We start from the raw sequence: 56,847 nt of genomic DNA, 5'->3' as shown, positions 1-56,847 counted from the left end.
AAGGTGGAGCAGCGGTGGACACCACGGGCCGCCGAGGCGACGGCCGACTGACGCCCGACGCCGCTCCCTGCCGCCGCTAGACCCCCTCCACCGCCGTCAGCCACAGCTTCACGTAGCGGTCCACGTCCACGCCCAACGCCACGTCCACGAGGGTGACTTCGCGCTCGCCGCCGTGGATCTCGGACTCGCCGGGCCGCGGGCGGCGGTCGACGACGGTCTGGCCGCGGGTCGGGCCGGGGGCCAACGAGACCTCCACCGGGAGGAGTTCGGTGCTCAGGCCCCCGGGGTCGACGACCGCGCAGACCGCGCCCGCGTCGCCGAGGCCGCCGGTGGGGGTGGGATCGCCGGAGGTGGCCGGGTCGCGGTGGGCGAGGAGTTCGCCCGCCATGCGGAGGGAGGGTTCCGAACTGGCGCGCAGCCGCTGGACGTCCGCCGCCGGGACGATGACCCGCTCGAAGACGTCCAGGCCGTACATGGTGATCGGCACGCCCGCGGTGAGCAGGACGGCGGCCGCCTCGGGGTCGTGCCAGACGTTGAACTCCGCGACGGGCGTGGCGTTCCCGGTGGCCACCGCGCCGCCCATGAACACGATCCGCTCGATGTTGCGCACCACTTCGGGGTGAGTGCGCAGCAGCAGGGCGATGTTCGTCAGCGGCGCGGTCGGGATCAGGGTGACCGGCCTCGGCGAGGCGAGGATCTCCCGCCTGAGCAGCGTCACCGCGTCCACGTCCACCGCCACCCGGGTCGGCGCGGGCAGCCCCAGGTCGCCCATGCCGTCCTGCCCGTGCACGTGCTGCGCGGTGCGCACGGGCTCGATCAGCGGCCGCGCGGCGCCCCGGGCGACCGGGATGTCACCGGCCCCGGCCTGCTCGAGGACGGTCAGCGTGTTGCGGACCACGCCGTCGACGTCGGTGTTCCCGGCGACACAGGTGACCGCGCGCAGATCGATGCCGGGATGCCGTACGGCGAACAGCAGGGCCAGGGCGTCGTCGACACCGGTGTCGCAGTCGATGATCACCGGGATGGGCTGACCGGTCACGGCGTGAGTCCTTTCGTCACTGGCGTACGGGACCGACCTTACGCAGCCGCCCAGAGTTCGGCCCCGCGATCACCGTCCCTGGCGGCGATCCGGTCCAGCAGGTCGTGGACCGGCACCGCTCCGGGCCTACGGCCGTCCCGCAGCCGTACGGCCGCGCAGTCGGCGTCGGCCTCCCGCTCGCCGATCACCGCCTGGTACGGCACCAGGCGCGCGGCGCGGATGCGGGCGGCGAGGGTGCCGTCGCCGGGAGCGGCGAGTTCGGCCCGGATGCCGCGCGCGAGAGCCTGCCGTACGACGTCGTGGGCCTGTTCCTCCTGGGCGTCGGACACCGGCAGGACGACGAGCTGCACCGGGGCGAGCCACGCCGGGAACGCGCCGCCGTGCGCCTCGACGAGATGCGCGACCAGCCGCTCCACGCTGCCGATGACGCTGCGGTGGACCATGACCGGGCGGTGCTTGGCGCCGTCGGGGCCGATGTAGTGGAGGTCGAAGCGTTCGGGCTGGTGGAAGTCGATCTGGACGGTGGACAGGGTCGACTCGCGGCCCGCGGGGTCGGTGATCTGTACGTCGATCTTGGGGCCGTAGAAGGCGGCCTCGCCCTCGGCCGACTCGTACGCGACGCCGACGCCGTCCAGGACCTCCTTCAGGAGGGCGGTGGCACGGTCCCAGAGGTGCGGGTCGGACACGTACTTGCCGCCGTCGCCCGGGAGCGAGAGGCGGTAGCGGCTCGCCCGGATGCCGAGGTCGTCGTAGGCACGGCGGATGAGGCCGAGGGCGGCGCGGGCCTCCTCGACCGCCTGCTCCAGGGTGCAGAAGATGTGGGCGTCGTTGAGCTGGATGGAACGGACGCGGGTGAGACCGCCGAGGACGCCCGACGGCTCGGACCGGTACATGCCGCCCAACTCGGCCATCCGAAGCGGGAGTTCACGATAACTGTGCGACCTGGACCGGTAGATGAGGGCGTGGTGCGGGCAGAGACTGGGCCGCAGGACGACCTCCTCGCCGCCCAGCCGCATCGGCGGGAACATGTCCTCGCTGTAATGGTCCCAGTGCCCGGAGATCTCGTACAGCTCCCGCTTCCCGAGCACCGGCGAATACACGTGCCGATACCCGGCGGCCCGCTCCGCCTCCCTGACGTACTCCTCCAGGACATGCCGTACGACGGCCCCGTCGGGCAGCCAGTACGGCAGCCCCGCGCCCATCAGCGGGTCGGTGTCGAACAGATCGAGCTCACGGCCGAGTCGGCGGTGGTCGTACATGCGGGTCTCCCTCGGGGTGGGGGGCGAGGGACCGGCGGGAACGACGAAGCCCCGGGGCACTCGCCCCGGGGCTTCGGACTGCGTCAGCGGTCAGCGCACCGGGACCTGCTCCGGCGTCGTCGTGATCGACGGGACTGCTTGGGCGCGCTGCATGAGAGGACGGTAGCGGGAGGCGCGGAGGCGGCGCGAAGGGTTTTCGCCCGGACCGCGCGGCCCGGGTCCGGGGCGCACGGTTACCGGCCGGACCACACCCACAGATCCGCGCCGCACACGCACGGCCACCGGCCACACCCGCAGATCCGCGGCGCAGGGTTTCGCCGGGCCGCACGCGGTTCACCGGGGAACGGCGTACCAGTGCACCGCACCGCGTGCACCGCACCGCGTAACCCGTACGGCCCGGACCGCTGGTGACCCCGTCGAACCCGGTGGTCACTTGGAGACATGACCCCGCCCCGTGCCTCCCACGTCGCCGCCTGCGTCCTCGCCCTCGCCGGTCTCCTCGCCGCCACCGGCTGTTCCGCGCTCTCCACGCCGCCGGCCGCGGCCAAGCCGCCGATCACCCCGCCCACCAGCGCGGCCCCGTCCAAGAGCCCGAGCCCGAAAGCCTCACCGGCCGCCTCCACCACCCTCACCGAGGCCATGGCCCAGGCCGCCCTCATCACGGACGCGGATCTCGGGGAGCCCTGGACCCCCACCCAGGGCACGGCCACCTGGCACGACGGGGTGCTGAAGGCGAAGACGGAACTGCCGGACTGCCAGCGGCTGCTCGACTCGCTGTACGCAGACGACCTGTTCGGGGCCGATGCCCAGCCCCGCGCGGTCGTGGGACTGGACGACCAGTGGAACGAGGCGCAGCTGCGCTATCAGGTGCTCGCCCGACCCCCGGCCGAGATCGACAGAACGCTGGCCTGGCTGAAGGACCTTCCGCAGAAGTGCGCCCGGTTCGCGGCCACGACGGTCACCGGGGCCGTGCTGGGCGTCCAGGTGATGGAGGCGCCGTTGCCGGAGGCGGGAGACGCCCGGCAGGGGCTGGGGCTGCTGCTGACCGGCCAGTCCCCGGCCGGTGAACCGGTGACGCTCACCCTGGAGGTCGCCGCCGTCCGGGTGGGGGAGGACGCGATCAGCGTGACCAACGGCGGCTTCGGCGACGTACAGACGGACGCCACGCAGGCCGCCGTGGAGCTGGGGGCCCGGCGGCTGACGGAGGTCAGGAAGCAGGGCCGGGTACAGGTCTGACCGGTCAGGACCGGCGCAGCTGCTCCTCCAGTACGTCCCGGGGGTCCAGGCTGCGCTCGGCCAGGGCGCGGGCGACGGCCGTCAGGGACCGGTGCTCCTTCTCCGCGTGCCGGCGCAGCAGCTTCAGCGCCTCGGGGAACGAGACGCCCGCGTACTCCGCGAGCAGCCCCTTCGCCGGCTCGACACTCGCCTTCGCGGAGACCGCGGCCTGCAGGGAGGTGAGCAGGTCGTGCGGGCGCCGGGCCTCGGCGGGCCATGGGCACCGCCCGGCCACCCGCCGCCCTCCGGGTCAAATGCCTAGTGGCCCTGGCCGGCCAGCGGGAAGGTGCGCGGGGAGAGCGGCCGTACGGAGGGCGGCTGCCCGGAGACACCCTGGACGAGGTCCCCGGCGAGGTCGCGCAGTTTCACGTTGCGCTGCTGGGAGGCCTTGGTCAGGATCTCGAACGCCCGCTCCGCGGTGCAGCCCTCCCGGGCCATGACGATGCCGAGAGCCTGGTCGATGACGGTCCGTGAGGCGATCGCGCTCTGCAGGTCCAGGCTGAACTGGAGCTGGCCCGCGAACTTCAGGGCCACGCCCAGCGCGCCCGAGGCGTGCCCCGCGAAGACGACGGCCTGCTCACGCACCGACAGGTCGAAACCGTGCGGTTCGGCGGAGTACATGTTCAGCACGCCGGCGACCTGTTGCCGGGGCGGTGCCAGCGGCAGCGCGAGCATGCTGCGCAGGCCGTACTCCCGGGCGATGTCGGGGAAGGAGCCGAAGCGGTCCTCCCCGTCGACGTCGTCGACATGGTGCGAGGTGCCGGTCCGCAGGGTCCGCAGACACGGGCCGTCGCCCTCGTCGTACTGCCGCTGATCGAACTGGTCCACCAGTTGGTGGCTGGCGGCCGCGGTGTACGGGTGGGCGCTGTTCTCCGACCTGAGAGTGATCGAGCAGTACACCGGCGTGGGCAGTGACGTCGAGGCGAGCCGTACGAGCTCGCGCAGGAAGTCGTCCAGCCGGTCGGCCTCCAGCTGCAGTTGCTGCAGTCGTGCCAGGGTCTGCTCACCGCGTGCCGGCCCGTCGGGCGGGGCCGCGGAGGGTGTGTCCGTCACAAGGGCGTCCTTCCTCGGTGGTCCGGACCACCAGGTACCCCCATGCGCTCTTCACAGACCGCATACGAGTTCTTTACTGTTGACGGCGACGGTCAGGCAGCGGCCGCACAGCGTCGAACTGTGCTGGAGCCGCCCATGTCCCCGCCCGTCCCCCCTCGATCGCGCCACGGCGTCCCTGTGCCCAGAGCGGCGTAGCTGCTTCGTCCCTGTTCCGCGACGCCGACCGGGGCGTCCGTCGATGCCCCGCGCGGGACGGGGACCTTCCAGGAGAACGCGCCAAGGGAGCGGCGCGTCCTCGCCGGGGCGGTCGTCGGCCACCGGCACGGCGGCCGCCCCGGCACCACCTCAGCGCTTCTCGTAGGGATCCGCCGGCTCCTTCACCTGCCGTACGGCGATCGCGTCCACGACCGGCGGCCAGGCGGCGTCGGTGCCGAGCTTCCCCTCGGGGTGCCAGGTGCCGGTGACGGTGACCCAGGTGTCGACCGGCGGGGCCCCGTCCACGGCGCCCCGTATCTCGGCCTCGGCGGTGGTGGCGTCGGCGGCGCAGCAGGTGACGACCAGCCGGGTGACGTACCAGGTGCCGCCGTCGCCGTGGGTCACGAACCCGGTCATCCGGACCGTACGGCCCTTCAGTGAACGCCCGCTGTCGTAGACCGCCCGCGAGCCGAACTCCCCGACGGTGAGCTCGACGGGGTCCCCGGCGGGCAGCGCCGGGAAGGTCCCGACGCCCTGGGCCGCCCGCTGCGCCGCCTCCCGCCCGGCGCTGTAGGAGCCGAGCGCGGGCGGCGGGAAGAGGAGCAGCGCGAGGGCGGGCAGGGTGAGCAGCCAGGCGATGCGGGGGCCGGCGGCGCTGTGACCGTGTTCGTGCTGTTCGTCGTGTCCCTCCTCGTGCTCGTGCTCGTCCTCGGGGAATTCGCGGCCCGTTCGCCGTACCGCCGCCATAGCGGTCCCCAACAGCACCAGCAGCACCCCGGACATCACGAGGTACGGCCGCAACGCCCCCTGTACGTACCGCAGATACAGGTCGCTGAGGAGCGAGATGCGCAGTACTGCCGCTCCGACGAGGACGAGGAGCAGACAGGGGCCGTACCGCCTCACAGCAGCCACCACCCGACGAGCGAACTGCCGGCCACGGCGGTCACCCAGGTCACGGCCGAGAACCGGACGGCGAAGGCCCGCCCGAAGGTCCCCGCCTGGAGGGCGAACAGCTTCAGGTCGACCATCGGCCCCACCACCATGAACGCCAGCCGCGCGGTCGGCGAGAAGCCGCTCAGGGACGCCGCCACGAACGCGTCGGCCTCGCTGCACACGCACAGCACGACCGCGAGGACAGCCAGCAGCAGGACCGACAGCCAGGCCGAGCCGGTGAAGAGGTCGAGGATCGAGCGCGGCACGACGAGGTTGAAGGTGGCCGCGGCCGCCGCGCCGAGCACCAGGAAGCCGCCCGCGTGCAGGAAGTCGTGCTGGAGCCCGGCGCCGAAGGCGCGCAGGCCGCGGGCGGACGTCCCGGTCGACCGTTTCGGCAGCCGCAGCCACTCCTCCCGGCCGAACCGGGCCCACAGCCAGCCCATCACCACGGCCACGGCGAGGGAGGCGAGCAGCCGTCCCAGCACCATCCTGGGCTGGCCGGGAAAGGCGATGGAGGTCGCGACCAGCACCACGGGATTGATCGCGGGCGCGGAGAGCAGGAAGGCGAGCGCGGCGGGCGGCGCGACCCCGCGCCGCATCAGGCTCCCGGCCACCGGCACGGACGCGCACTCGCAGCCCGGCAGGACGACTCCCGCCGCGCCCGCCAACGGCACCGCGAGGGCCTGGTTGCGCGGCAGGAGCCGGGTGAGGACCCGCTCCGGGACGAACGCGCCGATCGCCGCGGAGACGACCGTACCGAGCAGGAGGAAGGGCACACCCTGCACCGCGATCGCCGTGAAGACGGTCCACCAGGCGGCGACGGGCGGGGTGTAGAGGTCGAGGGCGAGCATCGGCCCGAGGACCGAGGCGACCGTGACGACGGCGAGCAGCGCGGCCCCGCCGAGGACGACATGGACGAGGACCCGCAGACCGAACGCGACGAGCCTCAGCCCGTCGGCCACCGCCGTCCTCTGGTTCTGCACGTGCCCCGCCCCGCCCTCCGGTGTCCCGCGCAGGCTAACCGGACATACCTGTGCGCAGGCCCGGAATCGTCACAGAGGCGGCTGTGCGGGTGCGGGTCCCAGGGTGGTGGTGCCGGGGGCCGTACGGTGCCCGAGGCCCGTCCGGTACGCGTCGAGTGCCGCCTCCACCCGTCCCGTACGGCGGAGCAGATCGCCGAGCAGCCTGCACAGGTCGGCCAGGTCACCGGCGGCGCCGGCCCGCTCCAGGAGGCTCAGGGCGCGGACGTAGTGCTCCTCGGCGGCCTCGGTGTCGCGGGCGTCCTCGGCGATGATCCCGAGGAGGCGGTGGGCGGCGGCGGAGTGCAGGGCGCCGCGTTCGGGGCTGAAGTCGCTGAGCACGTCGTGCAGGAGGGCGGCGGCCTCGTCGGACCTGCCGCGCCGGTGCAGGACGTCGGCCAGTTCGACGGCGACCTGGCTGGAGTAGAGGGCGGCCCGCTTGGCGGAGAGCATGGTGAGGGCCTGCCTCAACTCGGTCTCGGCGCGCTCCAGTTCGCCGTTCTGGGCGTAGACGTAGCCGCGCATCCAGTGGCAGTTGGCCAGTTCGGTGCGGAGCTGCAGCTTTCGGTAGAGCTCGGCGGCCTTGGCGAGGGAGGCGTCGGCCTCGGCGACCCGGCCCTCGGCGAGCAGGGTGCGGGCGACGGACCGGTGCATCCGGGCGACGAGGGCGGGGTCGCCGGAGCGCGGGGCGAGCGCGAGGGCGAGTTCAGCGGCCTGGGCGGCACGGGCGTGGGCGCCCATGTCCATGTAGGGGCCGATGACGCTCGCATAGAGGAGGAGCAGGGCGTCGGGGTCGTGCAGTCCACCGCGGTTGAGTTCGTCGATGGTCGATTCCAACAGGTAGACGGAGTAGCGGAGTTCACCGGTGAGGTAGTGGGTCACGGCGCGCCCGCGCAGGGCGGGGGCCCGGGCGGGCAGCGGTACGTCGTCGCCGAGTGCCTGTTCGGACCGCTCGAAGTACCGCAGCGCGGCGCCGAGTTCGCCCGTCTCCACGGCGCACTCCCCGAGCCCCAGCAGGGCGGCGGCCCGTACGTCGGCGAGGTCGAGCGCGTCGGCCTCGGCGAGGAGGCTGCTGTACTGCGCGGCGGACTCCTCGGCCTCTCCGGTGGCGAGGGTGCGCTGGGCCTCGGTGAGCCGCAGGCGCAGATCGGTGACGAGGCGGGCCGGGCGGCCGGTCGCCAGCTCCTCGAACCCGACGCCGAGCCGGTCGGCAAGATGCCGGAGCGCGTCGTCGGAGGGCCGCACCCGGCCGGCCTCCAGGGTGGAGATGTACGCGGGTGTGTAGGCGGGCTCGGCCAACTGTTTCTGGGTCAGCCCGCGTTCGACTCTGAGCTGCTGCACCCGTCGCCCGATGACACCCGGGTCGTCCCGCTCCGACATCGCCAACTCCCCCAGCGCCTCTTGCCGTTCGGCTCGCGCAACCCCTAGGTTAAACGGCGTATTAACCGTGCTTAATACGCTGCCACCGCCATGGCTGCTCACCGTCACCGCTGCGAGGTCGCCGTGCTCGAACGCACCAGCACCACCGCGCGTTACACCAGGGGTTTCGCTGCCGCGGTCGTGACGGTGGCCACGCTGATCCTCGCGGCGAACGCGGGCCCCGCGAAGGCATCCGCGCCACATCACACCGGGCAGGTGGCCCAGCCGCACCGGACACCCGAGAACACCACGGACTGACCCCGACCCCGCCCCCGGGAACCGACCCACAGGCCCAGGCCCGGTAACCGACCCACGGACCCGACCTCAGGGACCAGCCCCCGGACCCGGCCTTCAAGACCCGCCCCCGGAACGGTCCCGCACAGGCCCGTTCCCTGTGACGGAAACCATCCCCAGCAGGTCTCCTCCACCGCGCGAACCGCCTCTACGGTGGAGGAATGTCCCCCCTGGCCAGCATCAGCAGCTCGTTCGCGCCGCGGTTCGCGGAGTTCGCGTTCGAGCCCGCCTTCGTGGCCGCCGTGGACCAGCATGTGGCCGAGCTGCGGGAGCGGCTCGCAGCCAACCACCCCGGGCTGATCCCCCGGCCGCCGCACCGCGAGGACCTCGCCGACTACGCCCTCGGCTTCCTCGACGCGCTCGGCGAGATCGACTGGCGCGAGCCCGTGGGGCACGACTACGCGGTGTGCCGCCTCACCGCCATCAGCTGGCTGGTGACGCGGCACGACCTGCTCGGCTGACGGGAGCTCCTCAGAGCTGGAACTCCGCGGGCGACAGGCCCAGGGTCGCGCAAGCCTCGCGCAGGACCGACTGCTCCGCCTGGGAGAAGTGGCCGTCGGCGCCGGCGATGACGATGCCCGTCTGGATCACCGCACGCGCCTCGGTGGGCTTCTTGGCTGCCTTGGCGATGTCCTGGAGTGCCTCGGCCTTGCCCTGCGGGAAGTTGCGGGTGAGCTGGTCCACATGCTTGTGGAAGCGTGTGCGCAGCTGCTCCGGCGGGAAGTTCTGCAGCACCTCGTTGCCGAGGATCAGCGACTCCATCTGCTGGATCTCGGACCCGTCCACCTGGCCGTCCGCGGCGGCGACCAGCGCGCACATCGCCATGCTGGCGTCCCGGTACGCGCCGCTCTTCAGCTCGGTCTTGAGGGAACCCAGCTGTGTCTTGAGCACCCCGACGAGCTGGGCGCGCGAACCGCCACGCGAACCGCTGCCCTGCGAAGCGCTGCCGTGCGATCCGGCGGCGGGCGTCGCTCCGTACGGGGAACCGTGAGACGCAGCGCCGCCCTGGCCACCGGTCGTGCCGCGGCCGCCCTGGACCTGCTGCTGCAGGTTCTTGGCCTGGTCCTTGAGCCGGTCGAACAGTGCCATCGACGTCACCTCGGTACTCGTTGAGTGATCTCACCCCGGCAACGGCCGGGCCCGGGTAAAGGTTCCCCCAAGTCCGGCCGGAGTGCCGCGCCCCGGATCACATGCCGTCGGGGTCCCGCATGTCGGTGCCGCCGCCCGGCATCCCGCCCTGCCCCCGCATGTCCGTGCCGCGGCCCGGCAGGTCCGTGCGCTCCTGGACCGGCTGGTTCCGCAGAGCGTCCTCGCGGCCCGCCTGGTAGGAGGCCATGCTGCCCCGGGCCCGCATGGACTCGGTCTCCACCGTGGTCAGGGCCCGCTCCCAGCGCTGCCGCATCGGCTGGATCATGCCGCCGCCGACACCGACGACCAGGATGCCCGCGACCGTGGCGAGCGCCGCGTACAGCAGCGGCCGGGTGACGTCCCGTGCGATGCCCGCCTGGCCGAGGGCTGCGATGACGCCCAGCGCGACAATGCAGGCCCACATCACGGTGGCGACCGTACGGCCGTAGGAGACGGACGACAGGGCGCCCGCGACGATGCCCCGGACCGCGTTGGCGATGGCCATCGCGACCACGACCAGCACCACGGCCACGATGGCCCGCGGCAGCCAGGCGACGATGGAGTTGATCATCGTGGAGACGGGGTTCGAGCCGAAGACGCCGAGCGCGAGCTGCAGGGTGATCAGCATCAGCGCGTAGTAGACGATCCGGCAGACGATGCCCGTCATGTCGTACGCGGAGTCCCGCAGCATCCTGGCGGTGCCCGCGCGTTCGGAGAGGCGTTCGGAGCCGACCTTGCGCAGGACGCGGTCCAGGACGCGGGCGATCAGCTTGGAGACGAACCAGCCGATCGCCAGGATGATCAGGAACGCGACGAGTTTCGGCACGAACTGGGCGACTTTCGACCAGGCGTCGTTGAGGCCCTGCGTGAAGTCGATGGAAAGGGTGCTGGCCATACCGGCCTTCCTTCGGTGGGTGCCTTCCCCCTCCCTCGTGGATAGCAGCGGCACCCGCGCGGGGCCGCGCTGAACTGGGCCGAACGGGTTAACGGCACCCGCGCCGGTACGGCACCTGCGGCAGATACGGCCGCCACTGCGCCCGGGTCGGCCCGGCGAGGTCGGCGACCCGGCCTGCCGCGTTCCGGGTGCACGGGCGCCGGTCGTCCTCGTGCTCGCAGCAGCCCGCGAACTCCGACAGCAGGGCGGCGGCCAGCAGGGCCGACAGAGCAGACAGGGACGCCGTCAGGACGCGGTGTCTGTGGCCGGCCCGGACGGCGGCCCGGCGTTCGGTCTCGCGGGCACGGACGGCGGCGGCGAGGAAGGCCCGCTCGGTCACGGTCAGCGCGGGATCGGTCCGGTGGTCCGGGAACAGCTCCTCGGCGCGGGACAGCCCGGTGCCCCGGTACAGGACATCGGGGCACCGGTCGTGGTCCAGCCAGGTGCGGGCCGCGTCCGCGAGCGTCCGGTGCCGGCGCAGCCGTTCGCGGTCCTCCTCCAGCCAGCCCTGCAGCCGGGGCCAGCAGGTGATGAGCGCCTCGTGGGCGAGCTGGACGCCGTCCTCGCCCGCAGTCACCAGCCGGGCGCGGGTCAGCCGCTCCACGACGGCCGGCACGTCCGGGTCCGCCCACTGGGCCAGTTCGGCCCAGCCGAGCGGGCGGCGGGTGTCGGGGGTGCCCTGGCCGCCGGGGACGACCATCCGCAGCAGCAGATGGCGGGCGGTGCGGGCCTGGGCCGGTGTCAGAGCGCCGTAGATCTCCTCGGCACTGGCCGCGATCGCGCCGCGCACCCCGCCGGCGGACTCGTACGCGGCGAGGGTGAGCATGCGGCCCCTGCGGCGGCGCCAGGTCTCCAGGAGGACGTGCGCGAGCATCGGCAGGCCGCCGGGCTCCCCCTGGATCTCGTCCACCAGGCGGTCGGTCAGCGTCCGTTCGACGAGACACCCAACCGCCTGGGCCGGTCCCACCACCGCCTCCCGCAGTTCCCGGGCCGTCATCGGGCCGAGCGGCAGTCCGGCACCGCGCAGGACGTCCGCGAGGCCGCGGTGCTCGGCGCAGCGGTCGTGGAAGTCGGCCCGTACGGCGACCAGGACGCGCAACCGGCTCGCCGGGTCGCGGGCAGTGAGCAGCAGGTCGACGAAGCGGGCGCGCTCCCGGGGATCGCGGCACAGGGTGAAGACCTCCTCGAACTGGTCCACCACCACCCAGCTCTCCGGCTCCCCCCTGGCCGGGGCGAGGAGGTGGCCGTGGCTGGTGGCGGGGGTCGGACCCGGTGTGAGGACCCGCAGCACCGCGGGGTGGCCGCGCTCGGCGATCTCCTGCCGGAGCCGGGGGATCAGACCGGCCCGCAGCAGGGACGACTTGCCGCTGCCGGAGGGGCCGGACAGCGCGGCGAACCGGTGGTCGCAGACCAGTTCGGCGACCTCGGCGACCATCCGGTCCCGGCCGAAGAAGAGGTGCCGGTGATCCGGTTCGAACCGGGCGAGGCCGCGATAGGGCGCCGGTCCCCGCGTGGCCTGCCCGGACGGGGCACCGGCGAGTTCCGCCTCCGCCTCCTTCCAGCGCGGCGTCCACTGGCTCGGGTCGCCCCCGCAGGCGCGCACGTACCCCTCGACCACGGCGAGCGAGGGCAGCCGTTCGCCGGCGGCGGCCTGGGACAGGGTCGTCGCCGAGAATCCCGCCCCCTGCGCCATCGCCCGGTACGACGGACCGCCCGCCGCCTTCCGCAGGTCGCGCAACTCGTACGCGAGCCGCTGGACGGGACCGGTCCCCGGGTCCAGCGGCCTCTCGGGACGCCCCATGCGCTCACACCTCCGTACACCCGACACACCCGGCGAAAGCGACATCGGGCGCCATGAACCTACGAGAGGCCGGGAAGCAGGGGGGTTTCCTGCAAGTGGAGCGGAAGTGTCCGCACATGGTCGGTTTTCCGCAGCGTCCGCGTTTCCCCAGGTCGGCGGCGGCGGAATTGATTGATCTGACGAAGCGGGGTGCCGTTCAACGCCCCACCGGACCACACTCGGCTCCGCACCGCACCCCACACGCCGGATTCCCCCCGGCACAGCTTGTGACTGGAGAAAACCTCGCATGTTCAAGGCACTCAAGGGCACCCGAAAGTCCCGTCTCGGCCGGGCCGCTCTCGTCGCCGGCAGCGTCGCCGCCCTCACCGTCGGCCTCACCGGCAGCGCGAACGCCGGCGTCCTGAACCCGCTCCCGTGGACCGGCAGCACGTTCCAGAACAAGTACATGCCGTACTTCGACTACGACTCGGACAGCTGCTTCCCGGCGGCGGCCGTCGATGCGAACGGCAACGTCAACGGCGGTCTCAAGAACAGTGGGTCGATCACCGGTGGCTGCCGCTCCGATCACCTCGGCAAGGCCAACACGTACGCGCAGTCGCTGTGCAGGAACGGCTGGTGCGCGTACGCGTACACGCTGTACTTCGAGAAGGACCAGACTCTCAACGGCGCCGACGCCTTCGGCCACCGCCACGACTGGGAGTCCGCCGTGGTCTTCCAGAAGCAGGGCGACGAGAAGCCCAGCTACCTCGCCGCGTCCCGGCACGGCGGCTACAGCACCCACCCGATCAGCGAGGTGCCGATGAACGGCAACCACGTCGAGATCGTCTACCACAAGGACGGTGCGAGCACCCACGCGTTCCGCTTCGCCAAGTGGGGCGAGACCCCGGAGGCCTGGGGCAACGGCTCCTGGGACACCCCCGCGCTGGTCGACTTCAGCGGGCTGAACAGCACCCTGCAGGGCAAGCTGAACAACACCGACTGGGGCCACGCCAACTTCCAGATCGGGAAGAACTTCCTCAGCAACATCAACAAGGCCCGGCCTTCCGCGGTCCCCGCGTTCTGACACGGGACCTCCCGGACGCGGCCGCCGACGCACTCCCCCTTCGCGTCGGCGGCCGCCCTCCGTGCCCGTGACACCGCTCCCGGCATGGTGAAGACACCCGCACGGGTGACACGCTGACGTCCATGACCTCTGCCGCCGCCCGCACCGCCCTGGATCTCACCGCGGACCTCCCGGTCCCCGCCCTGGAGGACTTCTACCGGGACCTGCACCGCCACCCCGAACTGTCGTTCCAGGAACATCGCACCGCCGCCCGGCTCGCGGAGCGCCTGAAGGCGGCCGGCTTCGACACCGCGGAGGGCATCGGCGGCACCGGCGTCGCGGGCCTCCTGCGCAACGGCGACGGACCCACGGTCCTGCTCCGCGCCGACATGGACGCCCTGCCGGTCCAGGAACAGACCGGACTGCCGTACGCGTCCGGGACGCCCGGGGTCATGCACGCCTGCGGGCACGACCTGCACGTGACCTGGCTGGCGGGCGCGGCGAAGGCGCTCGCGGACGGACGGGACACCTGGTCCGGGACGCTGCTCCTGGTCGGCCAGCCCGCCGAGGAGGCCGGCGGCGGGGCCGCCGCGATGGTCGCGGACGGGCTCTACGACCGTTTCCCCCGCCCGGACGTGCTGCTCGGCCAGCATGTGACACCGGGCCCGGCGGGCCTGTACGCGCACGTGCCGGGACTGATCATGTCGGCGACGACGGACGTCGAGATCGTGGTGCACGGCCGGGGCGGCCACGGCTCGCGCCCCGAGACGACGGTCGACCCGGTCGTCACGGCCGCCTACATCGTCACGCGCCTCCAGACGGTCGTCAGCCGGGAGATCAGGCCCAGCGATCCTGCCGTCCTGACCGTGGGCCGCATCGAGGCGGGCACGGCGGCGAACATCATCCCCGCCACCGCGCGCATCTCCCTGAACCTGCGCACCCAGTCGGAGGCGGTCCGAGGCCGGATGCTCGCCGCGATCCGCCGGATCGCCGAGGGGGAGTGCCTTGCGGCGGGCTGCCCGCGCGAGCCTGAGGTGACGACGGGCGGCACGTTCCCGCTCACCGTCAACGACCCGGAGACCGACCACCGGGTCGCCGCCGTGCACCGCGAGGTCTTCGGCACCGGCACCGTCTTCGACTCCGGCCCGGCGATGGCCAGCGAGGACTTCTCCCTGCTCGCGGTCGGCGAAATCCCTTACTCCTACTGGTTCGTGACCTCCACCCCGGCCGACGTCTGGGAGGCCGCGCCGGGCGCGGACCTGATGGAGAAGTTCGACGCCGTCCCCAGCAACCACAGCCCGCAGTTCGCCCCCGACCTGTCGACACTCGCCCCGGGGGTGCGCACCCTCGTCTCGGGCGCGCTGGCGATGCTCGGTTAGAACGGCGTCGCCTGCAACTCCCGCAGCTGCCTGCGCACGTTCTCCAGTGCGCCGGGGCGGCGGCCGGGGACGCGGGCGCGCAACTGCGCGAGCAGGGCGCCGAGTTCCTGGGCCCGGGTCTTGTCACGGACCTGGCCCCACTGGTGGTGGGCCCGGTCGACGGCCTTCTCCACGGTCGGCGAGTCCGGCTCCTGCCCCGCGGTCAGCCGGGTCTCGGCCACCGTCAGCCAGATCCGGCAGCTGCGCGCCGAGTCCCGCGCGAACATCGCGAGATCCGCCCGGACCTCGGACCAGTGCAGGGCCTGCTCGGAGGCGGGGCCCTGGGCGCGTGCGGCGGCTTCCTCGTGCGCGGCGGCGACGGCTTCGGCGTCCTGGTGCCGGCCTGCCTGGACGGCGGCGGTGATGTAGGTGTGGGGGTCCACCTGGGGCGGCTGGGCGGGCTTGGCCGGAACCACGGGCCCCGCCGGCGCCTGGGGGCGGGGCCGTTCGGGCCGGTACGGCGCTCTGGAGGCGAAGCCCCCGGGGGCGGCCACCGGAGCCGGCAGCACCGACAGCACGACGTCCCCGTACGCGTCCGGCCCCAGCCGCCCGAACGCCTGCTGATGCAACTGCTCGACCGGCGGACGCCACCCGCTGCGCAGAATCGTCGCGAGCGTCCTCATGTACATCGGCGCCGCCACCGTACGCCGCGACGGCGGCGGTGCGATCCGCCCGAGCACCGCGTTGTTGCGCCCCGAGTCGAGCGTGTGTGTCCGCAGCCATCCCCAGGCGTCCGCGTCGGCGTGCAGGTCGAGGAAGAGCGTCGTGGTCCCCGGCGCCCGCAGCCGGAACTCCTCGCGGATCCACTGCCAGGGCAGCGCGGTGTAGCGGACGGTGGCCGGCGTGGTGCGGGCCAGCGCGAGGTGGGGCAGGTGCTGGCGGCGGTCCAGGACGAGCTGGCCGGCGACGAAGACGGTGAGCGGCCCCGGGGTCGCCGCGACGGCGCGCAGCCGGGTGAGGACGGCCTGCGGTTCCAGGGGGTCGGCGAGTTCGACGACGTTGGCCGTGTCGGTGCCGGAGAGCACGGCGGGCGGTACGGCCGCGAGCACGGGAAGGACGGACGCCGCGTCCACCAGACAGCTCTTGCCCACCGGTGAGGCGGCGAGCAGCAGCACGGTCCCGGGCATCGGTCCCTCCCCATCCCCCGTCGATCACTTACCGCAGCACGGTAACCGCTCCGGCTGCGAAGGGGAGTTACAGGGACCGCAAACGTCCCTTTCCTGCCCGCTCGTCGGACGTGCTCCGTCATTCGACTTGCCAGCGCCTGCGCCCAGGTGTGCTCTGGTAGTCGGGGGCGGAGAGAGAGGAGTGCTCTCATGGCTCATGCGGCACCTGTCGGCGCGTTGACCGGGCCGGCCCGCACACCCGACGTGTTCAGCCCGAGGATCCACCTGGCGGCCCGCTACGGCGTCCCCGTCGTGCTGGGTCTCGTCTACGGCTACTGGGCCGCGGCGAACCGCCGTGACGGCGGGCCGATCACCGGCTGGAACATCCTGTTCGGCTTCGTGACCGCGCTGGCGTTCGTCGTGCTGTGCCTCGCGGTGGCCACGTTCGCTCCGCTGCTGAAGCGGGAGCTGCACTCGGGGGTCAAGTCGGCGTTCGCCGGTGCGGCCGTCGGGTTCCTGTACAGCCAGAGCGGGGAGAGCGTGCTGCGGTCGACTGCCCTGGGGCTCGCGGTCACGGCGGGAGTGTTCCTCGTGTTCTTCTACCGCTACTACACACACGAGGACGGCGAGGGCAACCGGATCCGCTAGGACCGATCCGCGAGAACCCCGGCGCACACACGTGGACCCCGGCCGACTGCCCGCCGGGGTCCGCGCGTTCCCTCATCCCTCATCCCTCCGCTCACCGGACGCCCGGGATCCAGTCCCAGACGTCCGACGAGGATCCGGCCGCGCTCCAGCTCCAGGAGCCGGAAACGCTCCAGGAGACGGAGCCGGAGGCTGCCCAGGAGTCGGAACCGGAGTTCCAGCTCGGGTCGTTCCAGTCGGCGTTGCTCCAGTTGTCGTTCTTCCACTGCGGGCACGGGTCGGCACAGGCCGGCACGGGACGTCCGCCGGTGTCGACGAAGTCGGCGCTGACCCAGCCCTGGGCGCCGGTGAACCAGTACCAGTACGGGTTGCCGTTGACGCTCTGCCCGCGGACCATGCACTCGACGCGGTCCTGACTGCCCGGTGAGAGCCGGTCGACGACGACGGAGTGGGTGGTGGGCTCGGCCCGCACGTTGAGCGCGGTGCGGGACACGATGGTGCCCCAGATCGGACCGCCGCCACCGTGGCCACCGTGGCCGTCGGCGTAGGTGGGCGGGGCTGCCGCAGCGAACGTGCCCACCGCGGTGACGGCGAGCGTCGCGCCGGTGGACATGGCCACGGCCAGGGTCCGCAGGGCCGTAGTGGTGCGCATGATCGGCCTCCTTCTTCCCCAGATCCATGAGACACCCGTTCGGGTGAACCCTCCACCGGAGAACGGAGGAGCCGGTTCCGGCAAGGGCCCGGCAACGGCCCGGCGGGGTCATCACCCGTTCGGCGGACGGCGTGCGCCCGGATGTACGCGCGCCGCTCGCGCCCCGGCCCCGGGCGGCCTTGCCTGGAGGGGTGTCCACCCGACTGAGGACGGCCCTGTCGGCCGTACTGATCGCCCTGGCCTGTCTCCTGGTGCCCTTCGGTGCGCTGGCGGCCTGGGTGGTGTACGGCCTCGCCGACACGGGCCGGTACGTCACCGCGATGGCGCCCCTCGCCGCCGACCCGGCCGTACGGGACGCCGTGGAGGGCGAGGTCGGCGAGCCGCTGCGGCCCTTCGTGCACGACTTCGAGCGCACCCCGGCCTTCCGCACCGCGTGGGACGCGGGCAACCGGGCCGTCCACGACGCCGTACTGACCGCGCTGCACGACGACAGCCGCCGCGAGGTGCGTGTCGACCTCGCCGAGGTGGAGCAGCAACTGCCTTACGCCGAGGTGCCGTTGGACCTGCCTCACACCACGGTCGCCGTACTTCCGGCCGCCGAACTCGACCGCCTGCGGAAGGGCTACGACGTGCTCGAAGTCGCCGGTTTCTGGCTGCCCGTCACGGCCGCCGTCCTCGCCCTCGCCGGTATCGCGGTCGCCGCCTGCCGCCGCCGCGCCCTCACCGCGACCGCCCTCGGCACGGCGCTCGGCGGCGCGCTGCTCGGCCTCGCCGTCGCCGTGGGCCGCCATCTCACCCTCACCGACCTGCCCGACCCGGTGCACCGCCCGGCGGCGGGCGCGATCTACGACGCCCTGACGGTCACGCTGCGCCAGGCCTCGTGGCTGCTGGTGGCCGTGGGTCTGACCGTCGCCCTCGGGGCGTGGCTCAGCCGGTACGTCCGGGTGCGGGGGCGGGGGCCCGGGGCCGACCCGCAGGTCATCGACCTGAACATGGCCGTGACGTCATCGAATGATCTCCCGGCCGCCACCCGGCCCACGGCGGGCCCGACCAGCCTGGGCTGACCTGTTCGACAACACCACCGACCTCACGCCCGGTCACGCCGACGCGACGTACAAGCTGCCCGACTACGACGGCCGGCTACGACGGCCCGCTGGGCTGACCCGCGCCTCGCGAGGCGACCTCGGCAAGCGTGCGCAGCGCCCGCTCCAGGTCCGCCAGGGGAGCCGACGCCAGCCCGAGCCGTACCGCGTCCGGGGTGCGGCCCGGGCCGACGGCGAAGGACGGGCCCGGCGAGACCGCGATGCCGAGCGCCGCAGCGGCGGCCGTGAAGGTCTCCGCCCGCCAGGGGGCCGGGAGCTCCCACCAGGCGTAGTAGGCGCGCGGATCGGACCGTACGGCGAACCCGTCCAGGCACTTCGCCAGCACCCGCTGTCTGCGCGCCGCGTCGGCCCGCTTCGCCCCGACAAGACGCGCCACACTCCCGTCGGCCATCCACCCCGTCGCCGCCTCCAGCGCGAACCGGCCCGCCCCCCACCCGCCGGAACGGACCGCGTCCGCCACCGCCTGCACGCGTGACGCCGGTACGACGAGGAAGCCGACGGTGAGGCCGGGCGCGACCCGCTTGGAGAGGCCGTCGACGACATGGGTGAGCGCGGGGGCGTGGGCCGCGAGCGGGTCGTCGGTCTCCGCGAGGAACGACCAGATGCGGTCCTCCACGACGGGCAGGTCCAAGTCGCTCACGGTGTGGGCGAGTTGACGCCTGCGCTCGGGGCTCGTCGTCACCGAGGTCGGATTGTGCAGGGTCGGCTGGACATAGAGCGCCGACAGGGGAGCCGCGCGGTGGGCGGCCACGACCGCGTCCGGGCGCAGTCCGTCCTCGTCCGTGGCCAGCGGCACCAGCGTGACGCCGAGCCGGTGCGCGATCTCCCTGACCACGGGATACGTCAGCTCCTCGACCCCGACCCGGCCGCCCGGCCGGACCAGGGAGGCGAGGGCGGCGGCGACGGCCTGGCGGGCGTTGCCGGTGAAGAGGATCGTGTCCACGCCGGGGCGCCAGCCGGGGGTGGTGAGCAGTGCGGCTGTGGCCTCGCGTGCGGCCGGCGTGCCGGTGGCGGCGGCCGGGCGTAGGGCCTCCGTCAGCACGTCGGGGCGCAGCAGGGGCGCGAGCGCGGCGGCGAGAAGCTCGGACTGGCCTTCCACGGACGGGTAGTTGAGCTCCAGGTTGACGGCCGCCCCCGCATCCTCGATGAGCCCCCTGCCGGGCCGTACGGGTGGCGCCGTGCGGACGAAGGTGCCGCGTCCGACCTCGCCGACGACCAGTCCCCGCCGCACGAGTTCGCCGTAGGCCCGCTCCGCCGTCGACACGGCGATCCCGTGCCGGCGGGCGAACTTCCGCTGCGGGGGCAGGCGTTCGCCGGGGCGGAGCCGGCCGGCGGTGATGTCGGCGGCTATGCGGTCGGCGATGCGCCGGTAGTCGTGCACGGGACCCCCTGTGATTGCACCGAGGGCAAAGATCTTATTGCCCCGAGAAGCCGGGCCGACCTAGGGTCGGCGTCATGACGGCGATCCCACTGGTCCTGGTCCACGGCCACCCCTTCGACCACACGATGTGGCACCCGCAGATCGAGGCGTTCGCCGCCTCCCGCCAGGTGATCGCCCCCGACCTGCGCGGCTACGGAAGCACACCGCTCACCTCCCCCGTCACGGAGTTCGGGCAGTTCGCCCGGGACATCGAGGCGCTGCTGGACGAACTCGGCGTCGCGCAGTGCGTACTGGCGGGCCTGTCCATGGGCGGCCAGATCGCCATGGACTGCTACGGGCGCTTCCCCGGCCGGATCCGGGGCCTGGTCCTCGCCGACACGTTCCCGGCGGTGGAGACCCCCGAGGGCGTGCGGTCCCGGCACGCCATGGCGGACCGGCTGCTGCACGAGGGCATGCGCGGGTACGCCGACGAGGTGCTGGAGAAGATGGTCGCGCCGTACGCCTCCCCCGAGGTCAAGGCGCACGTCCACCGCATGATGACGGCCACCCGCCCCGAGTCCGCCGCGGCGGCCCTGCGCGCCCGGGCCGCCCGCCCCGACTACCGCGACCTGCTGACCCGCGTCACGGTTCCGGCGCTGGTGGCCGTGGGAGCCGACGACACCTACACGCCGGTCTCCGACGCGGAGGCCATGCACGCGGCGCTCCCGGAGTCGGAACTGCACGTGTTCGAGGGGGCTGCGCACCTGCCGAACCTGGAACGGCCGGCAGAGTTCAACACGGTCCTCGGGGAGTTCCTGGCGAAGGCCGACGCCCGCTCGTAGGCTCGGGACGGTGACCCGACGGCGCCTCGGCATCTGGACCGCAGCCCTGCTCTTCGCCGCCGTGAGCACGGTCGTCGGATGCCGGCTGGCCGACACGGACGGCATCACCCCCGTCCCCCAGCTCCTCGCCTTCCTCCCGTGGCTGCTGGCGCCCGCCGCGCTGGGCCTGGCCCTCGCACTCCTCACCCGGTGGTGGCCCGGGACGCTCTGGGCGGCCGTGGTCCTCGGACTGCTGGCATGGTGCATCGCGCCGTACGGAACGGGCCGCGAACCGGACGGCCGGGCGCTCGCCTCCTTCCGCGTCCTCACCTCGAACGTCGAGTTCGGACGGGCCACCGACGCCCTCGTCACCGCCGTGCGCCGCGAGAAACCGGACGTCGTGTTCGTGGAGGAGTGCGAGTACGGCTGCTCGGCGACCCTGCGCGGATCCCTGTCCGCGGGCTATCCGTACCGGCGGTCCGTGGAGGGGAGCGGCTCGACGGGGTCCGTCGTCCTCAGCCGCTTCCCGCTGAAGCCCACCGCCGGGATCCCGGGCAGCACCATGGGCATGCCCGGTGCCGTCGCCGATGTGCGCGGGCACACCGTACGGCTGCAGCTCGCTCACCCGATGCCCCCGCTGCCCGGCCAACTGGACCTATGGCGGAGCGAGTTGGGGCGACTCCGGCACTTCGCGGCTGCCGTGGACAAGGCGCCCACCGTCCTGGCCGGCGACTTCAACGCCTCCCAGGACCACGCGGCCTTCCGCGCGATCCTCGACACCGGCCTGCGCGACGCGGCCCGCCTCGCCGGCTCCGACCGCACACCGACCTGGCCCGCCCGCACGGCCCCGGCGATCGGCGCGCAGATCGACCACGTACTGGTGTCGGCGGACTTCTCGGCGAGCGACGCCCACTTCCTGGACCTGGCCGACACCGACCACCGCGCCCTCCTCGTCGACGTCACGCTGCACGGGAGCGGATGACCCGGGCGCCGATAATGGGCCCATGTCCCGCATCGGCCTCACCCCGCCCGACTGGCTGGTCCGGAACCTCCAGTCCCAGCAGGCACCCGTCAACCGGCCCGCCGTGGCCCGCGCCGCCCTCGCGATGACCCTCCCGCTGGCGATCGGACTCTCCGTCGACCAGCCCGCGTACGGCGCCCTCGCCTCCATGGGCGCCCTGTCCGGCGTCATCGGCGACACCGCCGACGCCTACCGCATGCGGATCCTCAACATCGCGATCCCCCAGCTGTTCGGCGCGATCGGCGTGACCCTCGGCTCGCTGGTGTACGGCCACGGTTGGCTCGCGGTCATCGCCGTCACCTGCGTCGCCCTGGTCTCCGGGATGATCTCGACGATCGGCGCGGTCGCCTCGGTCTCAGGCCTGCTGCTCCTGCTGAACTCCGTGGTGGGCGCGGGCCTGCCGATGCCGGGCGACTGGTGGCTGGCCCCGCTGCTGATGACGGGCAGCGGCCTGCTGGTCCTGCTGCTTGCGTTGCTGGCGTGGCCGCTCAGGTCCGGAGTGCCGGAACGGGCGGCTGTCGCGCGCACCTACCGGACGGTGGCCGACCTGATGGAGGCCTGCGGGCACTCGCGCTACGACGAGGCACGGCACGCCGTCACCCAGTCCCTGAACCAGTCGTACGACCTCGTCCTCGCCCGACGCGCCCGCCACCACGGCCGCAGCCCCGAACTGACCAGGCTGCTCGCCCAGTTGAACGCGATCACCCCGGTCGTGGAGGCGGCCCCCGCGGTCCGCCTGTCCGGCACGGCGCTGGCCCCGGAGATCCCGGAAGCGGTCCGCGGGCTCGCCAGGACGGTGGAGACGGGCCGGCCGGGCCCGACGGACCTGAGCCTCCCGGTTCCCCTGACGGAGACCGCGCGGGCCGTCGACCACGCGCTGCGGCACGCCGCCGAGGTCGTCGCCGTACCGGATGTGGACCCCCACGGCATCGACGACCGCCTGGGCCGCCCGGCCGCACTCGGCGTACGAGCCGCCCGCGCCGCCCGCAACGTGGCCCTGTCGGCGGGGTCCTGGCGCTACGGCCTGCGTCTGGCCCTGTGCATCGGACTGGCCCAGGCACTGGTCTCGATCATCCCCGTCCCCCGCTCCTACTGGGTGGCGCTGACCATCACCTTCGTCCTCAAGCCGGACTTCGGCTCGGTGTTCTCCCGGGCGCTGCTTCGGGCACTGGGCACGGTCGCCGGGCTGGTGGTCGCGGCGGCGGTCCTCTCACAGGTGGCGCGCGGCTGGTGGGACGTACCGGTGATGCTCCTGCTGGCCCCGCTGATCCCGGCGCTCACCCCGCGGGGCTACGGCTACCAGACGGCGGCGATCACTCCGGTGATCCTCCTGCTGTCGGACGTCCTGAACCACCAGGGCACGGCCCTGCTCATGCCCCGGCTGCTGGACTCCCTGATGGGCTGTGGCATCGCCCTGGTCGCCGGTTATCTGCTGTGGCCGGAGAGCTGGCACACCCGCGTGGGCGACCGCCTGGCGGACGCGGTGGCGGACACGGCGGCCTATGTGGAGTCCGCGTTCGGGCCCTCCGTCGAACCGGCGGCCCGCGCCCGCGCACGCCGCCGCCTCTACCGCGACCTGTCCACCGTCCGCACGGAGTTCCAGCGAGCCCTGACCGAACCGCCGCCCACGGGACGACGGGCGGCTGCCTGGTGGCCGTTGGTCGTGGCGGTGGAACGCATCGTGGACGCGACGACAGCGGCGAGGGTGCGGGTACGGCACGGGGCCGCACCGCCGTCACCGCCCGAGGTGGACCAGGTCGCCCTTCAGCTCCGGGAGCTGGCCGACGGCTTGCGGAAGGCGGAGACCCTCTATGCCGTCCGCACGGACCTCACCGGCCCTGCGGGCAGCGTTCTGGAGCCGCTACGGCAAGAGGTGGCGACCGCACGGGCGATCACCGCGTCTCCCTGAGGACGGGGGCCTGAACTGCGGTGAACCCGTCGTGGACGTACGGATTCCGGTGCGAGTTCGGGGTGTACGGGGGTGATGTCCGGAACTAGGTCTTGACGCCGAGCCCCCTGCCACCTGCCCCTGACCAAGATCGCGATCCAGGGCCGCTAACCTTACGTGTCCGTCCTGGCCAGGGATTGACGGGCTTCAACTCATGCGAAGGGTTGCGCACATGGGCATTCTCACTCTCCTGCGGAACGCGTTCGGCGGCCGATCGAGCAAGGGCGCTGCCACCGAGGCAGAGGGTGCGGAGACGACTCCTTCGCAGGAGACGGAACCGAAGCTCCCGTCCCCGGCGGCCGAGCCGACTCCGCCCACAGCCACGGCCCCGGAGCCGACTCCGGCACCGGCTCCTGCGAAGACCACGGTCCCCGAGCCGCGCTCCGCCAAGCCGTCCACTTCCATTTCCACCGATTCCGAACACGATCTGGTCTCGGCCGCCTTCGACAACGTGGCGGTCCCGAAGCAGACGTCCTCGACAGAGACACCGACCGCAACGGAGCCGACGGCAACACCCGAGGCACCCGCGGCGGAGCCGGCGGCGGCGGAAGCGGCCGCCGAGGAGGCCGCTGCCGAAGCACCGGTGGCCGATAAGCCGGCCGCGGATGAGCCCGTGGCTGAGGCGGCCGTAGAGGAGCCGGTGGCTGAAGAGCCGACGCCGGTCGCAGAGGCCGCTCCGGAGGCGGAACCGGAGCAGGCGCCCGAGCCGGTCGCAGAGGCCGCGCCTGAGGCGGAACCGGAGCACGCGCCCGAGCCGGAGCTTACGGTCGAGTCCGAGCAGGCGCCCGAGCCGGAAGCGGTGACCGAGGCTCCTCCCAAGCCGGAAGCAACCGTCGAGCCGGAGCCCGAGCCGACCCCCGCTCCCGAGCCGGTCGCTGAGGCCACCCCCGAGCCGCAAGCCGAGGCGGAACCGGTCGCCGAGACCGCTCCCGAGGCGGAGCCGGAGCCCGAGACCGCCGTAGACCCCGAGCCGGAGGTGGAGCCGGAACCGGCCACCGCATCCGAGCCCTCGGCCCCCGCCCCCACCGCAGCGGACAACGTGCTCGCGGCAGCAGACGGCGAGGACGCCCCGCAGGGGACACCCGCGGACGAGAGCGAGCCCCTCACGGGCGATGCCGGTGGGAACGGAAAGGCCGTACCCGCCACCCTCCGCACCGCCTACGACGCCGCTGCCACCACTCTCACCGCCCACAAGCTCACCGGCACCACCGCCACCACCTACCTGGTCCTGGACCGTTCCGCGAGCATGCGCCCGTACTACAAGGACGGTTCCGCCCAGGCCCTCGGTGAGCAGACCCTCGCCCTCGCCGCGCACCTGGACCCCGGGTCCAAGGTCCAGGTCGTGTTCTTCTCGACCGAACTCGACGGCACCGGTGAGCTCACCCTCGCCGACCACGAGAACAAGATCGACGAACTCCACGCAGGCCTCGGCCGCATGGGCCGTACCAGCTACCACGCGGCCGTCGAAGAGGTCCTCGCGCACCACACCAAGGAGTCCCCGGACACCCCCGCCCTGGTCGTCTTCCAGACGGACGGCGCCCCGGACGCGAAGACCCCCGCCACCCAGGCCCTCACCGAGGCGGCGAAGACCCACCCGACCGTCTTCTTCTCCTTCGTGGCCTTCGGCGACCCGGAGAACAAGGCCTTCGACTACCTCCGCAAGCTCAAGCTCGCGAACACGTCCCACTTCCTCGCCGGCGAGACCCCGAAGGAACTCACCGACACGGAGATCTACGAGGGCATCCTGGCGAACTGGCGCCCCTGACAGATACAGCACCACAAGACGGGGCCCGGTTGATCGCCGGGCCCCGTTCCCGTCCCACCACTACGGTTCCGCCCATGGCGGCCTGACCGCCGCAGGCGACGTACTCACCCGCTGGCACCGTCAGCGCGGCGATACGCCAAGGCCTCCAGGACTCTCCGTCTCCCGCTCGGGGCCGGCTCCGCCCCGGCGCGAACGTCACGAAGGGCGCGGTGCTCTTCCCACGCCTGGAGGAGAAGCCGGGCGCGTAGGGCGTCCTGACCGGCCGGAGCTCAGGAGTCGGGCTCGGCCAGCCAGGCCGTCGACTGCCCCGTCCGCCCGGCGACCGTCTCGAAGTCCCGGTCGTGGTGGAGGAGCGTCAGCCCGGACAGCTCGGCCGTGGCGGCGAGGAGCAGGTCGACCGGTCCGGCCGAGCGGTGCTCCCCGTCGTCGGTGAGAAGCTGCTGAACCTCGCGGGCGCGCTGATAGATGCCGTCGGGCATGAGGGCCCAGCTGAACAGTTGCCGCAGCTCCTGCTGAATGCCTTCGCGGTCCGCTCGTCCGCGTGCGGAGAACAGGAGCTCCAATTCGGTCAGATCACAGAGCGCGGCCAGCCCGTTGTCGAGCACCTGCCCCCACTGTTCGTCGTACGCGTCGCTGCTGAGGAGGCGCACCGCGGCCGAGGTGTCGACCAGATACGAGATGTCGCTCACCGGCGGTAGTTCCTCTTGTCCAGGAGGATGTCGAAGTCGCCGCGCGCCCCCCTCTCACGGAGCTTGGCCAGCGCTATGGCCCGGCTGCGCCGCTTGGCGACTTCCAGCAGCGCGGTGTTGACGGTGTCCTTCTTGGTCTTCGTGCCGAGCAGGAGCTGGGCTTCCGCCAGAGCCTCGTCGTCGACCTCGATGAGCAGCTTCGACATGAGGGACCCCCTTATATATACGCGAGCCAGTCCGAAGATATATTACAGGTCCTCGCGATCGTCCCGGTCGACTACGATTTCAGAGTTCGTACGACGGCTCGGCCAAGCAGCCGAATCACCATCCGTCACCGCACGCAGCGACCTGGGAGCAGCCCCCGATGGCTCGACACCTCATCACCAGCGCCCTTCCGTACATCAACGGGATCAAGCACCTGGGCAACATGGTGGGGTCCATGCTCCCGGCGGACGTCTACTCCCGTTACCTCCGCCAGCGCGGCCACGAGGTCCTCTACATCTGCGCGACGGACGAGCACGGCACCCCCGCCGAACTGGCGGCCAAGGAGCAGGGCATTCCGGTCGCCGAGTTCTGCGCGCAGGCGCACGACGCGCAGAAGGCGGTCTACGACGGCTTCGCGCTGGCCTTCGACTACTTCGGCCGCAGCTCCAGCGAGCAGAACGTCGAGATCACCCAGCACTTCGCGCGCCGCCTCAACGAGAACGGCTTCATCGAAGAGCGCGCCATCCGCCAGGTCTACAGCCCCACCGACGGCCGTTTCCTCCCGGACCGCTATGTCGAGGGCACCTGCCCCCACTGCGGCTACGACAAGGCCCGCGGCGACCAGTGCGAGAACTGCACGCGCGTGCTCGACCCCACGGATCTGATCGACCCGCGCTCGGCGATCTCCGGCTCCACCGACCTGGAGGTCCGCGAGACCAAGCACCTCTTCCTCCTCCAGTCCAAGCTCCAGCACGAGGTCGAGGAGTGGGTCTCCCGGCACGAGGACGACTGGCCGCAGCTGGCCTCCTCCATCGCCCGCAAGTGGCTGACCGAGGGCCTGCACGACCGTGCGATCACCCGTGACCTGGACTGGGGCGTCCCGGTCCCCTCGGACACGTGGCCGGAGCTGGCGGCGGAGGGCAAGGTCTTCTACGTCTGGTTCGACGCCCCGATCGAGTACATCGGCGCGACGAAGGAGTGGTCGGACCTCGACCCGGAGAACCGGGACTGGAAGTCCTGGTGGTACGAGTCGGACCTGGGCGAGAACCCCGTCCGCTACACGGAGTTCATGGCGAAGGACAACGTCCCGTTCCACACGGTGATGTTCCCGGCGACCGAGCTCGGTGTCCGCGAGCCGTGGAAGAAGGTCGACTACGTCAAGGCCTTCAACTGGCTGACGTACTACGGCGGGAAGTTCTCCACGTCCCAGAAGCGGGGCGTCTTCACCGACCAGGCCCTGGACATCCTCCCGGCCGACTACTGGCGCTACTTCCTCATCGCCAACGCCCCCGAGTCGGACGACTCGTCCTTCACCTGGGAGCACTTCACGGCGACGGTGAACAAGGACCTCGCCGACACCCTCGGCAACTTCGTCAACCGGGTCCTGTCCTTCTCGAAGAAGCGCTTCGGCGACGAGGTCCCCGCGGGCGGCGAGGCGGGCGAGGCGGAGACGAAGCTGGGCGAGGAGATCACCCGCCTGCTCGCCGAGTACGAGTCCCAGATGGAGGCGCTCCAGTTCCGCAAGGCCGCGGCTGCCCTGCGCGCCCTGTGGTCGGCCGGCAACTCCTACCTGGAGGAGAAGGCCCCCTGGCTGGAGATCAAGACGGACCAGCCCGCCGCCGCCCTGACCCTCCGCACCGCGATGAACCTGATCCACCTGTACGCGGTGGTCTCGGAGCCCTTCATCCCGTCGACGGCGAAGATCATGCGCGAGGCGTTCGCACTGACCGACGACACGGCGGCCTGGGTCACGGCCGACGAGGCCCGCGCTCTCACCGGCGTCCCCGCCGGCACCCCCTTCACGGTCCCCCCGGTCCTCTTCGCCAAGCTCACGGACGAGGACCTGGAGAACTACAAGGAGCGCTTCGGCGGCACGCCCGCCGCATAAGGCGGGCGAGATCCGAGGTTAGGTAGATAGAATCTACATAAATTGAGTCTACCTAACCTCGGGGAGTTGCCGACGATGCCCAGCCCCTTCGTAGGCCGTGAAACCGAGCTGGCTCTCCTCCACAAACGCCTCGCCCGCGTCACCGCTGACGGGGCCGGCGTTGCGGTCGCCATCAGAGGGCGCCGTCAGGTCGGGAAGTCCCGGCTCGTGCAGGAGTTCTGCGACCGCGCGGGCCGACCGTACGTCTTCTTCACCGCGACCAAGGGCGCCTCGCCTTTGGAGGGCATCGCCGACTTTATGACGGAACTGAGCGAGTCCTCGCTCCCCGCCGACCGGGAAATCGTGCCCCGGACCGCCCCCACCAACTGGCCGGATGCCCTGCGCACCCTGGCCGCCCTGCTGCCGGACTCTCCCTGCGTCGTCGTGCTCGACGAACTGCCCTGGCTCGCAGAGCAGGATCCCGTGTTCGACGGCGCGCTACAGACCGCGTGGGACCGGCTTCTGTCCGGCCGCCCCGTGCTTCTTCTCCTGCTCGGCAGCGATCTGCACATGATGGAACGGTTCACGGCGTACGACCGCCCCTTCTACGGACGAGCCGACAGCCTCGTCCTCGGCCCGTTGAATCCGGCGGAGACAGGCGACGCGCTGGGCCTGGAAGCGGCCGACGCCATCGACGCACACCTCGTCTCCGGCGGCCTTCCGGGGATTCTGCGCGCCTGGCCGCACGGCACCCCGGCGCTCGACTTCATCAAGTCCGAATGCGCCGACCCGGCCTCGCCCCTGTTCGGTGTGCCGGAGGCCGCCCTGATGGCCGAGTTCCCGGCACCCGACCAGTCCCGGCGGGTCCTGGAGGCGGTGGGCAGCGGCGACCGTACGCACGCCAACATCGCCGCGACCGCGGGAAGCCAGAGCGGCGCGCTGCCATCGGGGGTACTGTCCCCCCTGCTCCGCCGCCTCACCGAGGAGAAGCGGGTCCTCGCCTCGGACGCGCCTCTCTCCACCAAGCCCGGCAAACCCGCCCTCTACCGTGTGGCCGACAGCAACCTGCGCCTCTATCTGGCTGCCACGCGCTCCGCGCAGGAGCTGTCCAGACGCGGTCGTTCCGAAGCCGCGTACCGCGTGGTAGAGCGACGGTGGGCGGCCTGGCGGGGCCGTGCTGTCGAGCCCATGATCCGCCAGGCACTGGAACTCGCCGCCGCGTCCGGGGACTTCCCCTGGCCGGACACCGAAGTCGTCGGCGGCTGGTGGAACCGGCAGTTCGCACCAGAGGTCGACCTCGTCGGCGCCGATCGCGCACCCGTGGCCGGGACCGTACACTTCGCGGGATCCGTGAAGTGGCTGACCACACCCTTCGATCAGGCAGACCTGACCACCCTGACCCAAGGCGCCTCGGAGATCCCCGGTTTCATCTCCGACATCGCCAATGTGGCCGTCGTGTCCCTGACAGGAACGACGTCCGCGGTGAAAGCCAGAGACGTCGGACTGGTGTGGGGACCACGGGACGTGCTCGCCGCCTGGCGGCCGTAGCGCCCGCGACGAGTGACTCCCCGACGTTCCAGTCCTGGTTCAGAAGTGTCGACGAAACCAGCACCGGGCAAAGGTGAGTTGCCTATGCTGCTAAACCGGACGGGGGGGGCGATGGCGGCACCGGGAGAGACCAGGCCAGAAACGGCTTCGGTTCGCAATGAGTTCGCGCTGGAGCGATACCGGTACATCCTCCAGCAGATCCACGCGGTGAACGAGAACGCGCACCGCTTCCTCACGCTCTACCAGACGCTCGCCACCGCACTGGTCAGTGCGGCTCTGCTCCTCTTCGTCGGCTACCAGAAGTGGGACGTGGCACCGGACACCGCGCGCGGCGGAGTGATCGGGCTACTCGTCCTCGTGACAGTCGTCGCCGCCTTCACCAGCACTCTGATCGTGGTCGGAGCGATGAACTGGCTCGACTACCGCAACGAAGAGTGCGACATCACCGACGAGTTCGTCGGCCCGGCCTTTCGAAAGCGTCCACAGCCAGGCAACTTCCTTCGCTGGTACGAGACTTACGTGCTGCTCTTCATCATGGTCTCGGTAATCACCATGTGGTTGATCGCCGCGCTGTTCCTCCTGCCAGCTATGAGGTGATCGTCCCCAGTGCCCGAGCACGACTACACCAGCACGTCCCTGTGGCAGAAGACTCTGGCTACTCAGTCGGGTGACGACCCGCACGCCGAACAGCGCGAGCGGCTGCGTTCGTCGTATGTGGGGCTGAGGAAGGAGGCCGCTGTGGTCCTCCGGGAGAACGCGCGCAGCATGCCCGATTTCACGGTCCACGACATCACTCACGTGGACGCCCTGTGGGAGACGGCCGATCTCGTGTGCGGCACCGCGGTGAAGCTGAATCCCGCGGAGGCGTACGTGCTGGGCTGTGCCTTCGTGTTCCACGACGCCGCAATGGGGGAGGCCGCATACGGGACGAGTGTGCCCGAGGTCCTGGGAGAGGAGCGATGGCGCGATCTTCTGTCGGTGGCCTACTACCACCAGAAGGGATGCTGGCCGGATCAGGACCAACTCGACGACCCACCCGCCGAGATCGCCGCCGCGTGCCGGGCCACCGCGATCCGCGAATCACACGCCGAGCAGGCCCGTCGGCTGGTGGACCAGTCATGGCGGTCGAGCGCGGGCAATGAGATCCATCTCCTGGGGGACGTCCTGTTGCGGGAGGCGTACGGCCCGCTGATCGGCAAGCTGGCGGCGAGCCACTGGTGGCCGGTGGACCGACTGGCGGGTGAGTTCCCCCGGGAGTCGAGCTCATGGCCGTGGCAGCCACGCGACTGGACTATCGACCAGCTCAAACTGGCCTGCGTCCTGCGGCTGGCCGACGTGACCCAGATCGACGGCCGACGTGCCCCGACCCTGTTGTTCGCGCTGCGCAATCCCCAGGGTCTCTCCCGCGAGCACTGGCGCTTCCAGACCCATGTCGGTCGGCCGGACCTGAACGGCGACCGGGTCACCTACAGCTCGGCGCGCCCCTTTCTCCCGGAAGACGCACCTTCCTGGTGGCTGGCTCTCGACTATCTGCGCGGCATCGACCAGGAGTTGAAGGCCGTCGACGCCCTCCTGCACGACCTCGGACGAAAGCGCCTCGCGGCCCGTGCCGTCGCCGGGGTCGACTCGCCGGAGCGTTTCGCCGATCACTTCCCCGCGCAGGGCTGGCGCCCCATCGACGCGACGGTGAAAGTCTCCGATGTACCCGCCCTGGTCAGGAACCTGGGCGGAGAGCAGCTGTACGGGGACGAGCCTGAAGCCGCGGTACGGGAACTCATCCAGAACGCCCAGGACGCGGTCCGCGCGCGCCAGGCACTGCAGCCCGGCTTCCCTGACGGACGCATCGAGATCCGGCTGACCGAGACAGACGGCTCCTGGTATCTGGAAGTGCGCGACAACGGAGTCGGCATGGACGAGGAGACCCTCATTCATGGCCTTCTCGACTTCGGCAACAGCGGCTGGAGCTCCCCCGAAATCCGCAACCGCCTTCCCGGACTGGCCGGCGGCGGCTTCACCCCGAGCGGTCGGTTCGGCATCGGCTTCTTCTCTGTCTTCCTGCTCGGCAACGAGGTGGAACTGATCACCCGCCGCTACGACCAGGCGGTCCAGGACGCCCGGCGCCTCACCTTCGACGGCCCCTCCCAGCGTCCCCTGCTGACTCCTATGCTGGTGAAGGGCTGGGTCCCGGAAGGCACGACTGTCCGCGTCAAGCTCAAGAAGAACCCCAACGACCTGCGGGGTCTCCTCCACATCACAGCGGACGACCGGCTCTTCCAATTGGTCCAGCGCCTGGTCGTGGAGAACTCGGTTCCCATCCACTCGTGGGAGCCGGCTTCCCCTGACGGCGATGCTCTCACCCCGTTCTCACTGGCCACCGGCGAGCCCGATGCGGTCTTCGACCGTCTCTACCCTGTCGTGGCGGACGACTGGCGCGTCGGAGAGGAGAAGCGACGTCTGCAGATGCGGGACGACTTCGTCGCACGGGCCACCGAACTCCGCGACGAGAACGGAACTCGCATCGGGCTGGCCACGCTCTGGAACGACCTCTACTACGAGGACGGATACCACATCTCGGGAATCGTTACGCTCGGTGGTTTCCTGGCCGACCGGTCGTCCTCCTTCGCCGGGTATCTCACCGGACAGCCCAGTCGCGCGTCACGGGACCGGGCCACCCTGGCCGTGGAGCAGGACCAGGTGCGGGAATGGGTACGGACTCAGGAACAACAGCTGCGCAGCACTGGGCAGTTCGACGATCATCTACAGCTGGAATTGGCCGGCACTCTCTACCACACCTTCGGCTCGCTCCCCGAGGACGTGGCCTTCGCCATCACATCACAGGGCGTGCTCCGCCCCTCCGGCATCACCGAGTGGGCCGTTCAACACGGCAAGATCTTCATTGTCGGCGGATCACCCCTGGCCATGAACACCAGGCCCCCGGAGATCTACCACTCCCGCTCCGGGCATCGGATACAAATGCCCGACAATTGGATCGTCATGTCCGAAAATTATCCGGGCTCACCTGTGTCGGATGTCTTCCCCTACGGTGCGCACCGTGACGCGGCCTACGAGTACGCTCGCGACCACACCGCGTTGACTTGGCAGAAGATGTGGTGGCGTGTGTCGGGAAGCATCCCCGGATACTTCTTGCGCGCGTTGTGCCAGGCCTGGGAGTGCAACATCCAGTCCCTGCTGGAACCGGTCGCAGAACGGAAGTCGGACTCGCTCCAACTGGACAACGGCCATGTTGGTCCCGTGTTCGGCAATCTGCTGAACCGCCCTTGAAAAACCGCGGCGTCCCGCGCTAACCCCTGAGAGCGGAACTGGACGCGTACGTCACGAAGCCCGACCACGCTTCCGGGGCGAAACCCAGGTGGGGGCCCCAGGTGTTCTTTGAGTCGCGGACGTGGACGGTCGTGGAGGTGGCGGCGATCTCGACGCAAGAGTCACCGTCAGGGCCGCTGCTGTAGCTGCTCTTGAACCACGCCAGTTCGGAGGCGTCACCGGCGGTGGGCTTGCGGATCATGTTTCTCCCAGCAGTCGTTCGACGAGGGCCAGTGACTCCCTCGGGGGAAGAGCCTGGGCCCGGATGGTGCCATACCGCAGCTCAAGGATGCGCAGCTCCCTCAGGTCCTGGACCGGGCGGCCGTTGAAAGCCCCGTCGGCGCGCCCGACTGCCGTGCCGTCCTCGAACTTCAGCAACTCGATCCTGCCGCTCATCCCGGGGTGCGGTGCACTGTCCAGCGGCATCACCTGAAGCGTGACGTTGGGCAACCGCCCAACCTCCAGCAGACGTTCGAACTGCTGCCGCCTCACCATTGTGCCTCCAACCCTGCGGTGCAGCGTTGCCTCTTCGAGGACGAGACCGAGGGCGGGAGCGGGCGTCCGCTCGTAGATGGACTGCCTGGCCACACGAGCTGCGACCAGTCGCTCCAGGTCCTCCGGTGAGTACGCAGGCTTCCACGATTCCAGCAAGGCCCGAGCGTGCTCAGGCGTCTGCAGCAGTCCGTGGATGTTGCTGCACTCGTACACCCCGATTTCGACAGCCTTGGCCTCCATCTTCGCCAGCGCCCGCACCTTCTTCGGATACCGGACCTTCTTGACGTCCTCCCACGCCGCCGCGATTAGCCCGCCCGCATTCAGCACCTCGTCGGCCCTGTCGAGGTATTCCTGGCGCGGAATCCGCTTTCCCGCCTCGATCTTGTACACCAGGTCCTCGCCGTACCCGACCGCCGTCCCGAAGTCGGGCACCCGCATCCCCACCGCCTCGCGCCGCAGCCTCAACTGCCGCCCCACGGTGGCGATGACGGCCACACCCCAGTCGTCGTCCGGGTCCACCTCCCAACCCGGCTCGTCCGCCTCCGTCTTGAGCCGTCCCGCCTCCGCGTCCACCGACATCGCGCACCTCTCCGTCGTACGACCGTGCCGCAACGCCCCTACCCGTACGCACCCTCCGGACAGCCTGGACACCTCTGGACAAGGCCTGGACAGTCGCTCTGCGTACCGATGCCGTCACTCCTCACGGTAAGCACACCCGGCCACGCCGAGTGATGTGAATCAAGAACGTGCCGAAGCCTCAGTCCACCCCACCGAACCCGGCCACCCCGCACGCGACTTCAGCGTCCTGCGGTCCCCCACCGCATCGCCCCCGACAGCGAAACCGGCCGCGCCCTGATCCTCGTAGACGCCCTCGCCGACCGCTGGGGAGTCGCCCCGGGTTTGGCCCCGGGCAAGACGATCTGGGCCGAACTCACTTTTCCAGCAGCCGAATCACCAGAGTCCGACGACCCACGCTCCGGCCCCACCTGCGCTCCCTATGAACCACCCACTGGGGAGAAAGCACCTCACCAAGCCCCACCCCTCCCTCCCGCCGGGCAAACTCACTCGCGCGAGTGAATATGCCCAACTCGGCTGGATTTGGGACTGGTTGCCTGCCTTACGCTCACCCCAGCAAGACACAACCCCAGACATGCGACGGCCCTCGCCGGGACTGCAATCCCAGTGCGAGGGCCTGACCACCGAGGAAGATAGAGGCTTCCCGATGGACACCGAAAACCCTAGCGCGCCCCCGCGCGCCCAGTCCCGTATCCCGGGCAAAAACCACCCCCACGCGCGGCCTCACTCCGGCGTCGTCCACGACAACGCCCGCCACACCGAGAAGTTCACGGTGATCGGCAACCACCTCGCCCAGCACCAGGAGCTGTCCCTGCTCGCCATCGGGCTGGCGTGCTACATCCAGTCGGTGCGACAGGGCACGGCCGTCGACATCAAGACCCTCGCCGACCGGTTCCCCGAGGGCCCCACCCGTATCGCCGCCGCCCTCCGCGAGCTTGAGGCGCACGGTTACCTGAGCCGTACCCGCAAGCGCACGCCCACCGGCCAGGTCGTCACGCGCACGGTCTCCTGCAACCGGCCCGGACACCGGACCGGCACCCTCACCGAGAGCTCCAGCACGCCGACCCGCCGCCCGGCTCCGGAGAAGGCCCCTCCCCGCAAGAAGCGCCTCCCCGCCGTACCGCAGCCCGGATACACCTCCCCCGCCCTGCTCCAGACAGCCGTCGACGTCCTCGCCGGCCTTCGCCGCCTCGACCCCCGGCTCCTCCTCTCCGCCATCGACGCCGACCACCTCGCTCCCGGCGTGGCCGCCTGGCTGGAACGCGACCTCACCCCCACCGCCGTACGCCACGCCCTCGTCGCGGACCTGCCGATGGAACCCCTGATCCGCCCGGCCGCGTTCCTGGCCCACCGCCTGACCGCCCAGCTACCGCCGCTGCCCCCGCTGCGGCCCCCGGCCCCACCGGCCCCGCAACCCAGACACCCCTTCCAGCACTGCGACGGATGCGACCGCCCCTTCCGTGCCCCAGATCCCGGCCGCTGCCGCGACTGCCGATCCGATCCTCCGGAGGCCGCCTAGCATGAAGGCGACGATCCTTGCCCCTGGGCACAGACGAGGAGCGAGCGCCATGGCCATCGCACCGGACGACGCGCGGCAGGGCACTTCCCACCTCTACCGGGCCATGCGGGACTTCGTGCATTCCACGGACGACACCCTTCCCGGCAGGTTCGAGATCACCAAGGAAGGGATCGTCCTCGACATGGTGTCGCCCTCCAAGCCGCACGAGCTCACCGTGCTGCGCGTCCGCAAGCGCCTGGAGAAGGTGATGCCGGAGGCGCTCGTGGCCCACACGGGTGAACCCGATGTCGAGGACGAACCCGAGGGGGTCATGCGTCGCCCCGATGTGATGGTGATCAGCGAGGCCGAGATGGAGGGGGACGGATCCTTCGATCCCCACTCGCTCGTCGCCGCCGTGGAAATCGTCTCGCGTTCCAATCCGGACAACGACTGGGTCTCCAAGGTCCGCGACTACCCCCTGATCGGCATCCCCGTCTACGCGATCTTCGACCCCCGCACCGGCACCGGCGCCGTCCTCACCGACACCCACCCCACCCCCGAAGGACCCCGCTACGCCACCCGCAAGGACTTCGTCTACGGCGAGGACGTCACCATCGGCGACTGGACCATCTCCACGGAGAACCTGCCGCGCTACGAAACCGGAACCGGCGAACAGCGCTGAGCGCCCTCCGAGAAAAGTGCCGACTCGACGACGGCGATACGACGGTGATACCGACCCGGGCATCGACGTGTCCCCGCCAAGCCGTATGGTTTGCGCCATGGCCGTGCCCGGTGTCATTCCTGTCGCCTACGAGCCGAGGCACCGCACCGAGACGATCGGGCGGTATGCGGAGGGTCAGTTCCTGGCGTCGATCACCTATGCCTTCCCCGAGGGGTTCCACCTCGAAGAGGGCTGGGAAGAGCAGAAACGTCTCTATGCGGTGCTGCACACCTTCGACACGGAGGGCAATTACCGCGACTCGGACATCTGGTGTGCGGGCACCTGGGCGGACCAGCAGCGCGACCCGCAGGGTGACGCCGCGCCCCTGACCCGTGCCCAGATCCACCGCGCGACCCTGCTGCGCAGCTTGCCCCGACGCTCCTACACGGACATCGCGATCCGGCCCTTCAGCGTCACCCACGAGGGCGTCCGCTTCGGCCTGGTGATCCGCGAGGACGACGGCGAACAGTGGGCGGAGCTCTACCCGGACCGCCTCGCCTTCGGGGAGCCCTGGGACGGGTCCTACGACACCTGAGCGGTGCGGTACCAGCCCTTGCTGTCTCGGTACACGAGGGCCGGGAGCTCGTGGTCACCCGGCCCTCGCGTGTCTCGTGTGCTACTTGAGCACGCCCGCGCCGGTCGTCGTGGCCAGCGACGTCGGGAGGTTCTTCACCGAGGATGCCGAGGTCTCCAGGCCTGCCGTCAGGGTCGGTGTCCAGTTGACCGTGGTCTTCAGGTCCTTCGAGGACGCGGCGTTGTACGCGGCGACCAGGTTCGTCACCGTGCCGTTGACCTGGTTTCCGGAGCCCGCGATGGCGCCCGTGCCGTCACCGCTCAGCAGCTTCGACACCTTGACCGTCGACGGGACCTTCCAGTAGTTGTCCGCGGCGACGACCTGGGCCTTGGCGCGGGAGTTGATGCTGTACTGCAGCGCGTAGCCGTTGAGGGCCGACACGTCGTAGTAGTTGTTGTAGATGTGGATCTGGCCCACGCGGGACAGGGGCGCCCGCTGGACGATGCCCTTCCACACGTTGTGGTGGATGGAGACCCGCAGCTTGCCGCCCGGCTCGCTGTCGCTGCTGCCGATCAGCATCGTCTTGTCGTGGTTGGTGAACTGGTTGCGGGAGACGGTCACCAGGTCCGAGCTCTTGGTGATGTCCAGCTCCCCGTCGTGGACCTGGTACTCGCGGCCGTAGTACTTGGGGTTCACCGAGTCCAGGTGCGGCGCGTCCGTGAACGAGTTGTGGTCCGCCCAGACGTGGGTCGCCCCACGCAGCGTCACCGAGTCGTAGTTGGAGTTCCAGTTGCCCTTGTCGCCGTCCGTCGGGTCCCACTGCGGGAAGCAGTCCTCGGTGGCGGAGAAGGCGAGGTTGCGGACGATGACGTTGTTGACGTTCTGGATCTGGAGCATGCCCCCGGAGATCCCGGCCTTCGTGCCCGGCACTCCCACCACCGTGGTGTTCGCGGGCACCTTGAAGACGATGTTCGCGGCCTGCTTCTTCTGCGCGGCGGCGCGCGCGGTCTCCTGCGTGCCCGACGGCAGCTTCGAGCGGCCGTAGGTGGCGGGGTCGAACGCCTTCAGGTACGACGCCAGCGAATAGCCGGTACCCGACGCGTAGTTCGCGCAGGTCAGCTTCTTGCCCGCATTGTCCGTGTTGGCGTCGATCGTGCCCTTGACCTTGATGATCCGCGGGGTGGTGTCGGACGCGGACCCCAGCGCCTTCACGAGCTGTGCCCGCGTGGAGACGGTGAAGGTGTGTGCCGCGTCGGCCTTGGTGCCGCCGGTCGTCCCCGTCCCGGAGGACGCCCAGCCGTCCTTCGCGGCGAGCGTCTGGTGGTACAGGTCGACGGTGCCGGCGTTCGCGTTCATCACGACGACTCCGGCACCGACTCCGGCCGCCACCACGGCGGCGGAGACGACCAGGGTGCGTCGGGTGCGGAGGGACCGGCGGTGGGAGGGGGAAGCCACAGGGGAGTCCTTACGGAGTTGTACGACGTGAGCGGGGTGTGAAGCCCTCGTGAAGGGCCTTACGACCACTCAGTCGCCGCTGGTCTCCGTAGGGTTGCCGCGATCTTCGGTCGGGTTTCCGCGGCCGCCGGTCCGGCTCAGAAGGTGCCGTCGAATCCGCCCGGTCCGCCGAACGGGCCGCCGCCCGGCCGGTGTTGGTGGAACCCGTCGGACAGCACGTCGGCGAGCAGCATGCCGCCCGCGCCCGCCGCCCCCGCGACCAGCGCCGTCTTCCACCAGGGCCGGCTGTACCAGCCGCCCGGGACCCGCCGGCCCCCGACGACCCCGCCTGGGTAGTAGTACGGCGTCGCTCCGCCCGGACGGTCGGAGACGGCGTACGTCCGCTCGTCGACGGTGACCCGGCCGTCCCGGGCGGTGACCGTGGCCGTACCGAGGTCCGGCAGGGCGGGGCCGGGATCGAGGCCGAGGGCGGTACGGGCGCCGCGGACGTAGTAGAGGCCCTCCACGGCGGCCTGCGTCACCATCGCGTACTGCGCGGGCGTCCCGGCGGCGACGAGCTGCCCCTGCGCGGCCCGGTACCGCTCGTTCGCGTCGGTCAGTGCCTGGTCCGCGGCCTTGTCCCCGCCCGCGTCCAGCGTGGACAGGCTTCCGCCGAGCCGCTCGACCCACCGCTCGGCATCGGCTCGGGCGTCGAAGTCGTCCACGGGCGGGAGCGGAACCACTCCGGCTCCTCCGGCCGCACGCCGCTGCGCGGCCACCGCGACAGCCGCCCCGGCAATCAGCACCAGTGCGAGAAGCACCATGAGACCCATCGCTTCCTCCAGCGTGTCAGCAGGTCAACGCGCCCTCGTGACCTCGTGACCTCCATGAGACGACTTCGCGCTGTGCGATGTCATCGAGGAACCTGTGCGGCCGCCATGGGATGTCCATGACGGCGGGAGACGGTCTTTTGCCCTGCCTATGGGGTTTGCTGACTTTCAGGGGTCGTTCGGAGCGCGGGTGACGATCGCGACGGGCTTCGGCGGCTACAAGTCCCGTTTCTGCAACGGTAGTTCACGGATCGAGGCGCCTTGGGCCACTGTGCCCCGGGCGCCTTTACAATCCGCGCGTGACGCATATACGAAGATGGGGCGCGGCCGCGTTCGTGGCCGCGGGACTGATGGGGGGCACCCTGCTGTCGGCTGTACCGGCGGCAGCGGTGCACGGTGGGGTACCGGGCGACTTCAACGGCGACGGCTACAAGGACGCCGTCCTGCCCGCGCCGGGCGCGAACGTGGCGGGCAAGGAATCGGCCGGGGCGGTGGTCGTGCTGTACGGCTCGTCCGCCGGCCTGGCGGCGAGCCGCCGCAGGACGATCACACAGAACACCTCGGGGGTACCGGGCACGGCGGAGGCCTACGACCGCTTCGGCGCCGCCACCGCGACGGCCGACCTGAACCGGGACGGCTACGCCGACCTGGTGGTGGGATCGCCGTCCGAGGACACGTCGAAGGGGACGAACGCCGGTACGGTGACGGTCCTTTGGGGGAGCAGCAGCGGACTGACGAGCGCGACGGATCTGCCGTCGCCGGCCGGCTCGCCGAGTCACTACGGTGAGGACATCGCCGCGCTCAGCACCGGGGCCGGGGCGAAGACCCGGGTCGCGGTCAGCGGAGACGACGCATCCCTGTACTTCAGCGGGCCGTTCAGACGGAACGGCAGCTTCGGGTCCGTCGTGTACAACAACGACACCGCGTCCACCGTGTCCGTCGCGCTCGGCGACTTCGACGGCAACGCCGTGCCCGACCCGGCATCCGCCACCGTACGCACGAACGGCACGGGCGGAGACGTCTACTCCAACCCTGCCTCCGGCAACGAACTGCGGGGCGACGGCCTCATCGTGGCCTCCGGCGACGTCAACGGCGACGGCTACGCCGACCTCGTGGCCGGTGACCCGGACGAGCCCGAAAGGGCGGGCGTGGACGGCGAGTCGGGCGGGCGCGTCCTCGTCTGGTACGGCTCGGCGACCGGCATCGCGAAGGACACCGTGCCCGTCGAGATCACGCAGAACACCGCGGGAGTCCCGGGCTCGAGCGAGAAGGGCGACGCCTTCGGCGGCGCGCTGGCCGTGGCCGACCTCAACCGGGACGGCCTCGCGGACATCGTGGTCGGCTCGCCGTACGAGAACCTCGCCAAGAACCGCGCCGGCCAGGTCACCGTCGTACCGGGCCGCTCCTCGGGCGCCCTCGGCACCGGTTCGTACTCCTTCTCCCAGGACACCGCGGGCGTACCGGGCGCCTCCGAGACCGACGACTTCTTCGGTACGGCGGTCTCGGTCGGGGACGTGAACAAGGACGGCAGGCCGGAACTGTTCGTCGGCGCGGCCGGGGAGAACAACTTCACCGGCGCGGTCTGGGTGTTGCCCGGCGGCTCCTCCCGGCCGACGGCCACGGGCAGCAAGCTGTTCACGGCTTCCTCCCTCGGCCTCACCCAGCAGGGCGGCACCCTCCTGGGCGGCAACGGACTGCTCTGGGTGATCTGACCCACCGTCATACGGCAGAGGGCGCCCGGGACTTCACGGTCCCGGGCGCCCTCGTCCGTGTTCGCGGAGTTTCCTCAGTTGTTGTCGTTCGTCGCGTCGGGTTCGACGCCCATCGTCAGGGAGCCGACGACGCCCTTGGCGATGTTCTTCTTGTTGTACTTCAGCTTGAGCAGACCCCCGGTGGTCCCGCTCTGGTCGTAGATGTGGTCCTCCGTGAGCGTGGTGCGGGGGGTGGTGTTGGTGGAGTACGGCTCGACCTCGGCGGAGGCCAGCACGGACTCCTCGTCGAAGAAGAACTGGCCGGTGTGACAGGTGTGCCCGCCCTCGTAACCGGCGTCCGTCCACTCGCCGTCCACGTGGACCTTGGTGTGGATGTGCACACAGCGGCCCCGGTACCAACCCGGGAAGATCGTCCTGAAGGTGACCTGGCCGCGCTTGTCGGTCTTCCACGTGCCGCGCAGATAGCGCTCGTCGTCGGTGGGCTCCTCATGGACGCCGCCACTGGGCGGGCCACCGGTCGGCGCGCCCGTCGGCGGCTCACCGGTGGGCGTACCGCTCGGGACGGTGCCGCCACCGCCGGTGGACGCGCTCTCGTAGCCCGAGTAGATGCCCAGCGCGTCGCAGTGCCAGATGTCGACGGCCGCGTTGGCGACGGGCTTGCAGGTCTCGGAGTCGATCACCTTGAGCTGGAGGGTGAGGGGGATGCCCTCCTTGTCCTCCGTGATGTCCCGGCGGAGCTTGTCCGCGTCGATGTAGTAGGGGCCCTCGGTGGTCTCCGAGGTGAGTTTGTAGCAGACCTCCGCGGCGGTGGAGGTGCTGCTCGCGGAGGCGGCCCTGGGACCACCCTTCACCTCGCCCGCGAAGGCACCCGACGCGGCGAGGGTGCCGGCCGCACCCACCGCCACGGCGGCACCCGCTCCGGCCACGACGACCTTGCGCCGCGTGAGGTCCTTCTTGTGTTTCGGCCCGTTGGCCACCTGCTGCTGTTCCGGCTGGTTTCCCGTCATGGACAAGCAAGTTAGGTAAGAAGACTGTCCTCAGCGTGGGAGCGGACTGTGGCTTCCTGTGCTCTCCTTCAGATCCACGGTGGCTCGGGGGCTCCGGAGGTACTTCACCGCGATCACCGCGAGCAGCGACGCCGCGGTCAGGGTGTAGAGGCCGCCGTTGGTGCTGCCGGTTGTGTCCTTGAGATAGCCGAAGAGGAACGGCGAGACGAAACCGCCGAGGTTTCCGATGGAGTTGACGAGGGCGAGGCCCGGAGCGGCGATCCGCAGGTCGAGGCCGGACTGCGCCATCGGCCAGAAGAGGGTGGCCGCGCACTTCGAGCCGACGCCGGCGAGGGTGATCGCCACGAGGCCGAACCAGGGGTTGCCCAGGGTGGCGAGGTAGGTGCCGCCGGCGGACAGGACGAGCATGGCGGCAAGGAAGGGGCGACGGTCCGGGGCGCGGTCGGTGAAGCGGCTCATGGAGTACATGGCGATCATGGAGCAGACCGCGGGGATCGCCGACAGGACGCCGACCTGGAAGGAGGACAATCCGCCGATCTCCTCGATCAGGCTCGGCAGCCAGAAGGTGATCGCGTAGCCGGTGAGGGTCATGGCGAAGAAGGCGCCGGTCAGCAGCAGGACCTGCGGGTGGATCAACAGCTTGAACCGGGACACCTTGGGCGCGCGGCTGCGGGCCTGCTGGTCCTCGGCGACCGCGGCCCGCAGCGCCGCCTTCTCGTCGGCGTCGAGCCAGCGCGCGTCCTCGATCCGGGAGACCAGGAAGAAGCCCGCGGCGATACCGACGACCACCGAGAAGGCGCCCTCCAGGCCGAACATCCAGCGCCAGCCCGCGATGCCGCCGGCTCCGTGCAGTTCCAGCAGGGCGCCGGTGATCGGGCCGGTCACGATGCCTGCGGCGGCCGAACCGCCCAGGAAGATCGCCGTGGCCCGGCCCCGGCTGGAGTCGGGCAGCCACTGGGTGATGTAGAGCATGGCGCCGGGGAAGAACCCGGCCTCCGCGACACCGAGCAGGAAGCGCAGGACGTAGAACGTCGTGACGTTGTGGATGAAGCACATCGACACGATCACCAGACCCCAAGTGATCATGATGCGGGTCAGCCATACCCGGGCGCCGAACCGTTCCAGCAGCATGTTGCTGGGGACCTCGAAGAGGGCGTACCCGATGAAGAACAGCCCCGCCCCGAAGCCGTACGCGGTCGCACTGACCCCGACGTCCGCCTGGAGATCCTCCTGGATGAAGCCCACGTTGGTGCGGTCCAGGTTGTTGACCAGCAGCATCAGGACCAGCAGCGGCATCATGCGGCGCAGGAACTTCCCCACGGCGCGACTCTCGGCTGACATCGTTGTCTCCCTCGGCGTTCACATACATGGCCATGCGTCATGTACTTGATCACCCGAGGACGATACGGAGGGTGCCCCTCCGGGTCAATGGGTTGGACGCATGACCACGTATGTGAATCTGCGGTGAAGGGGCACCCGCAGCCCTGCTTGCGAAGGTGGGAGCCCGGGGGAGCCTTATCAGCCGTCGTGCGTCGTCTCCGGGTCCACTCCGACCGTGATCGACCCACGGACACCCTTGCCGATGCCGTCCTTGCGATACCTCAGCCTGAGCAGACCGCCCGTCGTGCCGCTCTGGTCGTAGATCATGTCCTCGGTGAGCGTGGTGCGCTCGGCGGGGTTGGAGGCGTACGGTTCCAGCTCCGCCGAGGCCAGGACCGACTCCTCGTCGAAGAAGAACTGGCCGGTGTGGCAGGTGCGCCCACCCTCGTAACCGGCGTCCGTCCACTCGCCGTCCACATGCACCTTGGTGTGGATGTGGACGCAGCGGCCCCGGTACCAGCCCGGGAAGACGGTCCGGAAGACGACGTGTCCGTGCTTGTCGGTGCGCCAGGTGCCGCGCAGATAGCGGGTGTCGTCGGTGGGTTCCTGGTGGCCGCCGCCCGGGGGAGGACCGGTGGGAACGCCGGTCGGCGTGCCGGTGGGCGTCCCAGTGGGCGGCTCTCCCGTGGGTGCGGGGCCGCCTCCGCCGCCGTTGCTCTGGGCCTCGTAGCCGGAGTAGACGCCCACCGCGTCGCAGTGCCAGATGTCGACGGCGGCGTTCCGGACCGGCCTGCACGTCTCCGTGTCGATCACCTTCAGGTCGAGAAGGAGCGGAATGCCCTCCCGGTCCTCGGTGATGTCCCGGCGGATCTTGTCCGCGTCGATGTAGTACGGCCCCTCGGTGGTCTCCGAGGTCAGCTTGTAGCAGACCTCGGCCCCGGTGGCGGGCCCCGGCTTTCTCCCCAGGGTCAGGGCGCCCGCGGCACCGGTTCCCAGGCCCACCGCCGCGACCGCCCCGGCGCCCACCGCGACGGCCTTACGCCGCGTCAACTTCCCTGTGCTGTCGAGTTCTTGAGTGTCCGTCATGGACACGGACCGTAGAAGGGGACTCCCTGTCAGGAACATCGGAAGGAGCTGTGAATAGCAAAGTGGCTCGGAACCGACGCCGGTTCCGAGCCACCTGAACTTCAAAGACCTGCCTCGGCCTACTTCGGCTGCGGCTTGCGCACCGACAGGTGCAGCTCCCTCAGCCGGGTCTCCTCCAGCTCCGTCGGCGCACCCATCATCAGGTCCTGGGCGTTGCCGTTGAGCGGGAAGGAGATGGTCTCGCGGATGTTGGGCTCGTCGGCCAGCAGCATGACGATGCGGTCGACGCCGGGGGCGATGCCGCCGTGCGGCGGGGCGCCGAAGCGGAACGCGCGCAGCATGCCGGCGAACTTCTCCTCGACGGTCTCACGGTCGTAGCCCGCGATCTCGAACGCCTTGAGCATGATCTCCGGCTCGTGGTTCCGGATCGCTCCGGAGGACAGCTCGACGCCGTTGCAGACGATGTCGTACTGCCAGCCCAGAATGTCCAGCGGGTCCTGGGACTCCAGGGCCTCCAGACCGCCCTGCGGCATGGAGAACGGGTTGTGCGAGAAGTCGATCGCGCCCGTCTCCTCGTCCTTCTCGTACATCGGGAAGTCGACGATCCAGCAGAACCGGAAGACGCCCTCCTCGAAGTGCCCGGCACGCTTGGCGGCCTCGACCCGCACCGCGCCCATGATCTTCGAGACCTCGTCGAACTCGCCCGCGCCGAAGAACACCGCGTGACCGCCGGCCAGCGAGAGGCGCTTGGTCAGCTCGGCGACGTTCTCCTCGGTGAGGAACTTCGCGATCGGGCCGGACAGCGAACCGTCCTCGGCCACCCGCACCCAGGCCAGGCCCTTCGCGCCCTGCGAGACCGCGAAGTCACCGAGCTGGTCGAAGAACTTCCGCGGCTGCGCGGACACGTCCGGCACCGCCAGCGCCCGCACGTGCTTGCCGGCGAACGCCTTGAACTCCGAGCCCTCGAAGACGTCGGTGATGTCGACGAGCTCCAGCTGCGCACGCAGGTCCGGCTTGTCGGAGCCGTACTTCAGCATCGACTCGCGGAACGGGATCCGCGGGAACGGCGAGGTGACCTCACGGCCGCCGCCGAACTCCTCGAACAGCTCGGTCATGAGCCGCTCGATCGGCTGGAAGACGTCCTCCTGCTCGACGAAGCTCATCTCGACGTCGAGCTGGTAGAACTCACCCGGCGAACGGTCCGCACGCGCGTCCTCGTCACGGAAACAGGGCGCGATCTGGAAGTAGCGGTCGAAGCCGGAGATCATCAGCAGCTGCTTGAACTGCTGCGGCGCCTGCGGAAGGGCGTAGAACTTGCCCGGGTTCAGACGGGAGGGGACCACGAAGTCACGGGCGCCCTCGGGGGAGGTCGCCGACAGGATCGGGGTCGCCATCTCGTTGAAGCCGAGGTCGACCATCTTCGAGCGGATCGAGGCGATCACCGACGACCGCAGCATGATGTTCTTGTGCATGCGCTCGCGGCGCAGGTCGAGGAAGCGGTACTCCAGGCGCCGCTCCTCGTTGACCCCGTCCTCGGTGTTGATCGTGAACGGCAGCGGGGCGGCCGCGCCGAGCAGCTCGACCTCGCCGACCTCGACCTCGATCTCACCGGTGGGCAGGTCCGCGTTGATGTTCTCGGCACCGCGGGAGACGACCTTGCCGTCGACGCGGACCGTGGACTCCTTGGTCAGCTTGTCGAGGGCCTCATAGGCGGGCGTGCCGGGACGGGCGACCAGCTGCGTGATGCCGTAGTGGTCACGCAGATCGATGAAGAGGATGCCGCCCAGGTCGCGCCGATTGTGCAGCCAGCCACTCAGCCGGACGTCGGTACCGACGTCAGAGGCGCGGAGCTCGCCGCAGGTGTGGGACCTGTACCGATGCATCGTCGTTCATCCAGCCTTCGCGGATCGGGGTGTGTTTCACGTGAAACTTCCCCAAGCCTACCGGGGCTCCGGTATCCCCTCCCCACCATTACGACTCGGTCAACAGTGGCACTACGGGATGTCCTGTTCTTAAAGTAGGGCAATGCGCACTGGTGAGCCCCTGCCCGCCGTGGGGGACGTCCTCACCGCCCTCGCGACCGGCCTATGGCACTGGGACACCGCCACGGAGCTGGTCACAGTCGACGCGGAGGCGGCTCGGCTGCTCGGCCTGCCCGCAGAGCGGACCACCCTCACGGAGGCCCAGGCACGCGCCCGTCTCCATCCCGTCGACTGGAACGAGATCATCAGCGTCGTCGGACTCGCCGTCGCCGAGGACACACTCGCCGAGGTCCGGATCAGGATCATGGACAAGCTGGGCCGGGTGATCCGTACCGTACGCAGTCGCTCCAAGCCGTCGTACGACGCGGACAAGAAGTCGTTCCAGCTGATCGGCACCCTCCAGCAAGTCACCGAACCGGTGCCCGGCACCCCCGCCGGGCGCACCGCGGTCACCGGCGACTGGCGACGCTCCCGCGAGGCCTTCCTACTGGACGCGGGCCGTGCCCTCGCCGAGGCCCGCTCGACCGCCGAGGTCCTACGGGTCGCCGCGGGCCTGTCCATGCCCGGCTTCAGCCCCGACGGCCTGGCCGTCTTCGGCGTCGAGGGCGACCGCCTGACGATCATCGGCCACCACGGCCAGCAGCCCGGCGACGAGAGCCCCTTCTCCCACATGGACCTGGACACGGACTATCCGGCCGCCGAGGTCGTACGCACCGGCCGTGCCGTCTATCTCTCCAGCGCCGAGGCCTACCGCGCCCGCTACCCGGTCACCTGGCCGCTCGCCCAGCACTTCGACCGCCAATCCTGGGCGTTCCTGCCGCTGACGGTGGCCGGCCGCACGATGGGCGCGTGGATGGCGGGCTTCGCCTACCCGGTGGCGTTCACACCGGACGAACGCTCGGTACTGACGACGGTGGCCCGCATGCTGGCCCAGGCCCTGTCCCGCGCCGGCGTGACAGAGTCGGAACGCGAGCTCACCGACGGCCTCCAACGGTCCATGCTCCCCACCCTGGGCCCGGAGATACCGGGAATGACCATCGCCGCCCGCTACGTCCCCACCGGCGGCGGCCTCCAGGTCGGCGGCGACTGGTACGACATGATCCCCCTGCCCGGAGGAACCTCCCGGGCAGGGGCGGGCGGCCGGTTCGCCCTGGTCATCGGGGACGTCCAGGGCCATGACGTACGGGCGGCAGGCCTGATGGGCCAGCTCCGCATCGCCCTGCGCGCCTACGCCTCCGAGGGCCACCGCCCCGACGCGGTCCTCTCCCGCGCCTCCCGCTTCCTGAACGGCATGACGTACGGCTCCATCGGGGACGGGGACCCCACCGACCCACGGTTCGCGACCTGCCTCTACGTCGAGGTCGACCCGGAGACCGGCGTCCTGGAGATCGCCCGGGCCGGCCATCCCGAGCCGGCGATCCGGATGACCGACGGCACGGTCCTGGCCCGCCGTACGGACAGCGGTCTCCCCCTCGGCATCGACCCGGACGCCGACTACCCCACGACCCGGATCGTCCTGGAGCCCGGCGAAACGCTCATGCTCTGCACCGACGGCCTGATCGAGACCGGCGGCCACGACTTCGAGACCGGCTGGAAGCGCATCCGCACCATCCTGGAGACCCATGACGGCGACCTGGAGGAACTCGCCGACGCCCTGGTCCAGGCCGTCCACGGCCCCTCCTCCCACCACACCACCGGCCCCCTGGCCGACCGCCGCGAGGACGACATCGCGGTCCTGCTGCTGTCCCGGCAGGACGAGAGCCACGGCGACACCGTCACCCCACGGCCGGCGGTCCGTCGCACGATGCTCTCGGTGGCCCAGGCGGAACCGCAACGCGTCGGATTCGCCCGCCAGCACCTGCGTGAACTGCTGCACGACTGGTCCTCCGCCGACCAGGTCGACTCCGCGGTCCTGCTGCTGTCCGAGATGCTGACGAACGTCCTGGTCCACACCGACGCGGACGCACTGCTCCTCGCGGAGGTCCACGGCGAGACGGGCGCCCGCCGGATGCGCATCGAGGTCACCGACACCAGCGACGACCTCCCGCACAAACGCCGCCCCGGCGAACTGGCCTCCTCCGGCCGGGGCCTGATGCTGGTCGAACTCCTCGCGGACCTGTGGGGAGTGGACCCCCGGGGCGAAGGCAAAAGCATCTGGTTCGAACTCCACGAGCCGTCCGGCGAGGTGTCGGGGTAAGACGGCGTAGACAGCTCAGCACCATCGAATGAATCGATACTTCTTTCGCTATATCGGGTGAAAACCCTTCCTTCGGACATCAGTCACAGCCACGGGGGCGCGGGTGCGGAGACTGACGATGCCGGACGGGACGTATTGGTTTCCGGTGGTCGACGTCTGCAAGAAGCTGCTCAAGCGGGGCTGCATCCGGCAGACGGGCTGCACCGCGGACGGAGCACCCACCTACGTGCTGCCGTAGGAGCGCTCACAAGACAGGCCCGAAGCCGCAAAACAAGGTTGCGGCTTCGGGCCTGCGTCGTACCGTACCGGACTTACAGCCCGCCCTCGGTCATTCCGTGCACCGCCGGAACCGTCCCCAGACGCCCCTTCTGGAAGTCCTCGAATGCCTGCTGCAGCTCCTCGCGGGTGTTCATCACGAAGGGGCCGTAGTGGGCCATCGGTTCACGGATCGGCTGGCCGCCCAGGAGCACGACCTCCAGGTCCGGCGCGTTCGAATCCTGCTTCTCGTCCGCGCGCACGGTCAGAGAAGAGCCGGAGCCGAAGACGGCGGTCTGGCCCAGGTGGATCGGGCGGCGTTCGGCACCGACGCTGCCGCGGCCCGCAAGGACATACGCGAGGGCGTTGTACTCCTCGCTCCACGGCAGCGTGATCTCCGCTCCCGGCGCCAGCGTCGCGTGGATCATCGTGATCGGCGTGTGCGTGACGCCAGGGCCTTGGTGCCCGTCCAGCTCACCCGCGATCACCCTCAGCAGCGCACCCCCGTCCGGCGAGGTCAGAAGTTGCACCTGGCCACCGCGGATGTCCTGGTAGCGCGGGTCCTTCATCTTGTCCTTGGCCGGCAGATTCACCCACAGCTGCAGGCCGTGGAAGAGACCGCCGGACTTCACGAGCGACTCAGGCGGGGTCTCGATGTGCAGCAGGCCGGAGCCCGCTGTCATCCACTGGGTGTCCCCGTTCGTGATGGTGCCGCCCCCACCGTTGCTGTCCTGGTGGATGAAGGTCCCGTCGATGATGTAGGTGACGGTCTCGAAGCCGCGGTGCGGGTGCCAGGGGGTCCCCTTCGGGGCGCCGGCAGGGTAATCGACCTCACCCATCTGGTCCATCATGATGAACGGGTCGAGCTGCCGGTAGTTGATCCCGGCGAAAGCCCGGCGTACCGGGAAACCCTCCCCCTCGAAGCCACTCGGCGCGGTCGTCACGCCGAGGACGGGACGGGCCACCGCGTCCGCCGTCGCGGCCACGCGCGGCAGGGTCAGCGGGTTGTCGACAGTCACTGCAGGCATGTCGGTACCTCCTTGTGGTTCGAGTTTAGTTGAGCATTGAACTTTCTGCCACCCCTAACGGCAGAAGCCCGGAGGACATTCCCTCCGGGCCTTCCCGAATCCCCGCGCCCTCCGCACCCCTCGCTCAGGAGGTCAGACGGCGAGCTCCGGTTCCCGATCGGTCTCCCCCTCGTTCGTCCCCTCGGTTGCCGTGGTTTCGGCAGCCGCCCCCGGCTTTGGCCGGTCGTCCCTCATCATCAGTGCCGCCAGCAGCGCCGCCGCCAGGACACCGACCGCGCTGACCGTGAAGGTCGTGGACATGGCGGCCGTGAAGGCCTCGCGGGCCGACGTCAGCAGACCGATGTCCCCCAGTGCCACCGCCCCGGCGATCGAGTGCTTCGCCTGTTCCGGTGTCCCCTCGGGCATCCGGTTGGCGAAGCCGCTCGACAGGAGCGAGCCGAGGATCGCGATGCCCAGTGCGGTGCCGGCCTGCTGCACGGTGTCGTTCAGCGCAGAGCCGACGCCTGCCTTGTCCTCGGGGATCGTACCCATCAGCGCGGCCACCGCGGCGGGCATCGCCAGACCCGCGCCGAGGCCGAGCAGACCGAGTGCCACCGCCGGGACGGTGAAGCCGGAGTCCGCCGAGACCGTGGTCAGCAGGGCGAAGCAGGTCACCATCACCAGCATGCCCGCGAGGATCACCCACCGGTTGCCGTACTTGGCGGCGATCTTGACCCCGATGCCGTTGCCGATGAGGGCCGTGACGGCCAGCGGCAGGAAGGCCAGGCCCGCCTTGACGGGTGAGTAGCCGAGCACGAACTGGAGGTACTGGGTGAGGACCAGCAGCAGACCGCCGTTGCCGATCTGGACCAGGGCCAGTGAGAGCGAACCTCCGCTGAAGTTGCGGTGCTTGAAGAGGCTCAGCGGGACCATGGGGGATGTGGTGATGTTCTCCCAGATCACGAAGCCGGCCAGGGAGACGATGGCCAGGGGCAGTGCGGCTGTCCATATGCCGTGCTGCGGAAGCTCGATGATCCACCAGACCAGGGCGGTCATCCCGGCCGCCGAGAGCACTGCGCCGAGGGGGTCGGCCTTCTGCCAGGGTGCCTTGGACTCCGGCATCAGTGTCAGGCCGGCGGCGATCGCGAGGGCCACGACCGGCACGTTGAGGAGGAAGATCGACTGCCAGGAGAAGTGGTCGATCAGGACACCGCCCAGGACGGGGCTGCCCACCAGGCCGAGCATCGCCACCGAGCTCCAGGCCGCCATCGCCCTGCCGCGTTCGTCCTCGTCGAAGACGGTGATGAGGATCGAGAGCGTGGACGGCATGACCAGTGCGCCGCCGAGGCCCATCGCGATCCGGACGGCTATCACCTCGCCGGGGGTGGTGCACCAGATCGCGGTCAGTGAGGCCGCCCCGAAGAGCACGAGTCCGATCAGCATCACCTTGCGGCGGCCGAAGCGGTCGCCCAGGCTGCCGGAGGTGAGCAGGAGGCCGGCGAAGACCAGGATGTAGGAGTCCAGGATCCACTGGGTGTCCTGGGCGCTCGCCCCGATCTCCTCGGTCATGACCGGTACCGCGACGGTCAGGGCCATGCTGTCGACGACCAGCACCAGGCTGCTGAGGCAGAGCACGACCAGGATCCACCAGCGGCGTGGATCGCGGGTTCCCAAGGCATTCATGACAGTTCCCCTCCGGTCTGCGAACACCGTTCCTTCGTTGCGAACACTGTACGCAGATAGAGGCAGCGTTCGCAAGGATCGATTCATGTACGCTCGACGCGAACGACGTACGCAGCAGGTCGGGCCGCGCCAGAAGGAGTACCGATGACGACCGAGCCGAGCCCCATTCCCTCCGTCTGGGCCCGCCCGTCACGCGCCTCCGACCAGCCCGCGCTCAGCCGCACGGCGATCGTGCGCGAGGCGATCGGCATGCTGGACGCGGAGGGTGTCGAGGCGCTGAGCATGCGCAAGCTCGCCACCCGGCTGAACGCGGGCGCGGCCTCCCTCTACCGGCACGTGGCCACGAAGGACGAGCTGATGGAGCTGGCGGTGGACGAGGTCGCCGCGGAGATCCACGTACCGTCGGCGGACGGCCCCGACTGGCGCGCGGCCGTCACGGAAGCGACCCGCTCCTTCCGCACGACCGCTCTGCGGCACCCGTGGCTGCCCCCGGTTCTCGGCCAGGCGGGCCTCGCCTACCTCGGGCCCAACCTCATGTCCTACTCGGAGCGGCTGGCGGCCCTGTTCACCGCTGCCGGGTTCCGGGATCCCGGTACGGCGATCGACGCCGTGATGTCGTACGTGATCGGGATGAGCACCACGGAGGCCGCCTGGCTCACCACGGTCGCCCGTTCCGGTGACTCCGAGTCGGGGCTCATCGCCCGCCTCCTGCCCGCGGTCCAGCAGGCCACGGCCTCCCACAGCCATCTGGCCCAGGGGTACGCCGACACGGAGGAGGCGGCCACCACGGACCCGGTGGCCTTGAGGGAGGCGAAGTTCGAGGCCGCCCTGGACGTCGTCCTGGACGGTCTGTCACTGCGTCTGAAGAAGCAGGCTCCCTGACGCGCCCTGCCGACGCGGGCCCGGAGAGCTGCGCCGACCGGCCGGCACGCGTCCGGAGATCGCACGGCAAGGCGGCGCACTCCGTCGAGCGTCCACCGCGCGGCACGGCACCGGTGGCGCAACACCGCGTGGACCGGGAGCCGCACAGTCCGGCACCACGCCACGCCCCGTGAGGTGTCGGCTACCCGTACATCCTGCGCATCGCGAACTCCACCATCTGCTCCACGGCCTTCGCGTCGAAGACGATGCGGTGTTCGCCCTCCATGTCGACGACGAAGCCGTAGCCGGTCGGGAGCAGGTCGAGGACCTCGGCGCCGGTGATGACGAAGTACTTGGACTCCTTGCCCGCGTACCGGCGCAGTTCCTTGAGCGTGGTGAACATGGGGATCACCGGCTGCTGGGTGTTGTGCAGGGCGAGGAATCCGGGGTTGTCGCCGCGCGGGCAGTAGACCTTGGAGGTGGCGAAGACCTGCTGGAAGTCCTCGGCGGCCAGCTGGCCGGTGGTGAAGGCGCGCACCGCGTCCGCGAGGGAGGGCGGGGACGGCTCGGGGTACAGCGGCGGCTGCTGGCCGTACCCGCCCGCACCGCCGGCCATGGGCTGCTGCGGTGGGACGCCGTACTGCTGCTGGGCACCAGCATTCTGCTCGTAGCCGTACATGGGCGTAAGCCTACCGAGAGCCGGGCGGCGGGTGGACGGCTGTGGGTACCTGGGAAATCGACAGGCACCTGACAGCCGCCACGCTGGTCTTCGGGCGGCGCGGGCTCATAGCGTCGGTTCATGCACCGACATCACGACGACGAGGTCCACGAGCACGACAGAGGCCTCTCCTACGACCTGCCTGTTCTCGCCCGCCGGCGGATGATCCGGCTCATGGCGGGAGCGGGGGCGAGCCTGGTGCCCCTGGCCGGGTGTACCGCCGACGGCTCCTCTTCTCCGGCGGCCGCGAGCGCACCTTCTTCGGGGTCGACGGGCGACGGGGGTACCGATGCGAGTCCTGCGGAGTGCGTCACCGTCCCCGAGGAGACCGCGGGGCCCTATCCCGGCGACGGTTCGAACGGCGTGAACGTGCTGAAGGAGAGCGGGGTGGTGCGCGGTGACATCACCCGGAGTTTCGGTGAGTCCGCGGGCGGCACCGCCGAGGGCGTGCCCCTGACGTTCACTCTCACGGTCGTGGACGCCGGCTCCGGATGCGGGGCGCCGAGGAAGGGCGCCGCGGTCTATGTCTGGCACTGCGACCGCGAGGGCGGCTACTCCCTGTACACCGAGGGCGTCACCGACGAGAACTACCTGCGTGGTGTCCAGGAGACCGACGAGGAGGGGCGGGTCACGTTCACCAGCGTCTTCCCGGGCTGTTACACCGGCCGCTGGCCGCACATCCACTTCGAGGTCTACGGCAGCCTCCGGGACGCGACGGGCGCCACGGCGATCACGAACACCTCGCAGCTGGCCCTCCCGAAGGACGTGTGCGACACGGTGTACGCCACCGAGGGGTACGAGAGCAGTGTGGACAACCTGAGCCGGCTCTCCCTGGACACGGACATGGTCTTCCGTGACGGACACGACCAGCAGCTCGCGACGGTGCGGGGGAGTGTGCGGGAGGGGTACAGCGCCACGCTGACGGTCGCGGTGTGAACCGTCACAGATGGCGGGATCGGGTTGCACGTTATTACCGGCGGGTAGCATCATCGTAGCTACTTGTTGGTATGTGAACTGGTGCGAGGAACCAAGTGCCTCGCCGATCTCTCAACGGAGCCGGAGCCATGGGGCACTACAAGTCGAACCTCCGCGACATCGAGTTCAACCTTTTCGAGGTGCTCGGGCGCGACCAGCTGTACGGCACTGGCCCGTTCGAGGAAATGGACGTCGAGACCGCGAAGAGCATCCTGGAGGAGCTGGTCCGCCTCTCGGAGAACGAGCTGGCGGAGTCCTTCACGGACGCCGACCGCAACCCGCCGGTCTTCGACCCGGAGACGAACACCGCACCGGTCCCGGCGTCCTTCAAGAAGAGCTACAAGGCCTTCATGGACTCCGAGTACTGGCGGCTCGGCCTGCCCGAGGAGATCGGCGGCACGACGGCTCCGCCGTCCCTGATCTGGTCGTACGCGGAGATGGTCCTCGGCGCGAACCCGGCCGTGTGGATGTACTGCTCCGGCCCGGCGTTCGCCGGGATCCTCTTCGACGAGGGCAACGACGTCCAGAAGCACATCGCGAAGATCGCGGTGGAGCGGACCTGGGGCTCGACCATGGTACTCACCGAGCCCGACGCGGGCTCCGACGTCGGCGCGGGCCGTACCAAGGCGACGGAGCAGGAGGACGGCTCCTGGCACATCGAGGGCGTCAAGCGTTTCATCACGTCGGGTGAGCACGACATGGAGGAGAACATCCTCCACTACGTGCTCGCGCGGCCGGAAGGTGCCGGTCCGGGCACCAAGGGGCTGTCCCTCTTCCTCGTCCCGAAGTTCCTCTTCGACTTCGAGACCGGCGAGCTGGGCGAGCGCAACGGCGTCTACGCCACCAACGTCGAGCACAAGATGGGCCTCAAGGCCTCCAACACCTGCGAGATGACCTTCGGCGACCAGCACCCGGCCAAGGGCTGGCTGATCGGCGACAAGCACGACGGCATCCGCCAGATGTTCCGCATCATCGAGATGGCGCGGATGATGGTCGGCACGAAGGCGATCTCCACGCTGTCGACGGGCTACCTCAACGCGCTGGAGTACGCCAAGGAGCGCGTCCAGGGCCCCGACCTGGCGAAGTTCATGGACAAGGCCGCGCCCAAGGTCACCATCACCCACCACCCCGACGTGCGCCGCGCGCTCATCACGCAGAAGGCGTACGCGGAGGGCATGCGCGCCCTCGTCCTCTACACGGCCTCGATCCAGGACGCGATCGCCGTCAAGACGGCCGCGGGCGAGGACGCGAAGACCGAGCACGCGCTGAACGACCTGCTCCTGCCGATCGTCAAGGGCTACGGCTCCGAGAAGGGCTACGAGCAGCTCGCCCAGTCGCTCCAGACCTTCGGCGGCTCCGGGTTCCTGCAGGAGTACCCGATCGAGCAGTACATCCGCGACGCGAAGATCGACACCCTCTACGAGGGCACGACCGCGATCCAGGGCCAGGACTTCTTCTTCCGGAAGATCGTCCGCAACCAGGGTTCGGCCCTCAACTCCCTCGCCGAGGACATCAAGAAGTTCCTGGCGCTGGGCTCCGGGGGCGAGGTGCTCGCGGGCGCCCGTGAGCACCTGGCGAAGGCGGCCGTCGAGCTGGAGGCCATCGTCGGTGTGATGCTGACCGACCTCGCGGCCACCGAGCAGGACGTCAAGAACATGTACAAGGTGGGCCTCAACACCAGCCGCCTGCTGATGGCCTCCGGTGACGTCGTCGTCGGCTACCTCCTCCTCAAGGGTGCGGCGATCGCCGCCGAGAAGCTGGAGTCGGCCGCCGCCAAGGACGTGGCCTTCTACACCGGCAAGATCGCGGCGGCGAAGTTCTTCGCGGCCGACGTCCTGCCCGGCGTGACCCTGGCCCGCAAGATCGCCGAGGGCGTCGACCTGGACCTGATGGAACTGGACGAGGCCGCGTTCTAGGACACATCTGTACAGCTGCACACGTCCTCACGAGAGCCCGCTCCCGATCCAGGGAGCGGGCTCTCGTACGTCGTTAAGGTGAACCCCATGAGCGCACCCCACCGCCTCGACCGCGGCCACACCGACGACCTCATGACCTTCCTGGCGGCGAGCCCCACGCCGTACCACGCGGTGGCGAACGCTGCCGAGCGGCTGGAGAAGGCAGGCTTCCGCCAGGTCTCGGAGACGGACGCCTGGGAAGGGTCGAGCGGCGGCAAGTACGTGCTGCGCGGCGGCGCGATCATCGCCTGGTACGTCCCGGAGGGTACGGCGCCCCACACGCCGTACCGGATCGTCGGCGCGCACACCGACTCCCCGAACCTGCGGGTCAAGCCGCTGCCCGACGCGGGGGCGCACGGCTGGCGCCAGGTCGCCGTGGAGATCTACGGCGGGCCGCTGATGAACTCCTGGCTCGACCGCGACCTGGGGCTCGCGGGCCGGCTCACCCTGCGGGACGGTTCGACGCGGCTGGTGAACGTGGACCGGCCGCTGCTGAGGGTGCCTCAGCTCGCCATCCACCTGGACCGCGCGGTGTCCTCCGAGGGGCTCAAGCTCGACAAGCAGCGGCATCTGCAGCCCATCTGGGGTCTCGGGGACGATGTGCGCGACGGCGACCTGATCGCGTTCCTGGAGGAGGAGTCGGGGCTCGGCGCGGGCGAGGTGACCGGCTGGGACCTGATGACGCACTCCGTGGAGGCGCCCGCCTACCTCGGCCGGGACCACGAGCTGGTGGCGGGACCGCGGATGGACAACCTGCTGTCCGTGCACGCGGGCGTGGCCGCGCTGACCGCGGTGTCCGCCCGCCCGGAGCTGCCGTACATCCCCGTCCTCGCCGCCTTCGACCACGAGGAGAACGGCTCGCAGTCGGACACCGGCGCGGACGGGCCGCTGCTCGGCGGGGTCCTGGAGCGCTCGGTGTTCGCGCGCGGCGGGTCGTACGAGGACCGGGCGCGGGCCTTCGCGGGGACGGTCTGTCTGTCCTCCGACACCGGGCACGCCGTGCACCCCAACTACGCGGAACGGCACGACCCGACCCACCACCCACGCGTCAACGGCGGGCCGATCCTCAAGGTCAACGTCAACAACCGCTACGCCACGGACGGTTCGGGCCGGGCCGTGTGGGCCGCCGCCTGCGAGAAGGCCGGCGTGCCCTTCCAGACCT

The 56,847-nt window shown here is 70.5% G+C and carries 52 protein-coding genes (2 of these 52 cut by a window edge); 26 read left to right on the top strand and 26 right to left on the bottom strand.

The window, feature by feature from the left end; genetic code table 11:
• Positions 1-51, top strand: the end of a protein-coding gene (locus OHT57_RS25745; protein ID WP_328748859.1) for a HoxN/HupN/NixA family nickel/cobalt transporter. 1,059 nt of this gene lie to the left of the window's left edge; only the last 51 of its 1,110 coding nucleotides appear in the window; the start codon falls outside the window, past its left edge; its stop codon occupies positions 49-51.
• Positions 52-76: 25 nt separating this feature from the next.
• Here the strand turns inward: OHT57_RS25745 and OHT57_RS25740 are convergent, their stop codons facing one another.
• Positions 77-1,039, bottom strand: a complete 963-nt coding sequence (locus OHT57_RS25740) for a nucleoside hydrolase (RefSeq protein WP_328748858.1) — start codon at positions 1,037-1,039, stop codon at positions 77-79.
• Positions 1,040-1,077: 38 nt separating this feature from the next.
• Entirely contained in the window at positions 1,078-2,298 is a 1,221-nt protein-coding gene (gene thrS / locus OHT57_RS25735; RefSeq protein ID WP_328748857.1) for a threonine--tRNA ligase, read from the bottom strand.
• A gap of 441 nt (positions 2,299-2,739) precedes the next feature.
• On the opposite strand from thrS, the gene OHT57_RS25730 reads away from it, so the two are divergent.
• A complete protein-coding gene (locus OHT57_RS25730; protein ID WP_328748856.1) occupies positions 2,740-3,534 on the top strand; it encodes a hypothetical protein in 795 nt (264 codons plus the stop codon).
• Between the two features lie 4 nt (positions 3,535-3,538).
• Here the strand turns inward: OHT57_RS25730 and OHT57_RS25725 are convergent, their stop codons facing one another.
• From OHT57_RS25725 to OHT57_RS25705, 5 genes are all read right to left on the bottom strand, one after another.
• The gene (locus tag OHT57_RS25725; protein WP_328748855.1) at positions 3,539-3,808 is read right to left on the bottom strand and encodes an ANTAR domain-containing protein; all 270 of its coding nucleotides are present in this window, start codon (positions 3,806-3,808) and stop codon (positions 3,539-3,541) included.
• A gap of 23 nt (positions 3,809-3,831) precedes the next feature.
• Complete coding sequence (locus tag OHT57_RS25720) at positions 3,832-4,626, bottom strand: GAF and ANTAR domain-containing protein (RefSeq protein WP_328748854.1); 795 nt, start codon at positions 4,624-4,626, stop codon at positions 3,832-3,834.
• Positions 4,627-4,971: 345 nt separating this feature from the next.
• Positions 4,972-5,724 (bottom strand): TIGR03943 family putative permease subunit, encoded by a 753-nt coding sequence (locus OHT57_RS25715; RefSeq protein WP_328753326.1) that lies wholly within the window; start codon positions 5,722-5,724, stop codon positions 4,972-4,974.
• Positions 5,721-6,737 (bottom strand): permease, encoded by a 1,017-nt coding sequence (locus tag OHT57_RS25710; RefSeq protein ID WP_328748853.1) that lies wholly within the window; start codon positions 6,735-6,737, stop codon positions 5,721-5,723. The genes OHT57_RS25715 and OHT57_RS25710 overlap by 4 nt, the downstream gene beginning before the upstream one ends.
• A 69-nt stretch (positions 6,738-6,806) precedes the next feature.
• On the bottom strand, positions 6,807-8,153 hold the full coding sequence (locus OHT57_RS25705) for a helix-turn-helix domain-containing protein (RefSeq protein ID WP_328748852.1): 1,347 nt from the start codon (positions 8,151-8,153) through the stop codon (positions 6,807-6,809).
• A gap of 90 nt (positions 8,154-8,243) precedes the next feature.
• On the opposite strand from OHT57_RS25705, the gene OHT57_RS25700 reads away from it, so the two are divergent.
• Together OHT57_RS25700 and OHT57_RS25695 are read left to right on the top strand one after the other, a co-directional pair.
• Positions 8,244-8,450 carry a hypothetical protein gene (locus OHT57_RS25700; protein ID WP_328753540.1) on the top strand — a complete coding sequence of 69 codons (207 nt, stop codon included), beginning with the start codon at positions 8,244-8,246 and terminating at the stop codon, positions 8,448-8,450.
• 197 nt (positions 8,451-8,647) lie between these two features.
• Positions 8,648-8,947 (top strand): DUF6401 family natural product biosynthesis protein, encoded by a 300-nt coding sequence (locus OHT57_RS25695; RefSeq protein WP_328748851.1) that lies wholly within the window; start codon positions 8,648-8,650, stop codon positions 8,945-8,947.
• Positions 8,948-8,957: 10 nt separating this feature from the next.
• On the opposite strand, the gene OHT57_RS25690 is transcribed toward OHT57_RS25695, so the two are convergent.
• The 3 genes from OHT57_RS25690 to OHT57_RS25680 all read right to left on the bottom strand — a co-directional run bounded on the left by OHT57_RS25690 (position 8,958) and on the right by OHT57_RS25680 (position 12,349).
• Positions 8,958-9,575, bottom strand: a complete 618-nt coding sequence (locus OHT57_RS25690) for a tellurite resistance TerB family protein (protein WP_328748850.1) — start codon at positions 9,573-9,575, stop codon at positions 8,958-8,960.
• Between the two features lie 97 nt (positions 9,576-9,672).
• Entirely contained in the window at positions 9,673-10,509 is an 837-nt protein-coding gene (locus OHT57_RS25685) for a mechanosensitive ion channel family protein (RefSeq protein WP_328748849.1), read from the bottom strand.
• 88 nt (positions 10,510-10,597) lie between these two features.
• The gene (locus OHT57_RS25680; RefSeq protein ID WP_443053485.1) at positions 10,598-12,349 is read right to left on the bottom strand and encodes a helix-turn-helix domain-containing protein; all 1,752 of its coding nucleotides are present in this window, start codon (positions 12,347-12,349) and stop codon (positions 10,598-10,600) included.
• Between the two features lie 286 nt (positions 12,350-12,635).
• Between OHT57_RS25680 and OHT57_RS25675 the strand changes: the two genes are divergently transcribed.
• Together OHT57_RS25675 and OHT57_RS25670 are read left to right on the top strand one after the other, a co-directional pair.
• Entirely contained in the window at positions 12,636-13,412 is a 777-nt protein-coding gene (locus OHT57_RS25675) for an NPP1 family protein (RefSeq protein WP_328748847.1), read from the top strand.
• 122 nt (positions 13,413-13,534) lie between these two features.
• Complete coding sequence (locus tag OHT57_RS25670; protein WP_328748846.1) at positions 13,535-14,770, top strand: amidohydrolase; 1,236 nt, start codon at positions 13,535-13,537, stop codon at positions 14,768-14,770.
• Here OHT57_RS25670 and OHT57_RS25665 read toward each other — a convergent pair.
• The gene (locus OHT57_RS25665) at positions 14,767-15,936 is read right to left on the bottom strand and encodes a hypothetical protein (RefSeq protein WP_328748845.1); all 1,170 of its coding nucleotides are present in this window, start codon (positions 15,934-15,936) and stop codon (positions 14,767-14,769) included. The genes OHT57_RS25670 and OHT57_RS25665 overlap by 4 nt on opposite strands.
• Positions 15,937-16,125: 189 nt before the next feature.
• On the opposite strand from OHT57_RS25665, the gene OHT57_RS25660 reads away from it, so the two are divergent.
• Positions 16,126-16,563 carry a hypothetical protein gene (locus OHT57_RS25660; RefSeq protein WP_328748843.1) on the top strand — a complete coding sequence of 146 codons (438 nt, stop codon included), beginning with the start codon at positions 16,126-16,128 and terminating at the stop codon, positions 16,561-16,563.
• A 91-nt stretch (positions 16,564-16,654) separates the two neighbouring features.
• On the opposite strand, the gene OHT57_RS25655 is transcribed toward OHT57_RS25660, so the two are convergent.
• Positions 16,655-17,212: an SH3 domain-containing protein gene (locus OHT57_RS25655; RefSeq protein WP_328748842.1), complete on the bottom strand. Its 558-nt coding sequence runs from the start codon at positions 17,210-17,212 to the stop codon at positions 16,655-16,657.
• A 191-nt stretch (positions 17,213-17,403) separates the two neighbouring features.
• Here OHT57_RS25655 and OHT57_RS25650 point away from each other — a divergent pair, with 191 nt between their 5' ends.
• Positions 17,404-18,276, top strand: a complete 873-nt coding sequence (locus OHT57_RS25650) for a hypothetical protein (RefSeq protein WP_328748841.1) — start codon at positions 17,404-17,406, stop codon at positions 18,274-18,276.
• Positions 18,277-18,352: 76 nt separating this feature from the next.
• On the opposite strand, the gene OHT57_RS25645 is transcribed toward OHT57_RS25650, so the two are convergent.
• Positions 18,353-19,696 (bottom strand): aminotransferase-like domain-containing protein, encoded by a 1,344-nt coding sequence (locus tag OHT57_RS25645; protein ID WP_328748840.1) that lies wholly within the window; start codon positions 19,694-19,696, stop codon positions 18,353-18,355.
• Between the two features lie 74 nt (positions 19,697-19,770).
• Between OHT57_RS25645 and OHT57_RS25640 the strand changes: the two genes are divergently transcribed.
• The 4 genes from OHT57_RS25640 (at position 19,771) to OHT57_RS25625 (ending at position 25,230) form a co-directional block, all read left to right on the top strand.
• On the top strand, positions 19,771-20,517 hold the full coding sequence (locus OHT57_RS25640) for an alpha/beta fold hydrolase (protein WP_328748839.1): 747 nt from the start codon (positions 19,771-19,773) through the stop codon (positions 20,515-20,517).
• Positions 20,518-20,527: 10 nt separating this feature from the next.
• Entirely contained in the window at positions 20,528-21,478 is a 951-nt protein-coding gene (locus OHT57_RS25635) for an endonuclease/exonuclease/phosphatase family protein (RefSeq protein WP_328748838.1), read from the top strand.
• A 22-nt stretch (positions 21,479-21,500) separates the two neighbouring features.
• A complete protein-coding gene (locus OHT57_RS25630; RefSeq protein WP_328748837.1) occupies positions 21,501-23,426 on the top strand; it encodes an FUSC family protein in 1,926 nt (641 codons plus the stop codon).
• Between the two features lie 211 nt (positions 23,427-23,637).
• On the top strand, positions 23,638-25,230 hold the full coding sequence (locus OHT57_RS25625; RefSeq protein WP_328748836.1) for a VWA domain-containing protein: 1,593 nt from the start codon (positions 23,638-23,640) through the stop codon (positions 25,228-25,230).
• 269 nt (positions 25,231-25,499) lie between these two features.
• Here OHT57_RS25625 and OHT57_RS25620 read toward each other — a convergent pair whose 3' ends face one another.
• Entirely contained in the window at positions 25,500-25,919 is a 420-nt protein-coding gene (locus tag OHT57_RS25620) for a PIN domain nuclease (RefSeq protein ID WP_328748835.1), read from the bottom strand.
• Entirely contained in the window at positions 25,916-26,125 is a 210-nt protein-coding gene (locus OHT57_RS25615) for a type II toxin-antitoxin system VapB family antitoxin (protein WP_086751292.1), read from the bottom strand. The genes OHT57_RS25620 and OHT57_RS25615 overlap by 4 nt, the downstream gene beginning before the upstream one ends.
• Before the next feature lie 158 nt (positions 26,126-26,283).
• On the opposite strand from OHT57_RS25615, the gene metG reads away from it, so the two are divergent.
• From metG to OHT57_RS25595, 4 genes are all read left to right on the top strand, one after another.
• Entirely contained in the window at positions 26,284-28,011 is a 1,728-nt protein-coding gene (metG, locus tag OHT57_RS25610) for a methionine--tRNA ligase (protein ID WP_328748834.1), read from the top strand.
• A 75-nt stretch (positions 28,012-28,086) separates the two neighbouring features.
• Positions 28,087-29,538 (top strand): ATP-binding protein, encoded by a 1,452-nt coding sequence (locus tag OHT57_RS25605; protein WP_328748833.1) that lies wholly within the window; start codon positions 28,087-28,089, stop codon positions 29,536-29,538.
• 84 nt (positions 29,539-29,622) lie between these two features.
• Positions 29,623-30,135, top strand: coding sequence for a hypothetical protein (locus OHT57_RS25600; protein WP_328748832.1), 513 nt, complete (start codon positions 29,623-29,625; stop codon positions 30,133-30,135).
• A 9-nt stretch (positions 30,136-30,144) separates the two neighbouring features.
• Complete coding sequence (locus tag OHT57_RS25595) at positions 30,145-32,820, top strand: HD domain-containing protein (protein ID WP_328748831.1); 2,676 nt, start codon at positions 30,145-30,147, stop codon at positions 32,818-32,820.
• A 19-nt stretch (positions 32,821-32,839) separates the two neighbouring features.
• On the opposite strand, the gene OHT57_RS25590 is transcribed toward OHT57_RS25595, so the two are convergent.
• Positions 32,840-33,061 (bottom strand): DUF397 domain-containing protein, encoded by a 222-nt coding sequence (locus OHT57_RS25590; RefSeq protein WP_328748829.1) that lies wholly within the window; start codon positions 33,059-33,061, stop codon positions 32,840-32,842.
• Entirely contained in the window at positions 33,058-33,933 is an 876-nt protein-coding gene (locus OHT57_RS25585; RefSeq protein WP_328748828.1) for a helix-turn-helix domain-containing protein, read from the bottom strand. Before OHT57_RS25585 ends, OHT57_RS25590 begins: the two co-directional genes overlap by 4 nt.
• A 643-nt stretch (positions 33,934-34,576) precedes the next feature.
• Between OHT57_RS25585 and OHT57_RS25575 the strand changes: the two genes are divergently transcribed.
• The 3 genes from OHT57_RS25575 to OHT57_RS25565 all read left to right on the top strand — a co-directional run bounded on the left by OHT57_RS25575 (position 34,577) and on the right by OHT57_RS25565 (position 36,684).
• The gene (locus OHT57_RS25575) at positions 34,577-35,449 is read left to right on the top strand and encodes a helix-turn-helix domain-containing protein (protein WP_328748827.1); all 873 of its coding nucleotides are present in this window, start codon (positions 34,577-34,579) and stop codon (positions 35,447-35,449) included.
• A 49-nt stretch (positions 35,450-35,498) separates the two neighbouring features.
• Positions 35,499-36,110, top strand: coding sequence for a Uma2 family endonuclease (locus tag OHT57_RS25570; RefSeq protein WP_328748826.1), 612 nt, complete (start codon positions 35,499-35,501; stop codon positions 36,108-36,110).
• Between the two features lie 97 nt (positions 36,111-36,207).
• Entirely contained in the window at positions 36,208-36,684 is a 477-nt protein-coding gene (locus OHT57_RS25565) for a hypothetical protein (RefSeq protein WP_328748825.1), read from the top strand.
• Positions 36,685-36,765: 81 nt separating this feature from the next.
• On the opposite strand, the gene OHT57_RS25560 is transcribed toward OHT57_RS25565, so the two are convergent.
• Positions 36,766-38,118 (bottom strand): pectate lyase family protein, encoded by a 1,353-nt coding sequence (locus OHT57_RS25560; protein WP_328748824.1) that lies wholly within the window; start codon positions 38,116-38,118, stop codon positions 36,766-36,768.
• A 137-nt stretch (positions 38,119-38,255) separates the two neighbouring features.
• Positions 38,256-38,921, bottom strand: a complete 666-nt coding sequence (locus tag OHT57_RS25555; RefSeq protein WP_328748823.1) for a hypothetical protein — start codon at positions 38,919-38,921, stop codon at positions 38,256-38,258.
• Between the two features lie 305 nt (positions 38,922-39,226).
• On the opposite strand from OHT57_RS25555, the gene OHT57_RS25550 reads away from it, so the two are divergent.
• A complete protein-coding gene (locus OHT57_RS25550) occupies positions 39,227-40,639 on the top strand; it encodes a VCBS repeat-containing protein (RefSeq protein WP_328748822.1) in 1,413 nt (470 codons plus the stop codon).
• A gap of 74 nt (positions 40,640-40,713) precedes the next feature.
• Here the strand turns inward: OHT57_RS25550 and OHT57_RS25545 are convergent, their stop codons facing one another.
• The 4 genes from OHT57_RS25545 to aspS all read right to left on the bottom strand — a co-directional run bounded on the left by OHT57_RS25545 (position 40,714) and on the right by aspS (position 45,935).
• On the bottom strand, positions 40,714-41,646 hold the full coding sequence (locus tag OHT57_RS25545) for an intradiol ring-cleavage dioxygenase (RefSeq protein ID WP_328748821.1): 933 nt from the start codon (positions 41,644-41,646) through the stop codon (positions 40,714-40,716).
• Positions 41,647-41,676: 30 nt separating this feature from the next.
• A complete protein-coding gene (locus OHT57_RS25540; RefSeq protein ID WP_328748820.1) occupies positions 41,677-42,987 on the bottom strand; it encodes an MFS transporter in 1,311 nt (436 codons plus the stop codon).
• A gap of 177 nt (positions 42,988-43,164) precedes the next feature.
• On the bottom strand, positions 43,165-44,052 hold the full coding sequence (locus OHT57_RS25535; RefSeq protein WP_328748819.1) for an intradiol ring-cleavage dioxygenase: 888 nt from the start codon (positions 44,050-44,052) through the stop codon (positions 43,165-43,167).
• Positions 44,053-44,171: 119 nt separating this feature from the next.
• Positions 44,172-45,935 (bottom strand): aspartate--tRNA ligase, encoded by a 1,764-nt coding sequence (gene aspS / locus OHT57_RS25530; protein ID WP_328748818.1) that lies wholly within the window; start codon positions 45,933-45,935, stop codon positions 44,172-44,174.
• 142 nt (positions 45,936-46,077) lie between these two features.
• Here aspS and OHT57_RS25525 point away from each other — a divergent pair, with 142 nt between their 5' ends.
• Positions 46,078-48,231 carry a SpoIIE family protein phosphatase gene (locus tag OHT57_RS25525; RefSeq protein WP_328748817.1) on the top strand — a complete coding sequence of 718 codons (2,154 nt, stop codon included), beginning with the start codon at positions 46,078-46,080 and terminating at the stop codon, positions 48,229-48,231.
• 103 nt (positions 48,232-48,334) lie between these two features.
• On the top strand, positions 48,335-48,469 hold the full coding sequence (locus OHT57_RS25520) for a hypothetical protein (protein WP_328748816.1): 135 nt from the start codon (positions 48,335-48,337) through the stop codon (positions 48,467-48,469).
• 73 nt (positions 48,470-48,542) lie between these two features.
• Here OHT57_RS25520 and OHT57_RS25515 read toward each other — a convergent pair whose 3' ends face one another.
• Positions 48,543-49,514, bottom strand: coding sequence for a pirin family protein (locus tag OHT57_RS25515; protein ID WP_328748815.1), 972 nt, complete (start codon positions 49,512-49,514; stop codon positions 48,543-48,545).
• Between the two features lie 132 nt (positions 49,515-49,646).
• Positions 49,647-51,176: an MFS transporter gene (locus tag OHT57_RS25510; RefSeq protein ID WP_328748814.1), complete on the bottom strand. Its 1,530-nt coding sequence runs from the start codon at positions 51,174-51,176 to the stop codon at positions 49,647-49,649.
• A gap of 144 nt (positions 51,177-51,320) precedes the next feature.
• On the opposite strand from OHT57_RS25510, the gene OHT57_RS25505 reads away from it, so the two are divergent.
• Positions 51,321-52,058, top strand: coding sequence for a TetR/AcrR family transcriptional regulator (locus OHT57_RS25505; protein WP_328748812.1), 738 nt, complete (start codon positions 51,321-51,323; stop codon positions 52,056-52,058).
• A 181-nt stretch (positions 52,059-52,239) separates the two neighbouring features.
• Here OHT57_RS25505 and OHT57_RS25500 read toward each other — a convergent pair whose 3' ends face one another.
• Positions 52,240-52,716, bottom strand: a complete 477-nt coding sequence (locus tag OHT57_RS25500; protein ID WP_328748811.1) for an SseB family protein — start codon at positions 52,714-52,716, stop codon at positions 52,240-52,242.
• Positions 52,717-52,836: 120 nt separating this feature from the next.
• On the opposite strand from OHT57_RS25500, the gene OHT57_RS25495 reads away from it, so the two are divergent.
• The 3 genes from OHT57_RS25495 to OHT57_RS25485 form a co-directional block, all read left to right on the top strand.
• Positions 52,837-53,691, top strand: coding sequence for a dioxygenase family protein (locus OHT57_RS25495; protein WP_328748810.1), 855 nt, complete (start codon positions 52,837-52,839; stop codon positions 53,689-53,691).
• 128 nt (positions 53,692-53,819) lie between these two features.
• Positions 53,820-55,646 (top strand): acyl-CoA dehydrogenase, encoded by a 1,827-nt coding sequence (locus tag OHT57_RS25490; RefSeq protein ID WP_328748809.1) that lies wholly within the window; start codon positions 53,820-53,822, stop codon positions 55,644-55,646.
• An 87-nt stretch (positions 55,647-55,733) separates the two neighbouring features.
• Positions 55,734-56,847: the 5' portion of a M18 family aminopeptidase gene (locus OHT57_RS25485; protein WP_328748808.1), read on the top strand. It continues 182 nt past the right edge of the window; only the first 1,114 of its 1,296 coding nucleotides appear in the window; it begins with the start codon at positions 55,734-55,736; its stop codon lies beyond the right edge, outside the window.

It is taken from the genome of Streptomyces sp. NBC_00285 (assembly GCF_036174265.1).
GTDB lineage: Bacteria > Actinomycetota > Actinomycetes > Streptomycetales > Streptomycetaceae > Streptomyces.
Note: the sequence above shows the minus strand (reverse complement) of the source record. Positions and strands in the feature narration are given on the sequence as shown.

What these genes read in the sequence shown, in the direction of transcription:
- thrS (WP_328748857.1), bottom strand. Translation starts at nt 2,298, where the DNA reads ATGTACGACCACCGCCGACTCGGCCGTGAGCTCGATCTGTTCGACACC.
- OHT57_RS25730 (WP_328748856.1), top strand. Translation starts at nt 2,740, where the DNA reads ATGACCCCGCCCCGTGCCTCCCACGTCGCCGCCTGCGTCCTCGCCCTC.
- OHT57_RS25705 (WP_328748852.1), bottom strand. Translation starts at nt 8,153, where the DNA reads ATGTCGGAGCGGGACGACCCGGGTGTCATCGGGCGACGGGTGCAGCAG.
- OHT57_RS25700 (WP_328753540.1), top strand. Translation starts at nt 8,244, where the DNA reads ATGGCTGCTCACCGTCACCGCTGCGAGGTCGCCGTGCTCGAACGCACC.
- OHT57_RS25695 (WP_328748851.1), top strand. Translation starts at nt 8,648, where the DNA reads ATGTCCCCCCTGGCCAGCATCAGCAGCTCGTTCGCGCCGCGGTTCGCG.
- OHT57_RS25690 (WP_328748850.1), bottom strand. Translation starts at nt 9,575, where the DNA reads ATGGCACTGTTCGACCGGCTCAAGGACCAGGCCAAGAACCTGCAGCAG.
- OHT57_RS25685 (WP_328748849.1), bottom strand. Translation starts at nt 10,509, where the DNA reads ATGGCCAGCACCCTTTCCATCGACTTCACGCAGGGCCTCAACGACGCC.
- OHT57_RS25680 (WP_443053485.1), bottom strand. Translation starts at nt 12,349, where the DNA reads ATGGGGCGTCCCGAGAGGCCGCTGGACCCGGGGACCGGTCCCGTCCAG.
- OHT57_RS25675 (WP_328748847.1), top strand. Translation starts at nt 12,636, where the DNA reads ATGTTCAAGGCACTCAAGGGCACCCGAAAGTCCCGTCTCGGCCGGGCC.
- OHT57_RS25670 (WP_328748846.1), top strand. Translation starts at nt 13,535, where the DNA reads ATGACCTCTGCCGCCGCCCGCACCGCCCTGGATCTCACCGCGGACCTC.
- OHT57_RS25665 (WP_328748845.1), bottom strand. Translation starts at nt 15,936, where the DNA reads ATGCCCGGGACCGTGCTGCTGCTCGCCGCCTCACCGGTGGGCAAGAGC.
- OHT57_RS25660 (WP_328748843.1), top strand. Translation starts at nt 16,126, where the DNA reads ATGGCTCATGCGGCACCTGTCGGCGCGTTGACCGGGCCGGCCCGCACA.
- OHT57_RS25655 (WP_328748842.1), bottom strand. Translation starts at nt 17,212, where the DNA reads ATGCGCACCACTACGGCCCTGCGGACCCTGGCCGTGGCCATGTCCACC.
- OHT57_RS25640 (WP_328748839.1), top strand. Translation starts at nt 19,771, where the DNA reads ATGACGGCGATCCCACTGGTCCTGGTCCACGGCCACCCCTTCGACCAC.
- OHT57_RS25630 (WP_328748837.1), top strand. Translation starts at nt 21,501, where the DNA reads ATGTCCCGCATCGGCCTCACCCCGCCCGACTGGCTGGTCCGGAACCTC.
- OHT57_RS25625 (WP_328748836.1), top strand. Translation starts at nt 23,638, where the DNA reads ATGGGCATTCTCACTCTCCTGCGGAACGCGTTCGGCGGCCGATCGAGC.
- OHT57_RS25615 (WP_086751292.1), bottom strand. Translation starts at nt 26,125, where the DNA reads ATGTCGAAGCTGCTCATCGAGGTCGACGACGAGGCTCTGGCGGAAGCC.
- metG (WP_328748834.1), top strand. Translation starts at nt 26,284, where the DNA reads ATGGCTCGACACCTCATCACCAGCGCCCTTCCGTACATCAACGGGATC.
- OHT57_RS25605 (WP_328748833.1), top strand. Translation starts at nt 28,087, where the DNA reads ATGCCCAGCCCCTTCGTAGGCCGTGAAACCGAGCTGGCTCTCCTCCAC.
- OHT57_RS25600 (WP_328748832.1), top strand. Translation starts at nt 29,623, where the DNA reads ATGCTGCTAAACCGGACGGGGGGGGCGATGGCGGCACCGGGAGAGACC.
- OHT57_RS25590 (WP_328748829.1), bottom strand. Translation starts at nt 33,061, where the DNA reads ATGATCCGCAAGCCCACCGCCGGTGACGCCTCCGAACTGGCGTGGTTC.
- OHT57_RS25585 (WP_328748828.1), bottom strand. Translation starts at nt 33,933, where the DNA reads ATGTCGGTGGACGCGGAGGCGGGACGGCTCAAGACGGAGGCGGACGAG.
- OHT57_RS25575 (WP_328748827.1), top strand. Translation starts at nt 34,577, where the DNA reads ATGGACACCGAAAACCCTAGCGCGCCCCCGCGCGCCCAGTCCCGTATC.
- OHT57_RS25570 (WP_328748826.1), top strand. Translation starts at nt 35,499, where the DNA reads ATGGCCATCGCACCGGACGACGCGCGGCAGGGCACTTCCCACCTCTAC.
- OHT57_RS25565 (WP_328748825.1), top strand. Translation starts at nt 36,208, where the DNA reads ATGGCCGTGCCCGGTGTCATTCCTGTCGCCTACGAGCCGAGGCACCGC.
- OHT57_RS25555 (WP_328748823.1), bottom strand. Translation starts at nt 38,921, where the DNA reads ATGGTGCTTCTCGCACTGGTGCTGATTGCCGGGGCGGCTGTCGCGGTG.
- OHT57_RS25545 (WP_328748821.1), bottom strand. Translation starts at nt 41,646, where the DNA reads ATGACGGGAAACCAGCCGGAACAGCAGCAGGTGGCCAACGGGCCGAAA.
- OHT57_RS25540 (WP_328748820.1), bottom strand. Translation starts at nt 42,987, where the DNA reads ATGTCAGCCGAGAGTCGCGCCGTGGGGAAGTTCCTGCGCCGCATGATG.
- OHT57_RS25535 (WP_328748819.1), bottom strand. Translation starts at nt 44,052, where the DNA reads ATGACGGACACTCAAGAACTCGACAGCACAGGGAAGTTGACGCGGCGT.
- aspS (WP_328748818.1), bottom strand. Translation starts at nt 45,935, where the DNA reads ATGCATCGGTACAGGTCCCACACCTGCGGCGAGCTCCGCGCCTCTGAC.
- OHT57_RS25525 (WP_328748817.1), top strand. Translation starts at nt 46,078, where the DNA reads ATGCGCACTGGTGAGCCCCTGCCCGCCGTGGGGGACGTCCTCACCGCC.
- OHT57_RS25515 (WP_328748815.1), bottom strand. Translation starts at nt 49,514, where the DNA reads ATGCCTGCAGTGACTGTCGACAACCCGCTGACCCTGCCGCGCGTGGCC.
- OHT57_RS25510 (WP_328748814.1), bottom strand. Translation starts at nt 51,176, where the DNA reads ATGAATGCCTTGGGAACCCGCGATCCACGCCGCTGGTGGATCCTGGTC.
- OHT57_RS25505 (WP_328748812.1), top strand. Translation starts at nt 51,321, where the DNA reads ATGACGACCGAGCCGAGCCCCATTCCCTCCGTCTGGGCCCGCCCGTCA.
- OHT57_RS25500 (WP_328748811.1), bottom strand. Translation starts at nt 52,716, where the DNA reads ATGTACGGCTACGAGCAGAATGCTGGTGCCCAGCAGCAGTACGGCGTC.
- OHT57_RS25495 (WP_328748810.1), top strand. Translation starts at nt 52,837, where the DNA reads ATGCACCGACATCACGACGACGAGGTCCACGAGCACGACAGAGGCCTC.
- OHT57_RS25490 (WP_328748809.1), top strand. Translation starts at nt 53,820, where the DNA reads ATGGGGCACTACAAGTCGAACCTCCGCGACATCGAGTTCAACCTTTTC.